This window comes from Pseudomonas sp. SJZ074, assembly GCF_007828215.1.
In the GTDB taxonomy this organism is placed as follows: domain Bacteria; phylum Pseudomonadota; class Gammaproteobacteria; order Pseudomonadales; family Pseudomonadaceae; genus Aquipseudomonas.
Genome location: NZ_VIUE01000002.1, coordinates 344,072 through 398,898 on the forward strand (window position 1 = coordinate 344,072; position 54,827 = coordinate 398,898).

At 60.8% G+C, this 54,827-nt stretch carries 57 protein-coding genes and 2 pseudogenes (2 of these 59 running past the window's edge); 36 read left to right on the forward strand and 23 right to left on the reverse strand.

Features of this window, described 5'->3' with window-relative positions:
* The 3 genes from FBX99_RS03880 to FBX99_RS03890 all read left to right on the forward strand — a co-directional run.
* Positions 1-1,498 carry the 3' portion of a type VI secretion system Vgr family protein gene (locus FBX99_RS03880; RefSeq protein WP_144922413.1) on the forward strand. 704 nt of this gene lie to the left of the window's left edge, so 1,498 of the gene's 2,202 nt are visible here — the last part of the coding sequence; its start codon lies off the left edge, out of view; its stop codon occupies positions 1,496-1,498.
* 17 nt (positions 1,499-1,515) lie between these two features.
* Positions 1,516-1,974, forward strand: coding sequence for a DUF6484 domain-containing protein (locus FBX99_RS03885; protein WP_144922416.1), 459 nt, complete (start codon positions 1,516-1,518; stop codon positions 1,972-1,974).
* Between the two features lie 76 nt (positions 1,975-2,050).
* On the forward strand, positions 2,051-3,313 hold the full coding sequence (locus FBX99_RS03890) for a TIGR02270 family protein (protein ID WP_145130675.1): 1,263 nt from the start codon (positions 2,051-2,053) through the stop codon (positions 3,311-3,313).
* 3 nt (positions 3,314-3,316) lie between these two features.
* Here the strand turns inward: FBX99_RS03890 and FBX99_RS03895 are convergent, their stop codons facing one another.
* The 6 genes from FBX99_RS03895 to FBX99_RS03920 all read right to left on the reverse strand — a co-directional run bounded on the left by FBX99_RS03895 (position 3,317) and on the right by FBX99_RS03920 (position 9,846).
* On the reverse strand, positions 3,317-3,742 hold the full coding sequence (locus FBX99_RS03895) for a DUF1810 domain-containing protein (protein WP_145130677.1): 426 nt from the start codon (positions 3,740-3,742) through the stop codon (positions 3,317-3,319).
* A 72-nt stretch (positions 3,743-3,814) separates the two neighbouring features.
* Positions 3,815-4,507 carry a type 1 glutamine amidotransferase domain-containing protein gene (locus FBX99_RS03900; RefSeq protein WP_144922425.1) on the reverse strand — a complete coding sequence of 231 codons (693 nt, stop codon included), beginning with the start codon at positions 4,505-4,507 and terminating at the stop codon, positions 3,815-3,817.
* Positions 4,508-4,608: 101 nt separating this feature from the next.
* Positions 4,609-5,862 carry an OprD family porin gene (locus tag FBX99_RS03905; RefSeq protein WP_144922427.1) on the reverse strand — a complete coding sequence of 418 codons (1,254 nt, stop codon included), beginning with the start codon at positions 5,860-5,862 and terminating at the stop codon, positions 4,609-4,611.
* 91 nt (positions 5,863-5,953) lie between these two features.
* On the reverse strand, positions 5,954-7,258 hold the full coding sequence (locus FBX99_RS03910; RefSeq protein ID WP_144922430.1) for a CitMHS family transporter: 1,305 nt from the start codon (positions 7,256-7,258) through the stop codon (positions 5,954-5,956).
* 139 nt (positions 7,259-7,397) lie between these two features.
* Complete coding sequence (locus tag FBX99_RS03915) at positions 7,398-8,723, reverse strand: dicarboxylate/amino acid:cation symporter (RefSeq protein ID WP_144922433.1); 1,326 nt, start codon at positions 8,721-8,723, stop codon at positions 7,398-7,400.
* A 40-nt stretch (positions 8,724-8,763) separates the two neighbouring features.
* Entirely contained in the window at positions 8,764-9,846 is a 1,083-nt protein-coding gene (locus tag FBX99_RS03920; protein ID WP_144922436.1) for a 4-oxalomesaconate tautomerase, read from the reverse strand.
* Positions 9,847-10,014: 168 nt separating this feature from the next.
* On the opposite strand from FBX99_RS03920, the gene FBX99_RS03925 reads away from it, so the two are divergent.
* Both FBX99_RS03925 and FBX99_RS03930 read left to right on the forward strand, forming a co-directional pair.
* Positions 10,015-10,905 (forward strand): LysR family transcriptional regulator, encoded by an 891-nt coding sequence (locus FBX99_RS03925; RefSeq protein ID WP_024777250.1) that lies wholly within the window; start codon positions 10,015-10,017, stop codon positions 10,903-10,905.
* A gap of 206 nt (positions 10,906-11,111) precedes the next feature.
* Positions 11,112-11,573, forward strand: coding sequence for a RidA family protein (locus tag FBX99_RS03930; RefSeq protein WP_144922440.1), 462 nt, complete (start codon positions 11,112-11,114; stop codon positions 11,571-11,573).
* Between the two features lie 19 nt (positions 11,574-11,592).
* Here FBX99_RS03930 and FBX99_RS03935 read toward each other — a convergent pair whose 3' ends face one another.
* The 3 genes and pseudogenes from FBX99_RS03935 to FBX99_RS29095 form a co-directional block, all read right to left on the reverse strand.
* A complete protein-coding gene (locus FBX99_RS03935) occupies positions 11,593-12,579 on the reverse strand; it encodes a LysR family transcriptional regulator (protein ID WP_145130679.1) in 987 nt (328 codons plus the stop codon).
* A 227-nt stretch (positions 12,580-12,806) separates the two neighbouring features.
* A pseudogene (locus FBX99_RS03940) lies at positions 12,807-13,142 on the reverse strand (2,4-dienoyl-CoA reductase); the annotation flags it as partial.
* Positions 13,137-13,274, reverse strand: a pseudogene (locus tag FBX99_RS29095) (MerR family transcriptional regulator); the annotation flags it as partial. The pseudogenes FBX99_RS29095 and FBX99_RS03940, both read right to left, overlap by 6 nt.
* A 180-nt stretch (positions 13,275-13,454) precedes the next feature.
* Here FBX99_RS29095 and FBX99_RS03945 point away from each other — a divergent pair.
* Both FBX99_RS03945 and FBX99_RS03950 read left to right on the forward strand, forming a co-directional pair.
* Positions 13,455-13,811 (forward strand): hypothetical protein, encoded by a 357-nt coding sequence (locus FBX99_RS03945; protein WP_144922446.1) that lies wholly within the window; start codon positions 13,455-13,457, stop codon positions 13,809-13,811.
* Positions 13,812-13,813: 2 nt separating this feature from the next.
* Positions 13,814-13,984 (forward strand): DUF1289 domain-containing protein, encoded by a 171-nt coding sequence (locus tag FBX99_RS03950; protein ID WP_145130681.1) that lies wholly within the window; start codon positions 13,814-13,816, stop codon positions 13,982-13,984.
* Positions 13,985-14,020: 36 nt separating this feature from the next.
* On the opposite strand, the gene cynR is transcribed toward FBX99_RS03950, so the two are convergent.
* Entirely contained in the window at positions 14,021-14,908 is an 888-nt protein-coding gene (gene cynR / locus FBX99_RS03955; protein ID WP_145130774.1) for a transcriptional regulator CynR, read from the reverse strand.
* 108 nt (positions 14,909-15,016) lie between these two features.
* Here cynR and FBX99_RS03960 point away from each other — a divergent pair, with 108 nt between their 5' ends.
* Entirely contained in the window at positions 15,017-15,676 is a 660-nt protein-coding gene (locus FBX99_RS03960; RefSeq protein WP_144922451.1) for a carbonic anhydrase, read from the forward strand.
* Positions 15,677-15,716: 40 nt separating this feature from the next.
* Positions 15,717-16,187, forward strand: coding sequence for a cyanase (gene cynS / locus FBX99_RS03965; protein ID WP_024777263.1), 471 nt, complete (start codon positions 15,717-15,719; stop codon positions 16,185-16,187).
* Positions 16,188-16,771: 584 nt separating this feature from the next.
* On the opposite strand, the gene FBX99_RS03970 is transcribed toward cynS, so the two are convergent.
* Positions 16,772-17,248, reverse strand: a complete 477-nt coding sequence (locus FBX99_RS03970) for a nuclear transport factor 2 family protein (protein ID WP_144922454.1) — start codon at positions 17,246-17,248, stop codon at positions 16,772-16,774.
* 372 nt (positions 17,249-17,620) lie between these two features.
* The gene (locus FBX99_RS03975) at positions 17,621-18,370 is read right to left on the reverse strand and encodes a creatininase family protein (protein ID WP_145130683.1); all 750 of its coding nucleotides are present in this window, start codon (positions 18,368-18,370) and stop codon (positions 17,621-17,623) included.
* A gap of 205 nt (positions 18,371-18,575) precedes the next feature.
* Between FBX99_RS03975 and FBX99_RS03980 the strand changes: the two genes are divergently transcribed.
* Positions 18,576-19,520 (forward strand): LysR family transcriptional regulator, encoded by a 945-nt coding sequence (locus FBX99_RS03980; protein WP_144922457.1) that lies wholly within the window; start codon positions 18,576-18,578, stop codon positions 19,518-19,520.
* Here the strand turns inward: FBX99_RS03980 and FBX99_RS03985 are convergent.
* From FBX99_RS03985 to FBX99_RS03995, 3 genes are all read right to left on the reverse strand, one after another.
* On the reverse strand, positions 19,509-20,303 hold the full coding sequence (locus FBX99_RS03985; RefSeq protein WP_144922460.1) for a creatininase: 795 nt from the start codon (positions 20,301-20,303) through the stop codon (positions 19,509-19,511). The two genes, FBX99_RS03980 and FBX99_RS03985, sit on opposite strands and share 12 nt — an antisense overlap.
* Before the next feature lie 82 nt (positions 20,304-20,385).
* Positions 20,386-20,937: a VOC family protein gene (locus FBX99_RS03990; protein ID WP_144922463.1), complete on the reverse strand. Its 552-nt coding sequence runs from the start codon at positions 20,935-20,937 to the stop codon at positions 20,386-20,388.
* Between the two features lie 38 nt (positions 20,938-20,975).
* Positions 20,976-22,406: a cytosine permease gene (locus FBX99_RS03995; protein ID WP_144922466.1), complete on the reverse strand. Its 1,431-nt coding sequence runs from the start codon at positions 22,404-22,406 to the stop codon at positions 20,976-20,978.
* A 322-nt stretch (positions 22,407-22,728) separates the two neighbouring features.
* Between FBX99_RS03995 and FBX99_RS04000 the strand changes: the two genes are divergently transcribed.
* Together FBX99_RS04000 and FBX99_RS04005 are read left to right on the forward strand one after the other, a co-directional pair.
* The gene (locus FBX99_RS04000) at positions 22,729-23,397 is read left to right on the forward strand and encodes an FMN-dependent NADH-azoreductase (RefSeq protein ID WP_145130685.1); all 669 of its coding nucleotides are present in this window, start codon (positions 22,729-22,731) and stop codon (positions 23,395-23,397) included.
* 38 nt (positions 23,398-23,435) lie between these two features.
* Positions 23,436-24,791, forward strand: a complete 1,356-nt coding sequence (locus tag FBX99_RS04005) for an amidase family protein (protein ID WP_145130687.1) — start codon at positions 23,436-23,438, stop codon at positions 24,789-24,791.
* On the opposite strand, the gene FBX99_RS04010 is transcribed toward FBX99_RS04005, so the two are convergent.
* A complete protein-coding gene (locus FBX99_RS04010; protein ID WP_145130689.1) occupies positions 24,781-25,722 on the reverse strand; it encodes a LysR substrate-binding domain-containing protein in 942 nt (313 codons plus the stop codon). The two genes, FBX99_RS04005 and FBX99_RS04010, sit on opposite strands and share 11 nt — an antisense overlap.
* A gap of 86 nt (positions 25,723-25,808) precedes the next feature.
* Entirely contained in the window at positions 25,809-26,423 is a 615-nt protein-coding gene (locus FBX99_RS04015) for a DUF1989 domain-containing protein (RefSeq protein ID WP_144922478.1), read from the reverse strand.
* 112 nt (positions 26,424-26,535) lie between these two features.
* Between FBX99_RS04015 and FBX99_RS04020 the strand changes: the two genes are divergently transcribed.
* A complete protein-coding gene (locus FBX99_RS04020; RefSeq protein WP_145130691.1) occupies positions 26,536-27,405 on the forward strand; it encodes a LysR substrate-binding domain-containing protein in 870 nt (289 codons plus the stop codon).
* Positions 27,406-27,409: 4 nt separating this feature from the next.
* Here the strand turns inward: FBX99_RS04020 and FBX99_RS04025 are convergent, their stop codons facing one another.
* Both FBX99_RS04025 and FBX99_RS04030 read right to left on the reverse strand, forming a co-directional pair.
* Positions 27,410-28,858, reverse strand: a complete 1,449-nt coding sequence (locus tag FBX99_RS04025; protein WP_144922485.1) for an APC family permease — start codon at positions 28,856-28,858, stop codon at positions 27,410-27,412.
* A 223-nt stretch (positions 28,859-29,081) separates the two neighbouring features.
* On the reverse strand, positions 29,082-30,044 hold the full coding sequence (locus FBX99_RS04030) for a helix-turn-helix domain-containing protein (RefSeq protein WP_145130692.1): 963 nt from the start codon (positions 30,042-30,044) through the stop codon (positions 29,082-29,084).
* Between the two features lie 206 nt (positions 30,045-30,250).
* Here FBX99_RS04030 and FBX99_RS04035 point away from each other — a divergent pair, with 206 nt between their 5' ends.
* The 3 genes from FBX99_RS04035 (at position 30,251) to FBX99_RS04045 (ending at position 33,795) form a co-directional block, all read left to right on the forward strand.
* Complete coding sequence (locus FBX99_RS04035) at positions 30,251-31,627, forward strand: aspartate aminotransferase family protein (RefSeq protein ID WP_145130694.1); 1,377 nt, start codon at positions 30,251-30,253, stop codon at positions 31,625-31,627.
* A 43-nt stretch (positions 31,628-31,670) separates the two neighbouring features.
* Positions 31,671-33,125 carry an aldehyde dehydrogenase gene (locus tag FBX99_RS04040; protein ID WP_145130696.1) on the forward strand — a complete coding sequence of 485 codons (1,455 nt, stop codon included), beginning with the start codon at positions 31,671-31,673 and terminating at the stop codon, positions 33,123-33,125.
* Between the two features lie 106 nt (positions 33,126-33,231).
* Positions 33,232-33,795 (forward strand): cytochrome b, encoded by a 564-nt coding sequence (locus FBX99_RS04045; protein ID WP_144922495.1) that lies wholly within the window; start codon positions 33,232-33,234, stop codon positions 33,793-33,795.
* A gap of 157 nt (positions 33,796-33,952) precedes the next feature.
* On the opposite strand, the gene FBX99_RS04050 is transcribed toward FBX99_RS04045, so the two are convergent.
* Positions 33,953-35,290: a hypothetical protein gene (locus FBX99_RS04050; protein WP_144922497.1), complete on the reverse strand. Its 1,338-nt coding sequence runs from the start codon at positions 35,288-35,290 to the stop codon at positions 33,953-33,955.
* A 235-nt stretch (positions 35,291-35,525) separates the two neighbouring features.
* Between FBX99_RS04050 and FBX99_RS04055 the strand changes: the two genes are divergently transcribed.
* The 12 genes from FBX99_RS04055 (at position 35,526) to FBX99_RS04110 (ending at position 44,743) form a co-directional block, all read left to right on the forward strand.
* The gene (locus tag FBX99_RS04055) at positions 35,526-35,918 is read left to right on the forward strand and encodes a DUF6152 family protein (RefSeq protein ID WP_144922499.1); all 393 of its coding nucleotides are present in this window, start codon (positions 35,526-35,528) and stop codon (positions 35,916-35,918) included.
* Positions 35,919-35,982: 64 nt separating this feature from the next.
* A complete protein-coding gene (locus FBX99_RS04060) occupies positions 35,983-36,750 on the forward strand; it encodes a hypothetical protein (RefSeq protein ID WP_144922501.1) in 768 nt (255 codons plus the stop codon).
* Between the two features lie 37 nt (positions 36,751-36,787).
* Positions 36,788-38,296 (forward strand): alpha/beta hydrolase domain-containing protein, encoded by a 1,509-nt coding sequence (locus tag FBX99_RS04065; RefSeq protein ID WP_145130698.1) that lies wholly within the window; start codon positions 36,788-36,790, stop codon positions 38,294-38,296.
* Positions 38,297-38,316: 20 nt separating this feature from the next.
* Positions 38,317-38,805, forward strand: a complete 489-nt coding sequence (locus FBX99_RS04070; protein ID WP_145130700.1) for a DUF6644 family protein — start codon at positions 38,317-38,319, stop codon at positions 38,803-38,805.
* Between the two features lie 38 nt (positions 38,806-38,843).
* A complete protein-coding gene (locus FBX99_RS04075) occupies positions 38,844-39,332 on the forward strand; it encodes a DUF6644 family protein (RefSeq protein WP_145130702.1) in 489 nt (162 codons plus the stop codon).
* A complete protein-coding gene (locus FBX99_RS04080) occupies positions 39,332-40,093 on the forward strand; it encodes a DUF6162 family protein (protein WP_178111849.1) in 762 nt (253 codons plus the stop codon). The genes FBX99_RS04075 and FBX99_RS04080 overlap by 1 nt, the downstream gene beginning before the upstream one ends.
* Complete coding sequence (locus tag FBX99_RS04085; protein WP_144922510.1) at positions 40,090-41,025, forward strand: metal ABC transporter solute-binding protein, Zn/Mn family; 936 nt, start codon at positions 40,090-40,092, stop codon at positions 41,023-41,025. Before FBX99_RS04080 ends, FBX99_RS04085 begins: the two co-directional genes overlap by 4 nt.
* 14 nt (positions 41,026-41,039) lie before the next feature.
* The gene (locus FBX99_RS04090) at positions 41,040-41,720 is read left to right on the forward strand and encodes a metal ABC transporter ATP-binding protein (RefSeq protein ID WP_145130704.1); all 681 of its coding nucleotides are present in this window, start codon (positions 41,040-41,042) and stop codon (positions 41,718-41,720) included.
* The gene (locus tag FBX99_RS04095; protein ID WP_144922514.1) at positions 41,717-42,622 is read left to right on the forward strand and encodes a metal ABC transporter permease; all 906 of its coding nucleotides are present in this window, start codon (positions 41,717-41,719) and stop codon (positions 42,620-42,622) included. Before FBX99_RS04090 ends, FBX99_RS04095 begins: the two co-directional genes overlap by 4 nt.
* Positions 42,619-43,593, forward strand: coding sequence for a metal ABC transporter solute-binding protein, Zn/Mn family (locus FBX99_RS04100; RefSeq protein ID WP_256664002.1), 975 nt, complete (start codon positions 42,619-42,621; stop codon positions 43,591-43,593). Before FBX99_RS04095 ends, FBX99_RS04100 begins: the two co-directional genes overlap by 4 nt.
* Complete coding sequence (locus FBX99_RS04105) at positions 43,590-43,913, forward strand: hypothetical protein (protein ID WP_256662452.1); 324 nt, start codon at positions 43,590-43,592, stop codon at positions 43,911-43,913. The genes FBX99_RS04100 and FBX99_RS04105 overlap by 4 nt, the downstream gene beginning before the upstream one ends.
* A gap of 8 nt (positions 43,914-43,921) precedes the next feature.
* Positions 43,922-44,743 carry a DUF4198 domain-containing protein gene (locus FBX99_RS04110; protein ID WP_144922516.1) on the forward strand — a complete coding sequence of 274 codons (822 nt, stop codon included), beginning with the start codon at positions 43,922-43,924 and terminating at the stop codon, positions 44,741-44,743.
* A gap of 42 nt (positions 44,744-44,785) precedes the next feature.
* On the opposite strand, the gene FBX99_RS04115 is transcribed toward FBX99_RS04110, so the two are convergent.
* On the reverse strand, positions 44,786-45,691 hold the full coding sequence (locus FBX99_RS04115; RefSeq protein ID WP_144922518.1) for a LysR family transcriptional regulator: 906 nt from the start codon (positions 45,689-45,691) through the stop codon (positions 44,786-44,788).
* Positions 45,692-45,801: 110 nt separating this feature from the next.
* On the opposite strand from FBX99_RS04115, the gene FBX99_RS29100 reads away from it, so the two are divergent.
* Together FBX99_RS29100 and FBX99_RS04120 are read left to right on the forward strand one after the other, a co-directional pair.
* Positions 45,802-45,972, forward strand: a complete 171-nt coding sequence (locus tag FBX99_RS29100; RefSeq protein ID WP_256662453.1) for an NmrA family NAD(P)-binding protein — start codon at positions 45,802-45,804, stop codon at positions 45,970-45,972.
* Positions 45,942-46,652, forward strand: a complete 711-nt coding sequence (locus FBX99_RS04120; protein ID WP_256662454.1) for an NmrA family NAD(P)-binding protein — start codon at positions 45,942-45,944, stop codon at positions 46,650-46,652. The genes FBX99_RS29100 and FBX99_RS04120 overlap by 31 nt, the downstream gene beginning before the upstream one ends.
* A 71-nt stretch (positions 46,653-46,723) precedes the next feature.
* Here the strand turns inward: FBX99_RS04120 and FBX99_RS04125 are convergent, their stop codons facing one another.
* Positions 46,724-47,641 (reverse strand): LysR substrate-binding domain-containing protein, encoded by a 918-nt coding sequence (locus tag FBX99_RS04125; protein WP_144922520.1) that lies wholly within the window; start codon positions 47,639-47,641, stop codon positions 46,724-46,726.
* 189 nt (positions 47,642-47,830) lie between these two features.
* Here FBX99_RS04125 and FBX99_RS04130 point away from each other — a divergent pair, with 189 nt between their 5' ends.
* The 6 genes from FBX99_RS04130 (at position 47,831) to FBX99_RS28835 (ending at position 53,134) form a co-directional block, all read left to right on the forward strand.
* Positions 47,831-48,580, forward strand: coding sequence for an SDR family NAD(P)-dependent oxidoreductase (locus FBX99_RS04130; RefSeq protein ID WP_144922523.1), 750 nt, complete (start codon positions 47,831-47,833; stop codon positions 48,578-48,580).
* 100 nt (positions 48,581-48,680) lie between these two features.
* A complete protein-coding gene (locus FBX99_RS04135; protein WP_145130706.1) occupies positions 48,681-49,982 on the forward strand; it encodes an MFS transporter in 1,302 nt (433 codons plus the stop codon).
* 18 nt (positions 49,983-50,000) lie between these two features.
* Positions 50,001-50,849, forward strand: a complete 849-nt coding sequence (locus FBX99_RS04140; RefSeq protein ID WP_144922529.1) for a transketolase — start codon at positions 50,001-50,003, stop codon at positions 50,847-50,849.
* Positions 50,846-51,853, forward strand: coding sequence for a transketolase family protein (locus FBX99_RS04145; protein WP_144922532.1), 1,008 nt, complete (start codon positions 50,846-50,848; stop codon positions 51,851-51,853). Before FBX99_RS04140 ends, FBX99_RS04145 begins: the two co-directional genes overlap by 4 nt.
* 48 nt (positions 51,854-51,901) lie before the next feature.
* On the forward strand, positions 51,902-52,846 hold the full coding sequence (locus FBX99_RS04150; RefSeq protein ID WP_144922536.1) for an alpha/beta hydrolase: 945 nt from the start codon (positions 51,902-51,904) through the stop codon (positions 52,844-52,846).
* Positions 52,847-52,993: 147 nt separating this feature from the next.
* A complete protein-coding gene (locus FBX99_RS28835) occupies positions 52,994-53,134 on the forward strand; it encodes a hypothetical protein (RefSeq protein WP_178111848.1) in 141 nt (46 codons plus the stop codon).
* A 156-nt stretch (positions 53,135-53,290) separates the two neighbouring features.
* On the opposite strand, the gene FBX99_RS04160 is transcribed toward FBX99_RS28835, so the two are convergent.
* A protein-coding gene (locus FBX99_RS04160; protein WP_144922539.1) for a gamma-glutamyltransferase family protein crosses the window boundary here: on the reverse strand, positions 53,291-54,827 show its 3' portion. Its footprint extends 74 nt past the window's final position; the window shows 1,537 of its 1,611 coding nt (coding positions 75-1,611); its start codon lies off the right edge, out of view — the gene reads right to left on this strand; the stop codon is at positions 53,291-53,293.

Below are 54,827 nucleotides of genomic sequence, written 5' to 3' on the forward strand. Positions count from 1 at the left end.
GCGCCCCCGCGCCAGCCTTGAAGTACGCTCCAGTGTCATGCGCGACCACAGCAACGGCGACTACCCGCTCTATGACTATCCCGGGGAATACCTGCAGAGCAATGACGGTGAACACTACGCACGTACCCGCATCGAAGCCATTCACAGTCAATTCGAGCGGGTGCAGCTGCGTGGTCTCGCTCGCGGGCTGGGTTCCGGCCATTTGTTCACCCTGACCGGCTACGACCGGGCGGACCAGAATCGCGAATACCTGGTGGTGGTCGCACGCTATCAGATTCGCCAGGATCCTTATGAAAGCGGGCAGCCGGACCTGACCGAACAGTTCGTCAGCGAGTTGGACTGCATGGACGCCCACCAGGCCTTCCGCCCTCTCCCGCTGACGCCCATGCCCATTGTCCGCGGGCCGCAGACGGCCGTGGTGGTAGGTCCCAGTGGCGAGGAAATCTGGACCGACCAGTATGGCCGGGTCAAGGTGCATTTCCACTGGGACCGTCATGACCAATCCAACGAGAACAGCTCCTGCTGGATTAGGGTGTCCCAGGCCTGGGCCGGCAAGAATTGGGGTTCGGTGCAAATCCCACGGATCGGTCAGGAGGTGATCGTCAGTTTCCTCGAAGGCGACCCGGACCGGCCGATCATCACCGGCCGCGTCTACAATGCCGAACAGACCGTGCCCTACGGGCTGCCTGCCAATGCCACCCAGAGCGGGGTGAAAAGCCGCTCCAGCAAGGGCGGCTCACCGGCCAATTTCAATGAAATCCGCATGGAGGACAAGAAAGGTTCGGAGCAGCTGTTCATCCACGCCGAAAAGAACCAGGACATCGAGGTCGAGAACGACGAAACCCACTGGGTCGGCCATGACCGCAGCAAGACCATCGACAACGACGAGACCGTGCACGTCAAACACGACCGCACGGAGACGGTGGACAACAACGAAACCATCACCATCGGCGTGAACCGTACCGAGGAGGTGGGCAGCAACGAGAAAATCACCATTGGCGTCAATCGCACCGAGAAAGTCGGCAGCAACGAGACCATCACCATCGGTGCCGACCGCACGGAAAAGGTCGGCGCCAACGAAACCATCACTATCGTCGGCAACCGCAACGAAGACGTCGGCGGTAACGAGACGATCGGCATTTCCGGCAACCGCAATGAATCGGTAAAAGGCAATGAAGGCATCGAGATCAGCGGCAACCAGAGCACCGATATCAATGGCAACCACAGTACCCAGATCGGCCAGAACGAATCCCGTGATGTCGCCCAGAACCGCAGCACCGACATCAAGCAGAACGACAGCCTGGATGTAGGCAAGCATTTTTCCCTCACCGCTGGCGACTCGATCACGCTGACCACCGGGGCGGCCAGTATCACCATGAAGAAGGACGGCACCATCGTGATCAGCGGCAAGAACATCACCCTCGACGGCTCCGGCGCCATCAACATCAAGGCCAACAGGAACGTCGTCGTCAAAGGCCAGAAGATCCTGCAGAACTAGCCCACGGAGTGGCCGCTATGACCGTTGAATACCACCTTCGCGCAACTACTACCTCCGCGCCAATGCGCGTGGAAGGCGTGGTGATTGGCGTATTGCTGGACGTGCCCAGGGTGGACGCCCCGGTGGTGGCTTTTCCCGGCTGTCCCGGTGAAACAGGCCTCGCCGCACGCACCACCACTCCACTGAACCGCGAAGACATCGGCGTCCAGGTCGCGTTGATGTTCGAGGCGGGCGACCCGGCACGGCCGCTGGTGATCGGCCGTATCCAGCGTCTGGAAGAGCCTGCAACACCCGCGCTCGCCCATCTGGATGGCGAACGCCTGGAGTTCAGCGCCGAACGGGAAATCGTCCTGCGCTGCGGCAAGGCCAGCATCACCCTGACCCGCGCGGGAAAAGTCATCATCCGCGGCGCCTACCTCTCCAGCCGATCCAGCGGGGTCAACCGCATCAAGGGGGGTTCGGTGCAGATCAACTAGAAAGCAGGCGCCCTACTCAAATTCGATGGCAACCAGTGGCAGCGGTTGATATGCCCACACAACACATGAATGTCCCATGAACAACTCGCTGTTGCTGATAATCGAGCAGCACGCCGAAGAGGCCAGCTTCCTTGCCAACCTGCGTGACTACGCCGCGCGCGCACCGCATTTCGACATCGAACACCTCGGCACACTCGATAACCGCCTGGACGCTCACCTCGACGGGTTGCGTATCGCAGCCCAGGACGGCCTGGAAACGCTCCTGGCGCAACTTGGCCCTCATGCCATCGGCGAAATGTTTGCCTGTGCGGTGCTGGCCTTCGAGTCGGCCAATGGCAAGGTATTGTCGCGGCTGAGCGAACACCTGCGAGGCGCCGCAGAAACGGAACGCGGTTATCTGATGGCCTTGGGCTGGCTCGACTGGGAGCGGCTAGCGCCCTGGATCGAGCGCATGCTCGCCGCACCTGAGCCGATGTTTCGCCGACTCGGCCTGGCCGCCTGCGGCATGCATCGGCACGACCCGGGCCCCGCCCTGCTTAACGGACTGTGCGACACAGACCCAAGCGTGCTGGCCCGTGCCGCCCGTACCGCCGGCGAACTGCGCCGGCGCGACTTACTGCCCAACCTCCGCGCCCACTGCCGGCACCCGGATCCAGCCCCCCGTTTCTGGGCCAACTGGGCCACCGTCCAGATGGGCGATCAGCAGCCCCTGGAACCCCTACGCCACTTCGCCGAGCAACCGGGCGAATTTCAATACCGCGCGCTCAGTGTGTTACTGGCCTGGCAAGAACGCGAGACCAGCATCACCTGGATACGCCAGTGGGTGCAGAACCCCAGGCATCTGCGCATCGGCATCCAGGCCCTTGGATTGCTGGGTGATCCGGCTTGCGTACCCTGGCTGCTCCAGCAGATGAGCGACCCGCCTTACGCCCGCGTGGCCGGTGAAGCATTCAGCCTGATCACCGGCGCCGACCTGGCGCTACTCGACCTGGACTTGCAGGACCTGCCGGACTTCGAAGCGGGCCCGAACGACGACCCTGAGGACCCGAACGTCGCCATGGACCCCGATGAAAACCTGCCATGGCCCGACCCTCAATCCATAGAAGCCTGGTGGCAGGCCAATGGAGGGCATTTGCAGGTGGGTACCCGGTACCTGCTGGGATTGGCACACAGTGAACAGGCGTTTGAACAGGTACTGATTCTCGGCCAGCAACGCCAGCGCATTGCCGCCGCCTGCGGGCTGGCCCGTTTTCGGCCGGACGAGGTACTTTTTCCCACCAGTGCGCCGACCTGGCGGCAAAAGCGGTTGCTGGGCATGACGGCGGCGTCCGGAGGTTAATCATCAGTCCCCCAACAGCAGAAGCGTCTTGGGATCGGGTTCACCCGAATAGAACTGATCGAGCGCCTCTGGGTACAGAGTCGACTCCGGCCGCGCTGTCATGAACAGCGTGAGACAAGAGCGAAACTTCAGATCGTCGGGCGAACCGAAGATCTGCCCGGCGCTCAGGTCGCGGTGTTGCAGTACAGTGGTCACACACAACTCCAACCGAGGGCCGAGCACCTCGTGCTGCAGATACGCGCAGGCTTCGGCCACGCCAGAGATAGCGAACCGAGCCGCCATCTCGGTACGACCAAGGCCCTGCAACTGCGGAAAGATGAACCACATCCAGTGACTTGTTTTCCGACCTGCCTGCAGCTCGTTCATGACACGGCTGAACACCGGGGCCTGGGCTTCGACAAAACGGGCCAGGTTGTAAATGTCATGCATGATGCGTTTCCCTCCACCCGCCGGCCGCATCGCTGCGGCCGGCAGTGTCCGTTCCAGCGAATACCCCATGGCTCAGGCCGACTGTTCCTGCTTCAGACGCTTGAGCAATGCATGGGCGGCGGCTTCGGAAGACGCCGGATTCTGGCCGGTGATCAAATGCCCGTCCTCGACCACATAGCTGGCCCAGTCCGCCCCCTTGGAATACTCGCCGCCCTTGGCCTTGAGCATGTCTTCCACCAGGAACGGCACCACCTGCGTCAACCCCACCGCCTCCTCTTCGGAGTTGGTGAACCCGGTCACCTTTTTACCTTTCACAATCGGCTGGCCGTTCGGGGCATTGACGTTCTTGAACACGCCGGGCGCATGGCAGACGGCGGCAATGGGTTTATTAGACTCGTAGAAGGCTTCGATCAGGACCTTGGAGTCGGTGTTCTCAGCCAGATCCCAGAGCGGGCCGTGGCCTCCTGGGTAAAATACCGCATCGAAAGCATAGGGGTCGATCTCACCCAGCGGCACCGTGTCGGCCAATGCCATCTGGGCCTGGGTGTCCGAGCCAAAGCGACGGGTTGCATCGGTTTGCGCGTCCGCTTCGTTGCTCTTGGGGTCCAGCGGTGGTTGTCCGCCCTTCGGGGAGGCGAGCGTGACCGTCGCATTGGCGTCGACGAACACGTAGTAAGGCGCAGCGAATTCCTCCAGCCAGAAACCGGTCTTCTTGCCGGTGTCGCCCAACTGATCGTGAGAGGTAAGAACCATCAGAATGTTCATGTGCATCCAGCCTCCGAGTGTAAACGGGCGAAGTGGGCTCGCCCTGCATTACTCTCAGAGGCCGTGTTGGGGCAGACGTTCAAGCGGGTTGGACCAACGTCCTACCAAAGCGCAACATCATAGGTGAAGTAGATTCGATTGCTGTCACGGCCCCGTGAGAAATCCGAGCGATAGACGTAGTTGCGCAGCTTCATCCCCACCCCCTTGAACGTGCCGTGCTGCACGACATAAGCGATTTCGGCATCACGCTCCCATTCCTTCACAGTGCTGTTGGACTGGCCATCGTTGCCACTCAGGTAGCGGCTGGAAAACGTGAGGCCTGGTACACCGAGGCGGGCAAAATCGTAGCCATAGCCGAGCATCCAGGTCTTCTCGTCCTCCTCGATGAACTTGCCAATCCCGGCATTGCTGAAGGAATAAACCGTGGCACCGCTGATGTACGGCAAGCCGGCCTCACCGCTGAGCGCCTGGTAGCCAGCACTGAGCGTATGACCAGCAACGGCGTAGGACAGCAGGCCACTGAGCATGTCGTTGTCGATCTTGCCGCCGTAGGCCGAACCGGAATCGACGCTGTTGAAGTAGCGCAGGTCGCCGGTCAACACCCCGCTGCCCAGCGGCAGGTCGTGTTGGATGCCGGCAAAGTTCTGTCGGTAGAAGTTCTCGAGCTCGCCGTAGAAGTAGCTCAAGCGGGTGTTTTTCCCCAGTTTGTAATCGGCACCGGCGTAGTTGAAGTCGCCTGACTGATCGCCAGCGTAACCGTCAGGCACGATCGGCATGCTGTCGCTGGAATCCCGCAGTTTGAAACGCTCCAGATGGCCGCCGGTCAGGGCGAGATTGTCGATGTCAGTACTGCTGACCTGCAGGCCCTGGTAGGTCTGGGGCAACAGTCGCGCGTCGTTGTAGATCAGCACCGGGGTCTTGGGCAGCAAGGTGCCGTACTTGAGCGTGGTCTTGGCCACCCTGGCCTTGGCGGTCATCCCCGCGCTGGCAAACTCATCGGCGGCGCGACCATCGTCATGCACAGGTAACAGACCGGTGCCACTGCGGCCACGCCCGGAGTCGAGCTTGACCCCGAGCAGCCCCAGGGCATCGACGCCAAAGCCAACGGTGCCGGGGGTAAAACCCGACTGGTAATCCAACAGAAAGCCTTGGGCCCATTCTGTGCGCTCGCTCTTCGCGGTTCTCGCGGCTCGCGCGCTCATTCCGTGCTCGTCGCGAAAATTCTCGTTGAAGTAGACGTTGCGCAATTGCAGTTTGAGCTTGCTGTCGTCGATAAAACCCTCGGCGTTGGCGGCGGCCAGCGGCAACAGGCCAAGCATAGGAAATACAGCCCCACGGATCAGAGAAGTGTGCATATCGGTTTCTCGTTGTTGTTATTTGGCGTGCAAGCCAGCGCACACCCCGGCGACGAGGCGTGACAGGCGCAAAACGAAGGTGTCGGGTGGTTCAGGAAAACAGGGTCAGCGCACCGGTCAGCAAGGCCAGCGCGGTAATCACCAGGGAGGTGAGCACGGCCCACTTGACGGTCGCTTTCTGGAAGTCGCCCAGGTCACGATCGACCATGCCCACCAGCAGCAAGGTCGACGCCACCAGCGGGCTCATCAGGTGCACCGGCTGACCGAGAATCGACGCCCGGGCGATTTCCACCGGATCGATTCCATACGCAGCAGCGGCATTGGCCAGGATGGGCACGACGCCGAAGTAGTAGGCATCGTTGGACAGGACGAAGGTCAGCGGCATGCTGGTGATCGCCACCACCAGCGGGAACAGATGCCCCCACGAGGGCGGAATCCAATCGACCAGGGTCTGCGCCAGGGCGTCGACCATTTTCGTCCCGGAGAAAATCCCGGCGAAGATGCCGGCGGCGAAGACCAGCAGGACCACGGTCATGGCGTTGCCCGAATGGGCAAGAATGCGCTCTTTCTGGATGTCCAGTTGCGGATAGTTGATCATCAGCGCCAGGACGAACCCGATCAGGAACAGGATCGCCGAGTGCATGAGCCCCATCACCAGGGCCGCCATGACCGCGATCACCAGGAGCAGATTGACGTAAGCCAGTTTAGGGCGTTTGTGCGGGGTGTCTTCGATGATCGCCTTGATATAACAATCTCCGCCGCCGCTTTGCAGCTGGACGTTGCCAATGCGCTTGCGTTCGGCACGGCCCAGCAGGAATGCGGTGAACACCACCCACATCGCACCGCCGATCATGGTCGGCAGCAAGGGCACGAAGTAATCGCCGGCATCCAGGCCCAGTGCCGCGATCGCTCGGGTCGCCGGGCCGCCCCAGGGGGTCATGCCACTCATGATGCTCAAGGACAGCATCGCCACCGTCGCGAGGATCATCGGGTTCATGCCGATGCGCTTGTACAACGGCAGCATGGCGGCGCAGGTAATCATGTAGGTCGTCGTGCCATCACCGTCCAACGCCACCACCAGCGACAGCAAGGCCGTGCCGACAGCGATTTTCATCGGGTCGCCATTGACCCGCTTGAGAATCTTGCGGATCAGTGGATCGAACAGGCCGGCGTCGATCATCAGGCCAAAAAACAGGATCGCGAACAGCAACAAGGCTGCCGAAGGCGCAACCATCTTCAAGCCGTCCAGCATCATTTTGCCGGTGGTGCCGCCGAACCCACCGATCACCGCAAAGACAATGGGCACGATCGTCAGGGCAACGATCGGCGACAGGCGTTTTGTCATTATCAGGAAGGTGAAGACCACCACCATGGCCAAGCCAAGTAAAGCGAGCATAGGTCAGTTCTCTTGTTGTTATTCGTAGCTTTACCAACACCCAGGCGCACGCCTTCCAACCTGTCAGGCGACACGTTCAGTGTGCCTGGCAGAGGTCAAGAAAGGTGTAGAGCCGTGATATCGAGTTTGCCGTGACCGGCTAGAGATGTTTCGCGGCCTTGGCGTCGTCCCAGGCGTCATGCATAGCCTGGGCCACTGACGGGGAAGGCTTGCCGTCCAGGGTCTGTAACAGCACCTGGCGGTCGCAGGCGTTCTCCGAAATGGCGATCACCACGGTCGCCACCGCGTTGCTCGCCAGGCTCGTCAGTGCCCGGGCTTCCGACATGAATCGGTCAATGCCAATCAACAGGGCCAGGCCGGCCAGCGGGATGTCGTGGATGACCGTCAGGGTCGAGGCCAGTGCGACGAACCCGCTGCCGGTCACTCCCGCGGCGCCCTTGGACGACAACAACATGATCGCCAGCATAGTGACAGTCTGGGTCAGCGTCAGCTCGATGTTGCAAGCCTGCGCGATGAAGATAGCCGCCAGCGACAGGTAGATCGCGGTGCCATCCAGGTTGAATGAGTAGCCGGTCGGCAGCACCAGCCCCACTACCCCTTTCTTGCAACCCAGGGCCTGGAGTTTTTCCAGCATTCGCGGCATCACCGGTTCGGTCGAAGACGTGCCCAGCACCACCAGGAACTCTTCGCGCAGGTAGCGCAGCAGTTTCCATAAGCTGAAGCCATGGGCGCGGCAGATACCGCCCAGGACCGCGAAAACGAAGAAGGCACAGGCGATGTACAAGGTCATGATCAGCTTGGCCAGGCTCCCCAACGAAGTGATGCCGTACTGCCCGACCGTGAACGCCAGGGCGCCGAATGCGCCAATCGGGGCAAAACGCATCAGGTAGGAGAAGATCTTGAACACCATGTGCGAAGCCGATTCCAGTACGTCCAGTACCGGCTTGCCCCGCTCACCCAACGAAGACAGGGCGAAGCCGCAAAGCACCGCGATAAACAGGACCGGCAGTACCTCGCCTTTATTGAAGGCGCCGATAAAGGTATCGGGAATGATGTGCATGAAGAAGTCGACCACCCCCAGCTTCGCCGCCGAGTCGGTGTACTGCGCCAGGCCCTGGGTACTCAAATGGGTCGGGTCGATGTTCATCCCGGCTCCGGGCTTGAACAGATAGACCGCCGCGAGGCCGATGACCAGGCTGACCACGGTCAAGCCCAGAAACAACAACATCGTCTTGCTCAACAAGCGCCCCAGCGAGCGCTTGTCGCTCATGCCGGCGATGCCCGTGACGATGGTGCAGAACACTACCGGCGCGATCATCATCTTGATCAGCTTGATGAAGGCGTCGCCCAGCGGCTTCAAGGCAATCGCCTGTTGCGACCAGAAGTGCCCGACCACCACGCCCAGCAGCACGGCGCAGATGATCTGGAAGTAGAGCGATTTAACAACTTTCATGGCATCACCCATTTTTAGAATTGTTCTGATGCTAACGACAACGACAGCCTGGCTAACCGGCCAGTCGCTGGGAACCCTTGGCGTAGACGAAACCCGAAAACAGTCGGCGCGCGGTCCGCACCACCGAGGCGCGGATGGTCTCACCCTTTTCCCCGGCATAGGACAAAACAACGTCGATACCGCCGCTCGGATGCTCGATGCGGACCCGCTGCAAACGGGGCTCGCTGACGCCGCCGATCAATCCGGCGGCCACACTGCCTGCGGTCACACACGCGGTAGCAAGCCCGATGGAGCCGGTAATCGCCAGCGCCCGATGGCAGTTGTGCGGCATGAAGTAGCGCACCTGGAGCGTTCCGCCAGACTTTGCCGGCGACACCAGCACCGGCTTGGGAATCACCTTGTCGCTGACATCGCCCAGGCCCATGGCCAGCCCGGCTTTGAGCCGCAGGGACTCCAGGCGTTGCAGAAAGGCTTTATCGGCATCCAGCTCGGCGGGGCTTTCGTCGCCGCGCTTGCCGAACTGACTCGCTTCGACGATGACCATGGGCATGGCCATGTCGATGCAGGTCACCACAATGCCGTCGATGACGTCCTGCGATTGCCCGGTGGGGAAGAGTTTGCCCGTCTTGCTGCCCGCCGCATCCAGGAACGTCAGTTCCACCGGCGCGGCAGTGCCCGGAACGCCATCGATGGCAGTGTCTCCCTCATAGCTGACCTTGCCCCCCGGGGTTTGCACCTCGGACACGACGAAGGTGCCGGTATTGAGGTTGCGAATGCGCACCGGGGTACGGTCACCGGTCGCCTTGACCAGCCCCTGTTCGATGGCGAACGGGCCGACGGCGCAAAGCATATTGCCGCAATTGGGCGCAGTGTCGACCCGACGTTGGGAGACCATGACCTGGACGAACAGGTAATCGACATCCGCCTCGGGGTGCAACGATGGGCTGACGATTGCCACTTTGCTGGTTTGCGGGCTGCCGCCGCCGATACCGTCGATCTCCAGCTCGTGGCCAGATCCCATCAGATCGAGCAACAGCTCGTCACGTTCCACGATGGCGGCCGGCAGGTCCCAAGCGAGAAACACTGGGCCTTTGGAGGTACCGCCGCGCATGAGCACACAAGGAATTCGTTGCATGAACACTAACTCTTGTTAATCAATCTGGATAATTGATGTTCTGGAGACAAGAGTGGCAGGCTTTGAAAAGTGTTTCCAATGCAAAGATCGGAGACTTTATTGCGTTTAGCGAATCAATCCCCGTAGGATGACTACCACGATGTATCGCGTTGCTTATGGGGATCCGGCATGGAATATGAGCTACAGGACATACGATCTTTCGTCAAAATCGCCGAACTTGGCAGTTTCCACGAGGCTGCCGATGCGCTTCACCTGTCTCAGCCGGCCCTGAGCCGGCGCATGAAGAAACTGGAGGAAGGGTTGGGCACTGCCTTGCTCGATCGCACGACGCGCAAGGTCAGCCTGACCAGCGTCGGACGCGACTTTCTGCCCAAGGCGCGGCGCCTGCTGGACGACTTCGACGATTCGATCCTTAACATTCGCGAACTGGCGGAACGGCAGATCGGCCGGGTGACCCTGGCTTGCATTCCCACCGCCGCGTTCTATTTCCTACCGTCGGTAATCCGCTTGTACAACGAGCGCTATCCGAAAATCCGCATCCGCCTGCTCGACCTCAGCGCCAACGAGGGACTCGAAGCGGTGCTGCGCGGCGAAGCCGACTTTGGCATCAACATGATGAGCGGCCAGCATCCGGACATCGAATTCGTGCCCCTGGTCAACGAACCCTTTGTCCTGGCTTGCCGCCGCGATCATGAATTGGCTGGACGCAGCGCCGTCACCTGGTCGGAACTCAGCGACTATCGCCTGATCGGGGTGGGTCGTCTGAGTGGCAATCGCATGCTGCTTGATCATGCCCTGTCGGGACTGAGCTGGCGTCCGCAATGGTTTTACGAGGTCCAGCACCTGTCTACGTCACTGGGGCTGGTGGAGGCAGGCCTCGGGGTATCGGCAATGCCCAGCCTGGCGATGCCCGCCGGGGACCATCCAACACTGGTCAGCGTGCCGCTGATCGAACCGGTGGTCAACCGATCACTGGGGCTGGTCTATCGACGAGGCGCGTCCCTATCCCCCGCCGCCGAGAAGTTTGTCTCGATCCTGCTTGAGCAGTGGCCGCAGTAAGAGCGTTCGCGGAAGGTCGTTCGCCAATGGGCGGCGCCGAACTTGGGTTCAAGGTAGTGATCACTCACAACTTCAGGGGGCGCATTAATACGTCTATAGCGGCGCATTAATGCGCCATTGAAAAAGCATCTGCAATGCTAGTCTTCGCCTTCCCACAACCCGGACTGCCGCCGTGCGGGCAGTCTGCTCTACGTCTGGAGAATGCAATGGCAGCTTCGCAACCGTTCGGAAAGAAAACCGCTTACTGGGGTGTGGCATGGGAGGAAAGCTACGGCTATCCCCAGGCCAGGCAGATAGGCAACGAAATCTATATATCTGGCCAATTCAACCACGATGAAGATGGCAACCTGATCGCTCCCGCACCGCTGAATAGCGAAGGCAAGCCCAGTGATTTCTCTTCAATGGGGGAACAAATGCGCGCCTCCTACGACAACATCTCCAAGTTGCTCGCCCTGTATGGCGCGACCCTTGAAGACGTCGTTGAAGAAACGCTTTATGTGCTGGACATGGACGCAGCATTTGCTGTGGTAGGCAATGTTCGCAAGGCTGCCTTTGGCACTGAGCGGCCCCAGTGCGCGAGCAACATCATCGGCGTATCGAGGCTCGCACAGCGTTCGCAGTTGATCGAAATTGTCTGCAAGGCGGTCATCGGCTCCGGCACCCGCTAAGACGTGCTCCCGGTTTCGTCTACGAAACCGGGAGAGCTCGCTGGCCTTCGACCAAGGGCTTGAGTTCGGCAACCGCCGCTGCGCAAAACGTCATGAACGCCTTGACTCGCCATGACTTTCGAATGTCCTGATGAGTCAGCAGCCAAAGCCCGTCCTGAAGTTCAGGCACAACCGGGCCGACGCGCACCAACCCGGGCGTGATGTCACCCAGCATGCAGGGAAGGAATCCAAAACCAAGACCCGCCACAATGGCAGCGCTCGCTGCGGCGACGGAATCGGTTCGGTAGGAAATACAATCAGGGGCAACCCTGCTATCGACGTAGCTCGTTGCCTTGAGGCCGCATAAGGCTGCCGAATAGGACACCCACGTCTGGCCTTCTGCAAAAGGTGTTGAGGTCGGCGCGTTTTTATCACTGCCGTATGGCGCCCAAGCAATTGTCGCGAGCTTTCGTCCTACCAGACTTTCTGATGGCTTGTTGGTCGCCCTCACCGCGATATCCGATTCATCTCGGGCCAGACTCAATGTCTGATTGCCTACCAGTACCTCAATCGCTATCCCTTCATTCAGTGCCTTGAACTGCGCGATGATGGGCGTGAGGAAGTACAGCAGTAGCGAATCACTGGTGGTGATCCGGAGTTTTCCGAGTGGCCCTTGACCCGCCCGTGAAACACGCCGTGCAACGCTGACGATATCCAGCTCGACTCGCTCGGCGAGCGCTCGTAATTCCGCCCCCTCAGTAGTGAGCATATATCCCGAGCGGCGGTGATCGAACAATGCCACTCCGAGTATTTTCTCAACCTGGGTCACTCGGCGCGAAACGGTAGAAACGTTGATCCCCAGCTTCTTGGCAGCGTCAGTGCGATTGGCGCATTCGCTGAGCGTTTTAATGATGCGTAAATCGTCCCACGAAAGCTGGGCTACAGCACCACTGAAATCTGGTTTGACGTCACCTGCAGGAGCCGGGCTGGATAATCCAATTTTAGGTGGCGACTTCACTGAAAGCATTCCAAATATCGTGTTCGCTCATCATACGAAAAGGCTAAGGCGGAACAAAGTTATTGCTGCTCGAGTGGGTTAGACAGGTAGCTAGCCGTAGCACGCGACACGGCACGCTACGAAATCAAGTGATGATGAACGATTGCTTTCGGCCCAGAAGTAGACATTCCACCAACGGTAGAGAGTTGAAAAAGTGGGTTACCTCCCATCGCTCTCCGAGTTGAACAGGTACCGACTCACATCGAACCCTTCTCTACCCAACGCCGGTACTGCCGCGTGCGAAACCCCATGGCGACCTGCTGCAGAATCAGCGCACGCAATGGCGAGATACGTGGATCAGGCTTTTTCGCCCGACTGAGTTTACCCAGCTGATACTTCACCACCGCCATGTTCGCCAATGCCGTGCCGATACCGACCATGTTCACACCGCTCTGCACGACACGTTCAGCCACCGGACGACGAATACCGCCGGTGACCATCACCGGCATCTTGGCGACGGTCTGGATGTCTCGGGCGAACTCGACGAAATAAGCCTCGCGAGCCAGGGTGCGGCCATCGCGCGCCTCCCCTTGCGCCTGCGCGCCAGTGATGATTTCCAGCATCCATTCGGTGTCGGGGGCATAATCGCGATAACCATTGGCTTTGCGCTCTACCGATTTGATCAGGCCGCTCGCCTCATAGAAACGGCTGCGTGACGGCGCCAATGGCCATCGCTGTGCCGCTCGCCGGTTGCTATCTGGGTTGGGTGTGGCTGGACCCGGTCATGGGCATAATACCGACAGCATTCGTGAACGTCTCAAGCCGGTGCACGAAGTCAGCCATCTGACGGTCGAGTTTCGACCGGCCTGAGGTCTCCCCTTCCATCAATTCCAAAGGAACTTGCGATGCCTCCAGGGCAACGTGAACTGGCGCGGATCGAACGCCGGTTGATTACCACGCTGACCGAAGCGTGCGAAACAGCAAAAGGTGAAATCCAAGGTTTCACCTGGCTCACCCACACTGCTGACTTGAATGCGTTGGCTAAAACCCTGAAGGTGACCTGGGTGTTCGAAACCCTCGCTGACAGACAGCAAGCCCAGGTTGATGCCAAGGCTCGCATCCTCGAGCTGACGGCCATCGCGCTGAAAGAAGCCGGCATCGATCTGAGCTTGTCGGATCGCAACGTCCGCCTTGACTCTGAGCAAGAATGCCAGCGCGGTCATGGTGGCGATTGGAAAAAGCGTCTGGCCAAGGGTGATTGAGGATGGCCAAGGAAATCGAAAATCCCTGTATCTCGTTATGTCAACTGAAGGGTGATTTGTGTGTCAGTTGTGGACGGAGCAAAGAGGACATCAGAAAGTGGAAACGCATGAAGCGGCCTGAAAAAATGGCTGCGGTGCAGAGGGCGAATATCCGTTTGAAGGGGCTGAAGTAAAACGCAGGGAAAATCGCTTGTCCTTGGATGGATGTATTACACGTTTAGTTGAATGGATACCTCTTTAGCCACCTCGATGAAAACTCGCATCGCTGCGCTCTGAAAGGCATCTTTGCGCCGCAAAAGGACGGCGGTGCGCTGCAAGCGCTCAGGCTCCAGTGCGATGGCCACCAGATCGTCATGGGCCAACGCAATTTTGGCCGGCAATAAAGTTGATAGATGCGTCCTACGAACGATTTCGATCACTGCACCGAGGGCATTGGCCTCCATTTGCACCTGAGGGCGAATCGCGTGTTTGCGGCAGTAGCGATCGATTTGTTCGCGGGTTGCAAACTCCGGGCTGAGCAGAATCAGGGATTCGGCATTCAGACCTTGCAATCCAATGGACCGCTCCTCGGCCAAGCGGTGACTGCGACTCACCACTAAAGCGAGGGTTTCGTTCAGCAAAGGGATGGCATCAATATTCGGTGTATTTATTTCATCGAACGCGATCCCCGCGTCCAATTCCCCAGCCAAAAGCAACTCCTCAATGCGCTCTTGGGAAATCTCCTTCAGGTTGAGAGTGATCTTGGGATACCGAGAGTGAAATGCTTCGATCACCGGCCCTACCAGATAAGTCGTGAACGTCGGCGTCACGGCTAGGCGCAATGAGCCACGGGTGAGGTCGCTCACATCGTGGATGGCGCTTTTAGCATCTCGCAATTCCTGATAAGCACGGCGCGCATACAGAAGATAGACGTCTCCCGCGTCAGTCAAGCGAGTTGTGCGTCCTGAGCGGTCGAACAGCTGGGCTCCAAGACTTTCTTCCAACTGTTTCACCTGCTGCGAAAGGGCTGGCTGAGACACATGCAGTGCCGCTGCGGCCTTCGTGAAGCTGAGATGTTCCGCAACCGCAAGGAAGTATTGGATGTGGCGAGCAAGCATGATTTCACTCATAAGATAATCCGATCAATAGCATAATAAATCAGACTTTTATCTTATGTAACGCGTTGCTTAATCTTTGTCTCACACCCGGACATCGAGACAGCAACCATGAAAGCAATCATCGACGGTTTTCTGAAATTCCAGAAAGACGCGTTCCCTGAGCGGATCAAACTGTTCAAGGACTTGGCTAATCAGCAGAGCCCAAGAGCATTGTTCATCTCTTGCTCAGATAGCCGACTGGTGCCTGAACTGGTCACCCAGCGCGAGCCAGGCGATCTGTTTGTCATCCGCAACGCCGGCAACATCGTACCGTCGTATGGCCCGGAGCCAGGCGGCGTTTCGGCCTCTGTCGAATACGCGGTCGCCGCACTCCAGGTCGCAGACATCGTCATCTGCGGCCACTCCGACTGCGGCGCGATGACCGCCATAGCAACATGCAAGTGCCTGGATCACATGCCAGCCGTTGCCGGATGGCTCCGTTACGCCGACTCGGCCAAGGTGGTTAACGAAGCCCGCAAACACCCGGATCTGCCGAGCAAAGTTACGTCCATGGTCCGCGAAAACGTCATCGCGCAACTGGCCAACCTCCAGACACACCCATCCGTTCGCCTAGCGCTCGAAGAAGGCCGCATCACCCTGCATGGTTGGATCTATGACATCGAGAGCGGGCGTATCGACGCCTTCGATGGCAGTACCGGGACCTTCGTGTCCCTCGCAGAGAACCCCGAAATCCACGCCGTTTTCCAGCAAGCCAGGCACATCGCCTGAAACCTGTACCTGCAACCCTTACCAACTTAGGAGATTCGCCATGATCCAGACTCAAGCCACCCGCACCGCTCGCCAAGAACTGACCGAAACCATCATTTTGGCCAAGGCTCGCAAGGACCTGTCCTTCGCCGAGATCGTTGACGGCACCGGCCTGTCCGAAGCCTTCGTCACTGCTGCCCTGCTCGGCCAGCATCCACTGCCTTCCAGCGCCGCCCATGTCGTGGGCAAGAAACTCGACCTCGATGCTGATCAAGTCGCTTTGCTGCAATCGATGCCAGTTCGCGGCAGTTTTTTTGATGGCGTACCGTCCGACCCGACCATTTACCGTTTCTACGAGATGATGTCGGTATACGGCACCACCCTTAAAGCGCTGGTTCACGAAAAGTTCGGCGACGGCATCATCAGTGCCATCAACTTCAAGCTGGACATCAAGAAAGTCGAAGATCCGGAGGGTGGCCATCGCGCTGTGATCACCCTGGACGGCAAGTATCTGCCTACCAAGCCTTTCTGATGTAAGTCAGCCCGGGCGTCTGACGGCAACCGGGCTACACCCCAACCCTTTATTACATCTGGCGCTCGATCGTTGGCGCCAGGGACGGGGGGCTCAAACACCTGCCGTCCCCTGACCTTTTGAAAGAATAACCCTTCTCTACTTGCGCCCCTGCAGCGCGCTTTCCGCCTCTACTCCGGCAGTAATTGCACGGAAGTGCATTTACTCAGGCCGTATCCAAAACCAAGAATCGCCAACGGCTGGCTGCGAAAATCCAGCTCACCGCAAGTTCCCGCCTGAGACAAACGGAGCTACGATTTGCAGCCTCATGCGTGGATCTGGTGAAGCAAATATTGTTAGGGAACTTCAGTGATAGACTCATGGCTGGAAAAGCTGCGACCGCTAGACCTTTCGCGAAGCAGGCAATGAAGACCGTTGGCAGGCGGAAGAGCCGGATAAGACCGGCCAAGAGTTGGAGGATATACTTTGGAGGGATTGCGTGCGGTTACGAGTCAGGAGGACTTTTGATAAAGAAACTATTTATAGCGCCAGGCTCAAAAAAGACCTGAGCCTTTTCAACGAAAGGTTCAGGTCGGTTGAGATATTTACAGACCGAGGTCAGACAGGCTTGGGTGGTCATCCGGGCGACGTCCCAGCGGCCAATGGAACTTGCGCTCGCTCTCCTTGATGGGCATGTCGTTCACGCAGGCGAAGCGACGGTGCATCAAGCCATCCGCTTCGAACTCCCAGTTTTCGTTACCGTAAGAGCGGAACCAGTTACCTGAATCATCATGCCACTCGTATGCGTAACGTACAGCGATGCGGTTGTCGGTAAAGGCCCAGAGCTCTTTGATCAGGCGATAATCAAGCTCTTTTCTCCATTTGCGAGTAAGAAAACCTTTGGCCTCTTCACGATTGGTAGCAAATTCCGCTCGGTTACGCCATTGGGTGTCCAACGTATAGGCAAGCGATACTTTTTCGGGATCGCGGCTATTCCAGCCATCTTCAGCGAGTCGGACTTTCTCAATCGCCGTTTCACGAGTGAACGGAGGAAGGGGCGGACGAGTTTGTGCATCGAACATGGTAGTGCCTCCAGGACAATTGGATGTATCGGTTTATATAACGTTTTCGAAACTCAGCAAAACGGCACAACTTTCTTTCAGCGATCATCATCGCAACATCAACACGTCACGATAATCGCGATTCATATCAACATCTCAACAAGCCAGCTTACGCGAACGGGTACGAGCAACCACGCAGACTAATATGCGTCAGGGCCATATTTTCGTTCTTCTACATGAGCCCAATGTAGAACGATCATTCTCCTTGGTCAATCATCGCTTGGAATTTTTTTCGATTTTCCACATCGTGGCGTACCTGATTGATTGCCGTTCTTACGGGATGAAACGCCAACGCCCGGGATACCCAGGCGTGTGCAATGGCAGCGCTGCGGTTCAACCCGCCATGGACTCACGGCTAAAGGCCTGCACCTCCTGCAACAGACCTTGCGCGGCCAGCATCACCAGCTGCCGGCCTTTTTCCGCAGAGGCTTGCGCCGGGTCCGATCCCATGCGGCCATCCGGATGCCGGGCGCGGAAATCGGCTGCCTCCCGGATCGGGCCCCAGTTGGCGATCTGTGGCGAGTAATCTGCGGATTTGATGGCGTGGGGATAGGCCCACTGGGTCACGGCGATTTCCGAAGGCGTTGCATGAACACCGTGACCGGTGGGGAACTGCTCCCGCGCCAGCTCATTGACCCCTTCCAGATCCCACCAGTTGCACAGCTTCAAGGCGAAACCCGCAGGGCGACGGACGAAACTCGCCTCGGCGTACAGTTCCGAGAACGCCGCTTCAATCGAGGCGATATTGCCGCCATGGCCATTGAGAAACAGCATCTTTTCAAACCCATGGGCAGCCAGCGAGCGCACCCAGTCGCCGATGGCGGCGATGAAAGTCGAAGGTCTGAGCGAGATTGTTCCCGGGAATCCAAGATGATGTTGCGCCATGCCGATGTTGAAGGTCGGGGCAATCAGAATGTCCGCGGCCTGCTGCGCCTGGTGGGCGATGATTTCGGGGCACATCCAGTCCGTCCCCAGCAATCCGGTAGGCCCGTGCTGCTCGTTGGAACCGATCGGGATGACCACGGTACGGCTGCGCTGGAGGAATGTTTCGATTTCGGCCCAGGTCGATAGATGTAAAAGCATCTGCGTTCTCTCTTTGGAAAGGTTCCTTGCGGAACACGATGGGTGCGAGGTTCAGTAAAGGCGCCTGTTCACCTGCGCTGCATTCAAGACCCGATTGCAACGCATTGCAGGTCAGATGTTGCGCCCACCACCAAATCACAGCAAGAGCAACTATCTTGGTGTACCGTTGCCCTATGAGCAACGCAGAATCGGAAGGACACCAGTCATGCGCGAGATCAACCAGCAACGCCTGCGGTATTTTCATGAGGTGCTGACCCACGGCTCGATCCGTGGCGCGGCGGACAGCATCAACACCTCCCCCTCGGTGATTACCCGCCAGATCAAGTTGCTGGAAGAGGAATTGGGTACCCGGTTGTTCGAACGCCAGGCCCGTGGCGTCCAGCCCACCGAAGCTGCCGCGCACCTGCTGGAGTTCTGGCGCGGCTATCGATCACATCAGGAGAAGCTCGAAGACCAGCTCCAGGCCATCAAGGGGCTGCAACAGGGACACGTGCGAGTCGTCATCAGCGAAGGCTACGTCGATACCCTGGTGGACCACGTGCTCGCGCCGTTCTGCAAACAGTACCCCAAGCTCGATGTCAGGCTGGACATACTGCCCGTGGACGACGTCCTGAACGAAATCGCGGAAAATCGCGCGCACATCGGCCTGGCCTACAACCCGCCTCCCCACACTCACATCGATTACCGCGCGACGTCCCGGCAGCCCGTCATGCTGCTGGTTCGCCCGGACCATCCGTTGGCCTTGCAAGGGACAATGGCAACCGTCGCCGACTTGCTCGACTGCCAACTGGTGCTGACGCCGCCGACCTTCGGTATCGGTCACGCGCTGAAGATGCTCGAGTACGCCGAGAAGATCGAAATCCGTCCGGCGCTGGTCAGCAACTCCTTGGCCGCTCTCAAGCGCCTGGTCGCGAGCGGCGAGTTTGCCTCGCTGTTGGGCGAAGTGGCGGCCTATCGGGAAATTGCCCAAGGCAGCCTCGCGGCGGTGGCCGTCGACCATCCACTGTTCCTGGGGGTCGAGGCGAAACTGCTGGTGAAGTCCGGACGCCCGCTGGCGGCCCCTGCCCAGGAGTTACTGAACTGGATGTTGCAACGGCTGCCGATGTTCGCCTCCGGCAACCCTGCACAAGAGCCCGGTTCAGCCGTTTGAAACCTGCGACTCGGCCCCGGCGAGCCTGAACTCCGACCGCACCGCCTGGACGATACCGCTGACGACATCCGCCACCAGCAACCGTCCCTTCTCTGCGCTCGACCCCAATGCGGAGGACAGCACGCCGCTGGCCGGCACCCATTCGGTTCGGGTCGGGTACATGTCGTAGACCGGGAACTCAGCCGGTCCGTGGTCAGGGATCTGGTCCAGGCACACCAGTTGCGGGTGGTAATGCAGCATCATCGACGTCTCGATGACCGCTGCGTGCTCCAGTGCGATGCCCGGAAAACCGTTCGCAAAGATCGTGTCGAGGGTCTGTGCTTTGACGAACTCCCAGTGTTCCAGGCGCATGACCTCCAGTCCGGCCGCGGGCCCGATATCGCGCATCGCCAGCTCGATGCCTTCGGTCACGAACCATTGGTTTTCGTAGTGACCGATCACCAGGACCAGGCGCTTTACACCATGGCGATGAAACTCACGCACAGCATCGCGGACCATGGCGATCAGCGTCGCGCCATCCACGCTGGTGGTGCCGCAGAAGTGCTGCCCGCCGCCACACTTGGGCTGGGATTTATAGCCGTAGGACAAGGCCGGGGCGACCACGCCGTCGATCTTCCGAGCCACGTCTTCACTGATTGCACTGGCGAGCAAGGCGTCGGTCCCCAAGGGCAGATGGGGGCCGTGCTGCTCCGTGGCGCCGATGGGCAGCAAGACCACCGCACCTGACTGCACCCGGTGCTCATAGTCCACCCAACTGATGTTATCCATCCGGACAGGGTTCATGGTTTTACTCCTGTGTCGTTGCAAAGCGGTCACGCCCAGGCGCTGCTGACGCCCAGGCGAAACCCAGTGATGCCGAGTGGGCTTATGCCCGCGGCGGATACCAGGACTCCGGCTCCGGATAGTCCCAGTCGGCAGGAAAGGCGTAGGTTTCGAAGACCGTAGTGGTGTCGGCCTCGGTGCCGAAGAACGCGAAATGATTCACGCCCATCCACGAACCGGACTGCACGCATTTGAAACCGCGGCGCTGCAATTCAGCGATGCGCTCCTCGAACGGGATGTTGTTGCAGTCGTAGGCAACGTGCTGGATCCCCTCGCCATGGGCCTCCAGGAAGTCGGCGAAAATCGTCGGCCCCGACACCGGCTCCATCAGCTCCCAGACCATGTTTCCGGACTGGGCGAAGCAGACCTTCAGCACAAAGTCGGCCGGTTCACCGTGGTACGTCTGGTTCCGGGTGTTCTCCGGGCTGAAGGTGTATACCCGCCATGGGCCGATCCCCAGCTTGAGCAAGCCGTCCATGGTGCGTTTATGGTCCCGGGTCACGATTGCGATCTCCACGACGTTGCCCAGGAACGCATCGATCTCGGCGCCGCCGCTCAATGCAGCCAGCACATTGGTTTGTTCAAGATGAGACATTTGCAATAACCTCTTTAATGTTGAATCGTGCACAGCGTTTACTTAGCCATCACTGGCCCGTTAATAACTTCGCTGGGACGCGAGCGATGCAATAGGTAATAAATACCGCCGCCCACGCAAAATCCCGCCAACCAGGACAAATCAATTCCACCCAGTGCCATCGCAAGAGGGCCTTGCAGCGACTGGATGGTGCCTACCTGGAATAACCAGGCCGCCAACACACCCACGGCCAGTGCAAATACACCCCTCCAGTTCACGTCAGTGCAGGTACTTTCCAAGTGATGGCAATAAAGCGATTTCACATCGATCCGCCCCCGGCGAATCAGGAAGAAGTCGACCAGGGTGATACCCGCCCAGGGACTGATCCACACCACGAAAAACACCATCAGGTTTTCAAAGGCGTGCACGAACTCGCCGGATTGCAGGAACAGATAGAGGATGAACAGCGCCACCAGGCCCGAGACCGTTGAAACCACCCAGCGTGGGACGCGCAGGTCCAGGGACAAGGTGGCCAGCGCCGCCGAGTAGATGACCACGATGTTGGTGGCCACCGGCCCATGGAGCAGCACCAGCAGAACCGGCAACGCCATGGTGCCGAAGACCGCAATGATCAGTTGCGCGGGGTCCGAACCGGCACCCGCAGAAGCAATTGCCGCGCCCAGGAACGCCAGCCAGACGGTGGGCAGGAACATGCCGAGGAACGTCGAGCGGAACACCTGTCCATCGGACAATCTGCTCTGGGTGAAGCGGGTGTAGTCCGAGGCGTAAACCAGCCACGAAATGCCCCAGCCGATCCCGATCGCCGTCATCAGGCTGCTCATGGCCGAAAGCTTGCCGATGCCTTCGACGGTCGAGCGCTGCCACTGGATGTCCACGTGTGTGAAGGCCAGGCCGGTCATCACCACCATGATCAGCAGGATCACCGGCATGGTGTAGCGCTCGAAGCACTTGATGGCGTTGAAACCCCAGGCGGCAATCCCGACCTGCGCGATCATGACGACCAGGGCGATGCCGTACTTGAGCTCCATGCCGCCGTTGATGCCGACCCTGTCCAGGGCGGCCACCGCCAGGTCCAGCACGATCCAGGTGTTGGTCGCCACCCAGCCCATCGGCATCAGTACCTGCATGAGGGTGGGAAGGTAGGCACCGCGCCGGCCGAACGCCAGCCGAGACAGGACCATCTGCGGGACTCCCGTGCGGTGCCCCATGATGCAGATGCCGCCGAACAAGGCGGCGCCCAACAGATTGCCGATCACGATGACCAACAGGGTTTCAATCAGGCTCAGGCCTAGCTGGATACCGATGGCACCCAATACCCAGTTGATCGGCGCCACGTTCGCCCCCGCCCAGATCCAGAACTGGTCCAGGGGCGTAGAGGTACGCTGGCTATCGGGCACTGGCTCGATACCAAGTGCATCATAGTTGGCCTCGTTGATTAAACTGTTTGCAGATTCGCGACGCGTTGACATTATTATTTTCCTCGCTGAACGGCGACCACCTGTATCGCCCGGGTTCATTAAAGCGAGGTCCGCAAGTTTAAGTAATTGACGATAACTAAACCGTCCTTTAGAAAACTTGTCGGGTTGAGTTTTCCTAAAACCTGCAATGTGATCTATCCATTTCCGCTTTGAAAATAGCGGCTTTTCAAAACGGCGCGACTAAGAACAATCACTTGTTGAGTTTTATTTGATGCGGTTCAAGTAAATATCAATAGTCGGGCGGCTCAGCGCCGTGGCCAACTTGTTTCCGTCACCGAGGTAGTTCCACCTCAGGCTTAACAGGAAACAGGACATGACCACCCTTCTTCATATTGACGCCAGCGCACGATCCGACCGCTCACTGAGCCGTAAACTGTCCCAGGCCTTTGTCGAGGCCTGGCGTGAGCGCGATGCCAGTACCCAAGTCATCACCCGTGACGTCGGCCGCAATCCACCCCCCTTCGTGACCGAGGCCTGGATTGCCGCGGTCTTTACCCCCGAAGAGCAACTGACGCCGCAAAAACGCGAGGAAATCCGCCTCTCGGACGAGTTGATCGATGAGCTCGACCGCGCCGACGTCATCGTCATCGGCACGCCGATGTACAACTACGGCATGCCGGCCGCGCTCAAGTCCTGGTTTGACAAGGTGATCCGGATCGGCAAAACCTTCACCTTCGACCTGGAGCGCGGCGACTACCCACTGGAACCGATCATGAGCGGCAAGAAACTGGTCATCCTGTCGTCCCGAGGCGAATTCGGCTTCGGGCCTGGCGGCGTTCGCGAGACCATGAACCATCTGGACACGCACATCCAGACCTGCGCGCATTACCTGGGCGTGAATGAAACCCATGTGATTTCCATCGACTACCAGGAGTTTGCCGACGCGCGCCATGAAGCCTCCATCGCCAATGCCTTCGACGCCGTTCCGGTGCTGGTCCGGCAGATGATCGAGGAAAGACAACACCAGGTGTCGGTGGCTTGAGCGTCCGGCACCGTCGCCTAACCGACAAGGAAGAAAACATGATCACGATGCTGCAAACCGCCGAGCGATTGAAGCAGGGCCTGACGACACCGGATGAGTTGGTCGCCTGCGCGTTGGTCGCGGCGAGAGAAACGGAGCATGTGTTTATCGCCTTGCTGGAGCAACGCGCCCTCGACGCCGCCAGGGCATCGACCCGGCGCTGGCAACAAGGCACTCCGCTGAGCGCCTTCGACGGCATTCCCTACGCGATCAAAGACCTGTTGGACGTTGCCGGCAGCCGGACGACCGCCGGCTCCATCACCCGGGTCGACGCCGAAATCGCCGTGGAGGATGCAGCAGTCATCGCCACCCTCACCGCGCAGGGCATGATCCCGCTGGGAAAAACCAACCTCGCGGAGTTCGCGTATTCCGGCCTGGGCCTGAACCCGCATTTCGGGACGCCTACCTCAAACGTCGTGGTCGATGAAGTCCGTCTGCCCGGCGGTTCCTCTTCCGGCTCGGCCATCGCGGTTCAGCGAGGTATTGTCAGCAGCGCCATAGGCACCGACACCGCCGGTTCGATTCGCGTCCCGGCGGCGTTCAATGGTCTGGTCGGCTACAAGGCCTCGACGGGCCGCTACAGCCAACAAGGCGTGCACCCTCTTGCCGTCACGCTCGACAGCCTGGGCGCCTTCGCCCACAGCGTGGCCGACTGCGCCGCGCTGGACAGGGCGATGCGCGGGATCAACGACGGCGACTGCCCGGCTGCGAGGCTTTCGGACCTGCGCCTTGTGGTCGACGAAGGTGTGTTGTCCGACCCGGCGCTGCAGCCAGCGGTGCGGCAGAACCTTGTCGCCACGATGGCACGGCTGCGCGCCGCCGGCGCCCAGGTTGAGTATCGAGCGGTAGCCGCCGTCGCCCGTACCCGTGAACTGATCGCCCGCTCGGGCTGGTTGGGCGCGATAGAAGCCTGGCGCCTGTTGGGCCCGATCGTGGAAAGCGCGCAAGGCGCCCGGATGGACAGACGCGTGTGCGCGCGCCTGCGTGCGGCCAAGGGCATCGACTCGGCGACGGAAGCCAGGATCCGACAATCACGGGAAGAGCTGATGGCGGCCATCGAGGATGAGCTCGACGGTGCTTTGCTGGTGATGCCGACGGTCAAACATGTCGCTCCGCCCATGGCACCCCTGGAACAAGACGACGGGCTGTTCGCGGCCGTCAATCTGGAGACCTTGTCGCTCACCATGATCGGCAGCCTGCTGGACATGCCGGGCGTTGCCCTCCCATCCGGCCGGGACAGCCTCGGGCTTGCCACCTCAGTGCTGGTCTCGGCGACACGAGGTCGCGATGACCCATTGCTCAGTGCGTGCCTGGCGATAGAATCGACCCTGCTCGCGGATGGGTTCAGGTCGTGAGCAAGCGTTGATCTCCGGCCAGGTCATTGAGGGCATTGCCTCTGAATGACCTGGCCTCGTCCAGGAGCCACTCCCTGAACAACGCCAGGTTGCGCCGTGGGTGGCCATGGCCGCTCTCGACCAGATGATAGGTGAACCCCGCCAAGGCCGGACCTTCCAATCGCCGGATCCGCCCGGAACGCAGCTCATCGTCAATCAGTACATCGCTGCACAACAAGGGCCCCAGGCCTCGCTCCAGCGCATGCAAGGCCAGGGTTTCCTCGCTGTACCAGGAAATGCGCAAATCCCCGGCGGCATCGCGTTTGACGCCAGCGAGCCAGGCTGACCACGAGGGGGCTTCGAGGGCCTGGTTCTTCCATTTGAACGCCAACAGCGGTCGATTCGGAAAATCGTTGATCGTTGCGTTGCCCTCCACCGGGCAAATGTGCTCATCCGCGACCGCGATGAAACGGTCTTCGAACAGCACCGGCCCGCGCACATCGGCATCGACCGGCCCATAACGAATCGCCAGGTCGACGGTTTCAGCACGCAGATCCACGACTTTTTCCGAGGCGTGGATGGACACCACGATGTTCGGATAGATCTCATTGAATTTCGCCAGCCGCGGCATAAGCCAGCGTTCGGCGAATGCCCGCGTGGTGGATACGTGGATGGCATCGCCCTCCTTTGTCCCGCCCAACAAGGTGAACGCCTGGGCAATCTGGTCGAAGCCCTCGCGCAGCAATGGATAGATCGCCTTCCCGGCGGGCGTGAGGGTCACCATTCGACCTCTTTCCAGGAGCTTTTGCCCCAGGCCTTCCTCCAACTGGCGCACTTGATGGCTGACCGCCGCGACCGTCACCGAGAGCTCGTTCGCCGCGGCGGAAAAACTCTGGTGCCGTGCGACAGCCTCGAACGCTCGCACGGAATTCAGAGGGGGTATTTTGCGCATGGTTTTCTCCGGGCACCCGTCGGGGTGCTTGCGAGGTATTCGGTGTCCTGCCGGCAAGCCACCGCTGCCGGCAGGTCTGCGGTGCGTCAGAGGACGCAGTAATGCACGTCCTGGGGCCGCATGCCGTTTACGGCGGTAACGTCCTGGGGGCAGGCGGACAGGACCACAATAGCGTCCATTTCCGCTTTGAGGCAGACATATTGCCCTGGTGTGCTGACAGGCTCGGCAAACTCGATGCGTCCATCTTCGTGCACCGGAACGTTCATGAACAGGTTCAAGGGACTTGGCGTGTCAGGCGCCACCAGGCCGAGGGCCTCCAGGGCCAGGAAGAGATTTTCGTTGCAACTGGCGTGATGACCGACGACGCCCAGTTGAACGTAGCGGGTCGGGTCACAGGCCGCGACCAGGGTGTCATGGATGCCCGGCGTCGTGTCCTCGATCAGCGTCAGGATCCCGCGGCGCTTATTGGTCAGCAGGCTGTCCCCTTCACGAGGGTTGAGTTTCAACCAGAAAGGACGGCTGTGCTCCATCGACATGGCTTCTCGCAGGTCGTCCGGGTTGAAGGCCCAGGTGTCCACGACCTGTTTGCCATGGGTGTTGATCACCTTGAGGGTCTGCCCCTGGTTCAACCGGAGCGCTACACCGTGCCGGGCCGGCAATAGAACCCGCTCACCGGGGGTCATCGAAGTCATCGTGTTCATGTCGCGGTTTCCTCTGCGCTGATGGGCTTGCGAACAAGGAAAACACAAGAGAAAACCGCAAACCAATAATATAAAGTGGCCTTGGTATAAGTTGAATCTATAGGTAAACCCTATGCGAATCCGTCAGCTCGAGTGCTTCAGAACCTTGATGATTCACGGCACGATGACCCGCGCTGCGGAACTCCTGAATATTTCCCAGCCGGCGATCAGCAGCACCATTGCCAACCTGGAGCATGAAACCGGCCTCAAGCTGTTCGTGCGCAAAGGCGGCCGTCTGCAACCCACTCCCGAGGCGCGGTTGTTCTTCGTCGAGGCGGAGCGTGCGTTGGAGGCCGTGGAGAAGACCCAGCGCATCGCCAAGGAAATCCGCACGGGTAAACGCGGCCACCTGGCAATCGCTGCCTATGCCAGCATCTCGATCAGTCTGTTGCCACGCCTGATGGCCGAATTCGCCAGGGAGCGCCCGGGCCTGGAATTGAAGATCATCACCCGCAATTCCCAATCCGTTCGTGAGCTGATCACGACGCAACAATTCGACCTGGCCATTGCCGAACTGCCCCTCGACTACCCAATGTCCCGCATGGAGGTGATTGCCTATGAATGCCAGTGCATGATGCCTGTCGATCACCCACTGGCAGCGTTGGACGTAATTACCCCGGCGGACCTGGATGGGGTGCCGTTCATTTCGCTGTTCAAGGGCGATCCCCTCTACCAGCAACTGGCAATGGCGTTTTCGGCGTACGGGTCATTCTGGAATGTGGTGGCCGAGACAGAGTTTTTTGCGACGGCGTGCGAACTGGTCCGCTCCGGGATGGGCGTCGGCATGGTCGACCCGGTGATCAGCCATTCCTTCGCCCACGACCTGGTCCTGAAACCGTTCAAGCCCGCCATCAGGTACGAAATTGCCTTGCTGCTTCCCACCCAGGAAGAACCCTCGCAACTGGTCCTTGAGTTCGTAAGCTTCCTCAAGCAGCACCTGTGACGTCTTAGAGCTTGTGGCTCCCCAGCATCAGATACCGCTCCGGCGCCCCCTTGCGCAGCCGAGCCGCCAGCAACACACCCGCCAGCAACGCTGCGGGAATGATCGCGCAGAGGCCATAGGACAAGGTCTGGCTGGCGCCCGTCAGCACATCGAAATGCAACACCGCGATGATCAGAACCGCCAACAGGACCAGGCAGGATAAAGCGGGAAAGATCCCTCCACGCCAGAGTCCCAGCTTCAGCTCGGGGTGGCAGCGGGAAAAGGCAAATACCGCGGCGGACGTGAGCGCCATCAACAGGATCACGCACAACGTGGCCAGGTTGGACAGCCAGGCGAACAACTGCAGGATCGGATCAGCGTCCATGGCGGCGAAAATCAGCACCACCACCGCAGAAATCAAGCTCTGCAAGACAGAGCCCATATGGGGACTCTGGTGGACGCGATGGGTGGTTCCCAACTGACGCGGCAACAGGCCGTCGCGTCCGATGGCGTAGAAGTACCGGGCGGCGGCGTTATGAAAGGCCAGCAATCCGGCATAGATACTGACCATGAACAGCACCCGGATAATCTGGGTCAGGTGCGGACCGACAAAGTGATCGGACATGCCGTAAATGAAGGTCGTGGGGTCCTGCAAGGCCTGCAGCATCGGCACGATCTTGTCCGCGCCCACGCCCACCACCATCGACCAGACCGACAGCGCATAGAACCCGCCGATCAGCAATACCGAGCAGTAGGTGGCAATCGGGATCGTCCGTTGCGGGTCCCTGGCCTCTTCGCCATAGATAGTCGTAGCCTCGAAGCCGATGAACGCGGCGAAGCAGAACAGCAAGCCGATCGACGGCGTACCGCTGAACACATGACTGCGATCGAACGCGTCGAGATTGACGCCACTGTCACCGCCTGTGCTGAGGATGGCGAAATCCAGAGTCAGGATCGCCAGATACTCGGCAATCACAATGACCGACAACACCCGGGCCGAGAGATCGATCTTGCGATACCCCAGGATCGCGACGCTCGCCATTGCCATCAGCGAATAAGCCCACCAGGGCAGCTCCAGGCCAAACACGCTGGCCATGGTGCCGCTGACCACACCGCCGAACATGCCGTACAGCCCCACCTGGAGGATGTTATAGGCAAACATCGCCAACACCCCTGCCGCACCACCCGCCAGGCCACCCAGGCCGCGGGAAGTGAAGGCATAGAAACCACCGGCATTGGTGACATGCCGGGACATGGTGGTATAGCCCACCGAGAACATCAGCAACACCAGCAAGGCCAGGATCAGCAACGCCGGTGTACCGGCACCGTTGCCCAGCATGATGCCGATGGGAAAGCCACCGGCGATGACACTCAACGGGCTCGCCGCCGACACCACGAAGAAGATGATGAAGCCGACACCCAGGGCACCACGCTTTAGCTCCGTGGAGCTGTTGACCGGGAGAGATACACTCATGTGCTTGACCTTATTGTATGAGGCAGTCGCTGTGGGATCGATGCAGTCATCCGTACACCGGCACCGAATGGCTTATTGTTCTTGTTGCACGCCAGGTTCGATCCTATGCCTGCCCATCAATGTCGCACTAACCCAAATCGGTCATCAGACGGCTCTTTCCATGAAAACTGTGGCGAGGGGATTTATCCCCTCGCCACAAGGTTGTTGTGCAACGAATGCGCGCTCAGGCCAGGGCGCAATCGGGAATGGCTGCGCGCTTGGTTTGGGATGGTAACTCTGCGAACAGTTCCTGGTATTCCGCTGCGAAGTGGCTCAGGTGATAGAAGCCCCACTGGGCAGCGGCATCGCCAATCGAGAGCTGCGACGCGCGGGTGGACATCAAGGTGCGGCGCACGCCATTGAGCCTGACGGAACGCAGGTAGTTCAGCGGCGTCGTCTCGGCCACCGCACGGAAGCTGTTCTGCACGGTACGCCGACTCACCTGGAGTCGCTGGCACAACTCGTCCACGCTGGGCACGTTGTTCATTTCAGCGGTGGTCAAGTGGTGGCATTTCTCGACGATGAAGCTGCGGGTGGAGCTTGTGGTGCGTTGGGACTTGTCGCAGGCCGGATCGGTCATGAGCTGCAGCATTTCGCCGAGCATCGCCTGTTCCAATTCCTGTTCCCATACATTGTCGAGCTCTTCGTTCGCCAGGGCCTGGGAGAATATCGCCAGCAAACGACGACGCGCCTGTGCGAAGTACGGCGTGGAAACCCTGATCACCGGTTGACGCAGCAGCTGGCTGATTTCCTTTGCCGAAGCCGTTTGTGCCAGCGCCTGCTCGAACAACTCCCGTTCGAAGGTGATGGACAGCAGTTCCATGCCCATCGGCATATGGAACATGAACTCTTCGCCACCGTGAAGAAAGAACAGGCTGCTGTCATCCACTTCGCGCCCCTGCATCCGAATCGCGCCCGGGACGTTGATCGGCACCGCAAAGCACATCTTGCCCCGCGGGGCCACGCCGTGCTGCACGACACGCTGGTTGATCTGCTCACGAAAGATATGGCAATGCGCGGTGGACAGCTGCATGAGCGTACTTTCGGCCGAACCGGCGGTCAGCTGGCTGTAGTCCTGGCTCCACTCCTGGACGGTAGCGGCATGGAGGTGGACGTCGCGAAAGTGGTTTATGTGGACATTTCTCATAATATGCGAAAGCCTCTAAAATATTATTGTTTTTATCCTGCCTCCATGACCGATATTCGCACAATAAAGGAATTCAACAAAATTCCATAGCGAAATATCACCCGCCTCCTTCAGCGCAATTAATCCATGTGCCGATTCGGGCTACCGGCTGGCGGCTCTCGCTGGAGATGATCGGCACATTACAACCGAGACCCAGAGAGACCGTCATGAGTGAAGCCAAACTTGAATCCCTCCACTTCGCGGATGCCCCGCGAATTATTTCCAGCACCCTGCCCGGCCCCATGACCCGCGAGGCCCTGGTGTTGTCGGCGCGTACCGAGTCCATGGCCCGCGGTGGCGGACGCATGCCGGTGGCCATGGACCGGGCGTTCGGCGCGACCTTCAAGGACCCGGACGGCAACACCTACATCGACCTGTCCGCCGGCGTGGGCGTCAGCAGCGTAGGCCGCTGCCACCCGAAAGTGGTGCAGGCCATCCGTGAACAGTCCGAAGTATTGATGCACGCCCTGGAAGTCAACAGCACCCGACGCACCGAGCTTGCAGCCAAGATATCCGAGATCGCGCCCGATGGCTTGCGTGGCGATTGCACCACGTTCTTTACCCAAAGCGGCAGTGATGCGCTGGAGGCCGCGGTCAAATTCGCCAAGCGCATCACCGGGCGGCACCAGATCATCGCCTTTCACGGAGGCTACCACGGCGTGTGGAACGCATCCGGCGCGTTGACCACAGGTACGGCCTACCGCAAGGGCTACGGCGCCATGATGGGCGGCGTCATTCACGCGCCCTACCCTTACGCCTACCGCTTCCCGTTCGACACCACCCACAAAAGCGCCGAGCAGATTGCCGGCGATTACGTGGACTATTTGCTGAATACCCCCTACACCGCCGCCGATGACGTGGCCGCCGTGATCGTCGAACCGGTGCAGGGCGAAGGCGGCTACGTGCCGCCCTCGCCTGAGTTCCTGCAACTTCTGCGCAAGGCTTGCGACCGCAGCGGCGCGTTGCTGATCGTTGATGAAGTGCAATCCGGCGCCGGGCGTACCGGCAAGATGTGGGCGGTCGAGCACTCGGGCGTCAAGCCGGACATGCTCACCTTCGGCAAGGGCATCGGCAGCGACTTGCCCATGGCGGGCCTGATCATGCGCTCGGACCTGGCGGCCGCGATTCCTGACGGCTCGGTGCCCAATACATTCGCCGCCAACTCGTTGTCCGCCGCCGTGGCGCTGACCAACATCAGCATCCTGCAGGATCCGGAACTCGATCTGCTCAACCGTGCGCACACGCTGGGGCTGGAGGCGCAGGAGCGTATCCGTGGCTTCAACAGCCCGTTCGTAGGTGAAGTGCGCGGTCGCGGCCTGATGATCGGCATCGAACTGGTGGAAGATCCGGTCACCAAGGCCCCTCTGGAAGGCGCCAGGATTGGCCAACTCATGGGCTACCTGCTGAACCATGGCGTGCTGATGATTCCCTGCGGTCGCTACAGCAACGTGATGCGTGTCATGCCTTCGCTGACGATCTCGCGCGCGCTGTTCTTCAAGGCGCTGGACATCTTCGGTGACGCCCTGGCGTCCCTCAAGGCATGAAACGGGTCTACCTGCCCACTGCACAACATTCATGGATCCAAACATGACACAGCATCTGAATCACTTCATCGAAGGCGGCTCCTTCGAGGCCTCCGACGGCCGTCGAACCAGTCTTATCAACCCTGTGACGGAACAGGTCTACGGCAGCGCCGCGCGCGGTACGGCCGAGGACGTGAATCGTGCCGTGGCAGCCGCCCGCAAGCAGCTTGAAGGTGGCGCCTGGAGCCAGCTCGACGGCGCCCAGCGCGGCCGGCTGCTGTTGAAACTGGCTGACCTGGTGGAACGCGACACCGACTTGCTCGCCGACATGGACGCCGACGCCATCGGGCGCTCGCCAATGGAGCCGCGTCGCCTGGACATTCCCAACGTGCTCGCCAACCTGCGTGCCGCCGCCGGCTGGGCCAATCAGCTCGAAGGTCGTACCATCCCTTCCAGCGGCTACTTTGGCACCAAGACTCTCTCGTACACAGTACGCGAGCCGGTGGGCGTGGTCGGTGCCATCGTGCCTTGGAATTCACCGCTGATGATCACCGTGTGGAAACTCGCCGCGTTGCTGGCGGCGGGTTGCACCGTGGTCATCAAGCCCTCGGAAGAAACGCCGCAGTCCGCTCTGCATCTGGCGGCCCTGGCCCAGGAAGCAGGTTTCCCGGACGGTGTGATCAACGTGGTCACCGGTTACGGTGAGGAAGTCGGCCGCGCTTTGTGCCAACACCCGGATGTCGCCAAGATCAGTTTCACCGGCAGCCCCGAGGCCGGACGCGAGATCCAGCGCACCGCCGGAGTGCTGTTCAAACGCGTGGCCTTGGAGTTGGGCGGCAAGAGCCCGCAGATTGTCTTCGACGACGCGCCGTTCGACGATGCGCTGTTTGGTTGTACCCTCGGCCTGTTCGCCAACCAGGGCCAGGTCTGTGCCGCCGGTTCGCGCATCCTGGTCCAGCGCAGCCTCGCAGAGCGCTTCGCCGCGGCGCTTGCCAACGCTGCGTGTGCCATCAAGGTGGGTGACCCTCGGCAGCCCGATGTGCAGATGGGGCCGGTGGCCAAGAAAGCGCAGTTCGATCGGGTCAACCGTTACATCCAACTGGGCATCGATCAAGGCGCTACGCTGCTGGCCGGTGGTGTATCGCACCCTGAGCAGGGCTGGTTCGTGCGGCCGACGATCTTCGCCAATGCCCGCAATGACATGTCTATTGCCCGGGACGAGATTTTCGGCCCGGTCGGCACGGTGATCGCCTTCGATACTGAGGAAGAAGCTGTCGCATTGGCCAACGATTCCAGCTACGGCCTCGCAGCCACGGTATGGACGAGCAACCTGGTACGAGCCCATCGCGTCGCCGCAGCGGTGAAAGCCGGCGCCGTGGGCGTGAACTGCTGGAGCCCGCTGGATGCGAACCTGCCTTGGGGCGGCGTCAAGGACAGCGGTATCGGCCGTGAAGGTGGATTCAGCGGCGCACTGGCCTACACCGAGGAGAAGGTCATCACCGTACTGCTGCCTGCCTGAGAACAATAGTGCACTGAGCGAACCACCCTCCAAACCCTGCGAGGCGTCGAGGGTGGTGGTTCAAAGTGCATTCCCGATGTCTTTGACGATTGATGAGGCGACTGCGATGAACACCACAAATCAAGCGATAATTGATCGGTATCCAACGTCCCTGCTGCTGTTGCACTGGGTGCGTGCCGTGCTCGTAGCCGGTCTCCTCTGGGCAGGCTGGCACATGACCGGGATGAACGATGAAGTGGCAAGCAAGTACGAGTTCTATTATCCCTGGCACAAATCCTTCGGCGTGTTGACGTTCCTGGTGGTCCTGGTTCAGATCGCCCTGCGCTACATGACGCCTAGGTTGCCGAAGCCGCTGCACACGCTGACCGGACCAGAACAGGTGGTGTCAAACCTTGTGCAACGGGTCATATATGGTCTTCTGGTGATCGTGCCGTTGATGGGTTACTCCATGTCGAGCACCTACACGATGAGCGACGGAGTGTTCTTCTTCGGGGTCAACCTCCCGGAGCTGCTGTCGAAAAATGACGATTGGTTCGTCGTGTTCCAATGGCTGCACAAAGTCCTCGCCTACACCCTGCTCGTCCTGATCCTGCTGCACATCGCCGGCGCCCTCAAGCATCGGTTCCTCGACCGGGATCCGCAAAAAGACGTGTTGCGTCGCATGATCTGACTGGATGAGGCGCGGGCAAAGAGGTCCGCGCCTTTTTCATGCCAGGAGCCGTTACGAAACCAACGTCCCCGATGCTATATCCCGTCATACAGACAAGCGCCACGGTGAGTGGCGCTCCTGGTCAAGCGACTTGCTTCATCACTCTACGAGCGACTGCTCAGAACGTCATCCAGACGATGAATTGGAAGTAAGTGTTCGTGCCCGCGCTCCCACTTTGCAGCCCACCGTTCCCGAGCCACTTGTTGGGCTTGTAGAAACCAACCAGGGGCGACAGGGTGACGTTATCCGTCACCATCCAGTCCAGAAAAAGATCGACCTCGCGGGCGCTGTAATCCTGCTCTTGTCGATCGGAGAGTTGGTGGAAGTCGAAGGCCATCGCGTTAAGGGTCAACTTTTCGTTCGGTTTGACGGAAAGGAGCACGTCGTTGGTCTCCATGTTCGAGGTGAGCGAGCCGGCGTAATTCACTGCGACCTCACCTTGGTAGCGCTTGCGGTAGCCGCCCTGGAACAGGAAGTCCCAGCCTTCGGAATAGCGCGCATAGCGGTAGCTGACCGTCGGTTGCCACTTGACGTCGGCGAAGGTGTAGCCGGCGTCGAAGAACATTGCCCGCTGCGACCCCGAACGCTTTTCCTGTCGCGCCACCTCGAAGGCGAAATCGGCATTCTCGATTCCGGCGTTGCCCTGTCCACGGATGCTGTAGATGTCCATGCCCTTGCGCTCAAGTCGATCAGCAAAGGCATACCGCTTTTCGACATCCAGGCCGTGCACGTAAGTCGAACCGATCGAGCCAATAGGCGTCGTATAGTCGACGGTGGCAGCGGCCACTTCAGTCTTGGACTGTCCGGGGTTATCCGACTTCAACCATATCAGACTTCCGTGAAGGCCGTCTGTACCTCCCAGTTTCAAAACAGCGGTATTGCCAAAGGCCAACCGTGAGCCCAGGTAAAAAGCACCGCCGCGATCGAATCGGCCATCGGAAACACCCTCGATGGGGCTGAAGGCCTTTCCGGGGTTGAAGCCATCATCGGTAATCAGAAACCCGTCCACCGTGACGAGCTGCCGGCCGAAAGAGAAATCAACCCCATCCGGGCCCAGTGCGGGGATCATGTCACCTGATTTCCAACCCAGATAGGCGTCTTCCACGGCGGTTCTTCTTTCAGTCCCGTCGGTGATCGCTCCCGGGTCGCCGTCACCCCAAGATCCTGTACTGATCACGCTGAACCCGCCGTAGACCGAGCCGGCTTCGATCTTGTCGGTCGTGCCGCTCAGGCCGTATTTGATGAAACCTTCTTGCCAACGCATCCTGCCAGGTTCCTTCTCCGGGTCTGCGATGTAGTTCTTCTGGCTGCCGAACCAGCCAAACCCTGCCCACAGGTCGGCGTTCAACACCGTGGTGCCATCGCCTTCGTTATAGAGCTCGTAGCCATGGGCCTGCGGCTCGAACGTACAGAGTGCGACCAATGAAAGCATTGGGGCGTAGATGGGGGTGCGCATGACGTCTCTCCTGTTTTTATATTTATGAGGCGAGACGGGAGTGTTTCGGCTCGGGTTGCGCAAGCGGTAACCCAAATCAGCAAGTGTCACGGGCCGCTCGTCCTCGACGTCAGTCGCCACGGTGATGGGTAGAAACAGTTTTCGAGGCTTGAGAAGTTGCCGTTTTGGGTTACGGCCCCCGCTCCTGCCGCCCTTATGCTGGCCCCATAAGAACGCATAAGAACGAGGCCCTGTCATGACCCCCACGCCATCCTTTCCGTCATTCCGTCAGGGGCTTCGCCTGCTGACCATCGTCGCCTGCGGCGTCCTTCCCGCCGTTGCCACGGCCCATCATTCGTTCGCGATTTTCGACCAGACCAGGACGATCACGGTCAAGGGTGTCGTCGAGCGCTTTGCCTGGACCAACCCTCATATCGCGATCTACCTCGATATCCCCGGCCCGCCCCCCCAGAAAATCAAGATCGAGACCGGCAGCGTCAACGCATTGAGCCGCACGGGCTGGACGGCGGATTCGATCAAGGCCGGCGAGAACGCCGAGGTCACCTACAAGCCGCTGAAGAACGGTGATCCTGGTGGGTTGCTGGTGGAAATCAAGATCGGTGACGTCGTGCTCACGGGCGGCGGATGAGTCCGCTCGATCCCCTGCTTCATGGGTACTCGATGGCAAAAACCAACAGGGTGGAGACGATTGAATGAAACCGACACGTACCTTGAATCCGGCAATGATTTTCCTGGGCGTCGCCTGCATGACATTCGCCGGGCTGAGCATGGCGATAACGCCCAAACAAGGCGCAACCAGGGCTCCCGACATCAGCGGCACTTGGGAAAGAACCCCGGACGACTGGTTCGGCGAGAATCCGGACGATCCGGTGCATCCGGGCGGACCGATGGACCTGAAGGAGCCCTACGCCAGTCAGTACGCCGACCTGAAGAAGAAGGAAGCCGCGGCGAACGAAGCCGGCACGCCGCTGGCCACCACCAGCGCCCGATGCCTGCCGGAGGGCATGCCGGTGCTGATGGCGGCGCTCTTCCCGATCCAGATCATCTACGACGATAAGCAAGTGGTGGTCCTGGGCGAGTATCTCCAACAGGTGCGGCGGATTTTCCTGAACGAAGCGATGCCGCCGAAGGAGAAGCTGGACCCGACCTATCAAGGCCATTCGCGGGGCCACTGGGAAGGCGACACCCTTGTTGTGGAAACCTTGGGCGTGCGCACTGATGACGTGGCGTTCTACGGTGTTCCCCACAGCAAGGACATGAAGATCACCGAACGCCTGCGGCTGACCGCGCCGAATCACCTGGAAGACCAAGTGTTGATCGAAGATCCGCAGGTGCTCAACACACCTTATCGCTTCACGTTCGAATACAAGCGCTCCGACTACCGCATCCAAGAATACGTTTGTGAGAACAATCAGATCGTGATCGACAGCGAGGGCAAGACGAGCCTGCGCCGTGACTGACGCCACAACCCCTTCGACAACCCTTTGGAGTCACCGGATGGAACGACTGATGCCCTTCGACATCCTGCGGCCATCGTTGCAGGGCGCCCTTGTGTCGCTGCTCCTGCTGTCGAGCGCGTTCGCAGAGGTGCCCAGGATGCCCACCGTGGTTCCGGTGCCACCTTCAGGCAAGCCACCGCTCTCGTCGGCCAACACCCAGGGTACCGAATACAGCGACCTCAACCGGCATGGCTACGTCGAGGAGGAGTTTTACCTGCAAGGGGTGGCGCCGGCCATCACCGCCGCGGGCAAAAGCCTCTTCGAGGCGCCCTACACCACGCGCATCCTGGTCCGTAGGCCAGCGGACCCGGCGCGCTTCAATGGCACGGTGGTGATAGAGCCGTTCAGTTGGTTCGGCGAACGCGGCGCCGGCTGGATCCTGACCCGCGATTACCTGTTGCGTCGCGGTTACGCTTACGTCGGCTACACGTTGAACATCAACAAGCCGCAAGTGGACCCCAAGTTCATTTCGGAAACCCTCGCCGCCGAGGCCGAGCAGATCGCCCAATACGGACGCATCGTCAATTTCGAGTTCATGCGCCGCTTCGATTATGCACGCTATGCACCACTGGGCAGCTATTACGATCCGGAACGCTTCACCCGCGGCAACGGGCCCGATCCATTCGTGCCGCAGTCCCAGGGCATCGGCGCGCAGCTGGCGTTGCTGCTGAAGACCCATTCGGCGCAAGGCCCGTTGGCGAACCTCGACGTGCATCGGGTCTACGTCAACAGTTGGGCCGTGACGGCGCAGGTCTGGATGGACTACCTCGACCAGGGCCGGCACCAGCAATGGCGCATGCCCGACGCGGCGCCGCTGATCGACGGCTATATGACCGGCCGCATGGCCTACGGCGAGGTCGGCGGCGACGTCATCCGAGTGCCACGGCAGATGCCTGCCGGCGTGCCGTTCGTGACGGTCTATAGCCAGTCCGAACTGATGCACGACGTGCTCGAAGGCATCGATCTACCGCCCGATACCGATAGCCCGCAGTTGCGCTATTACGAAGTGACCGGCATGCCGCACCTGCGCTTGGCCGACCTCAGTACGGAGCATACCGAACACGTCGCGGCAGACATCGGCAAGGGCGACGACCCACGGTGCCAGACGCTGTACGACGAGCCGGCAGAATGGGTGGTCTCGGCACTCCTCGATGGCATGGACCAATGGGTGCGCGAGGGCAAACCGATGCCCAAGGCCCCCCGCGTGCTACGCGAGGGCAAAACTGTCGTGCGCGACCCCGCTACCGGCAACCTGCAAGGCGGCGTGCGTCCGCCGTGGGTGCAAGTGCCCAGCGCGACCTACCTCACGGATCAGGAAACCGGCTGCGGCCTGATCTACGACACCAAGGTGCCCTACACCAAGGACCGGCTCGGGCAACGCTATGGCAGCTTCGGCAACTACGAACAGCAGTTCGAGAACGCCAAGGCCATTTCGATCAAGGATGGCTATCTCCTCCCGGAAGATGCGCCTGGCCTGCGTCCGATCGCCAAACCCCAAGACTTCTAACCCACAGTGGGAGAAAGCACATGTCATCAGCACCGATCATTGACTGGCTCTACGCCACACCGGTGAGTACTGCCATCAGGGACATGCTCTGGGTCGTGCCCACGGTCCAATCCATTCATATCGTGGCCATCGCGGTGATCTTCGGCTCCGCCGTCATCTCCGACCTTCGGCTGGCCGGTGTGTTCGCCACGGACGAGCCCATGCGCGGCGTCATCCGTCGCTATTACCCATGGATGCGCAATGCGCTCATCGTCCTGCTCCTGACGGGGTTGGTCATGACCGTCGGCGAGCCGGACCGGGTGCTCGTCAACTCGACGTTCTGGCTGAAAATGGCCTTGGTGGTCAGTGCGTTCACCCTGGCCTGGTGGGTCCGGCGCCCCTTGCTGCGCCCTGCCGATCCGACACGCAGCGAAGGCACGGACGGTTTGGTCAAGACGCAGGCCTGGCTGTCGATCGCCTTGTGGTGCGTGGTGATCTTCTGCGGCCGCTGGATCGCCTACACGATCTAACGGCGCGCATCTTCAACAAACGCTCTCAGGTATTTGCCATGGACATTCAATCGAACCTGCAAGCCCTCGAGGCCACCTCTGTCACCTCCCTGATCAGAGAGTCGGGCTTCGCCTTCCCAACCCTGGAATCGGTACACGTGATCGGTATCGCGCTGGTGTTCGGGACTATCGCCGTGGTGGACTTACGCCTGCTCGGCATTGCATCCCATCGCCGCAGCGCGCTACGGCTGATCCAGGAACTGTTGCCGTACACCTGGGTCGCCTTTGCGACATGCGTGATCACGGGTCTGCTCATGTTCGTCTCCAACGCCTCCACCTATGCCCAGAACCCGGTTTTCTGGGCAAAGATGGGGCTGTTGCTGCTGGCGGGCCTCAACATGGGGATTTTTCACCTGGGGGTCTTTCGCAGGATCGGCGAATGGGACACGACGCTACCGCCCCCCGGCCGTGCCCGTGTCGCCGGCTTCGGTTCGATGGTGTTGTGGGCTGGCGTGATCTGCCTTGGCCGCTGGATCGCGTTTTTCTGATGGCGCGCCTACTGCCACGCTGGCGTCGGCCCACCACAGGCCTGCCCGGCGGCGACCACGGCGAAGCAGTCAATGTGGTGCGTCCGGTGTCCGGTCGGTGGGAGTCCCTGGCAATGCTGCTGGCGACTCTGACAGTCATCGTCGGCGTGGCCGGTTATGTAGTGCTGCGCCCCCAGGCAGTCGGCCCACCCACTGCATTGAGCTGGCAAGTGCGTTCCTTCGATGGCTTGGGTACGGTCGATCAGGCCATTCATAGCGCACTGTTGCCTGCCGGTGAAGAGATCATCTGGTTCAACAACGATACCGGCGGCTGGATCACCCTGGAACATGCCCAGGACCTGGCGCTGCCGCCGTTCTACCGCGACGCATTCTGGAAGAGAAACGGCCAGGTGCGCTGGCAATTGATTCTGCCTGGCACCCACCAGCCCCACAGCCCTTCCGGCGACCAGCACGTTGACGACGCGCCCCCTGCGGACAAGAGCGTCAACGATGTCTCGCAAGCCACCCTGGGCCAAGGCGCCACCGTCTACTACGGCTCCGGCGGCAACGTGCCGGGCCAGAGCGCCTACCTGCTGGTGATCGGGCACGCCCATGCGGGTGTCATGTGGGCCAACCAGGCGACGATCTGGGTCCAGCGGGACCCGAATGCCCCCTACCCGGGCATCGTCAAACCCGAATCGCTGGTCAGCAAAGGCTGGCGCCAGGTCATCCCCTATGACGGTACCCGCGAAGTCGAACGCGTAAAAGGAACCCAGCCATGACCGTCCCTGCGAAACACCGGGTACCGCTGCGCCGCTGGATCGCGCTGCTGATGCTGATACCCGCCCTCCTGCTCCTCGGCCAGGCACACGCCCAGGGCAAGAAGCTCAAGGTCGGCGTCACCCTGCATCCCTACTACAGCTTCGTGGCGAACATCGTCGGCGATCGGGCGGAGGTCGTTGCGCTCATTCCGGCGGAGGCGAACCCACACAACTACCAACCGCAACCCGCCGACATCACCCGCGCGATGAGCCTCGATGCACTGGTCGTCAATGGCATCGGCCACGACCAATGGGCCTTCCAGATCGTCAAGGCCGCCGGGCGCAGCGAGAACCTGCCGATCATCCAGGCCAACGCCACCGTTGCCCTCATCCCCATCGGCGGCGACCAGGACGGTGCCAAGGTGGTCAATCCGCATACCTTCGTCTCCACCACCGCGGCGATACAACAGGTGTTCGAAATCGCCCGCCGTTTGGGCGAACTGGACCCGGACAACGCGGCTGTCTATCGACACAACGCCCTGGCCTACGCCGGCCGTATCCGTGCGCTGCGGGCGCGCTTCATGACGCGGTTTGCCAACCTGGACCTGTCTTCGTTCCGGTGCGCCAGCACACACGCCGGCTACGACTACCTGATGCAGGAGTTCGGCCTGTTCGTGAGCGCCGTCATCGAGCCGCGTCACGGCGTTGCGCCGACTGCGCGGCAGCTGGCCAATACCATCGACGCGATCAAGAAAGCCAACGTGCGTGTGCTGTTCGCCGAGAAGTACTTTTCCATCGACCTGGCCAAACCCATCGAGGCGGCGACCGGCGTCCGGGTCTTCGCCCTGTCCCATATCACCGGCAGCACCTACAGCGCCGACGAATTCGAGGTGGCGATGAGCGAGAACCTCGAAACCCTGGCCGAGGCCGTCGAGTTCACACAACAACAATGAGTGAGGAACCAGCGATGCGCGGACCCGCCGTGGTGTTCGATAACGTTTCATTGCAACTGGGCGGTACGCAAGTGCTGGACGCGGTGAGCTTCCGGATCGAGGCCGGCGCCCTCCATTGCCTGGTCGGTCCGAACGGCGGTGGTAAGACTTCCCTGGTGCGCGCGCTGCTGGGGCAGATGCCGCATTCGGGGGTTATCCGCTTTGAAGGCGGGCTTGCGAAACCGTTGGGGTATGTCCCGCAGTTGCTGGACTTCGACCGCAACGTGCCGATGACCGTCAACGATGTCATGGCCTTGCTTGGTCAACGCCGGCCGGCGTTCCTGGGTTCGGCCCGCTCCACCCGGGCGGCCAACGCCGGAGCCCTGGAGCGTACCGGCGTTGCCGGACTGGGCGGTAAGCTCTTTGGCAGCCTGTCCGGTGGCGAACGCCAGCGTGTGCTGCTGGCCCAGGCGATCACTCCGGTGCCCTGGCTACTGATCCTCGACGAGCCGACCGCCGGCATCGACGAAGCGGGCATTCTCCTGGTGGAAGCGCTGGTGGCCGAGCTGCACCAGAGCGGCGTCACCATTCTCTGGATCAACCATGACCTGGGCCAGGTCAGGCGCATTGCGCAGTCGGTCACCGGCATCAACCAGCGGGTGATATTCGATAGGCCGCCCCATCAGGTCGCCCAGCATCTGGAGAGCAGCCGATGAACGCCTTCTACACGTTCATCCGCGACCACCTCCAGGCACTTGCCGCGAGCCACCTGCTGCCGCAGCCGTTCGAATACGAGTTCGTGATCAACGCGCTGCTCTGCGCACTGCTCATCGGGCCGTTGCTGGGTGTGTTGGGTTCCATGGTGATGATCAAGCGCATGGCCTTCTTCAGCCAGGCGGTGGGCAATGCGGCGATGACTGGCGTGGCCATTGGCGTGCTGATCGGCGAATCCTACACCTCCCCTTACCTGTCGATGTTCGGCTTCTGCGTGCTGTTCGCCCTGACGCTGAAGTACACCCAGCACCGCACCACCCTGTCCAACGACACGCTGATCGGTGTGTTCCTGTCGATCTCGCTGGCGGTCGGCGCCTCGTTGCTGTTGTTCGTGTCAGCGAAGATCAACACCCATGTGATGGAAAGCGTGCTGTTCGGCTCCATCCTGGCGGTGGACCACACCGACATGAACGTGCTGCTGATCGTCACGGCGACCTGTGCCCTGGTCGGATTGCCGCTGTACAACAGCATTCTGCTGGCGAGCCTCAACCCGAGCCTGGCCCATGCCCGCGGCGTACCGGTGCGTGTCGTCGAATACCTGTTCGTCGTGCTCGTCACCCTGGTGACGGTCGCCTGCCTGAAGATCATCGGCGCCGTGCTGGTGGAAGCCCTTTTGCTGATACCGGCGGCGGCCGCGCGCAATGTCAGCCGTTCGCTCCCGGGGCTGGTCACCCTTGCCATCCTGATTGCAACGTTTGCCTGCGTGTTCGGCATCCTGGCACCGATGCAATACCAGATCCCCGTGCCCACCGGCGGTGCGATCGTGATCATCGCCGCCCTGGTGTTTGTCGTGACCGCCGTCATCCGCGCCTCCACGTCCCGATTCAGGGGGGCCAGCGTATGAAGCCGCTCAGCCTGTCACGTCGATCCTGGCTGGTGGTGCTGGCACTGCTGCTGGGCAGCCAGCTCAATGCCTTCGCCGGTCCGCGGGTGTTGGTCGCACTGCCGGGCGTGCATGCGCTCACCTCGGCACTCAGCGAGGGTACGAGCATCGAGGTGCTCCGTATTCCATCGGACGCTGCCGTGCCCATGGAAAGCCAGGCCAATGCGCTGTCGCGCCTGGACACCAAGGTGTTCCAGCAGGCCGACGCGGTGGTCACCCTGAGCAGCCTCTGGCGTGCCGATCCGCTGTTTGCGGCCGCCCGTCGCCACAACCTGCGGATCATCGAAATCGATGCCTCGCGCTCCTGGGACCCGATCAAGCCCGGCGTGGCGGTGGTCCGTACACCCGCGAACGACGTGCCTTGGGCCGGCCCGCGTGATGTCGGTGTCGGCCCGTCGCCCTATGCCTGGCTCGGCCCTGTCAACGCCATGCGCATGTCGGCGCTGATCACCGCCGACCTGGTGCGCCTGTCCCCCGCCGATGCGCCTCGGATCATCCGTAACCTCGCCACGCTGGAGGACCGATTGCGCCAGCTCAAGGCCGAGTACGACGCCCGGCTGGTGGAACTGCCGGATCCACGGGTGCTGTCGCTGGCCAACGAATTCATCTACTTGTTCGGCGAATTCGACATCTTTGTCGATGGCTGGTTTGTCCGGCAGGACGTCGACTGGAGCGACGACGACCGCGCCGCGCTGACCCGATACCTGCGCGAGCGCAACATCCACGTAGTCGTCCACAAATGGGCGCCGGACGCCAGGATCGCCAAGGCCATCGAAGACGGCGGCGCTCGGTTGCTGATTCTGGACGCGGGTAACCCGGGCCTATTCGCCGACCCGGCCAACGGGTACGAGGCGCTCCTGCGCTCGAACCTGGATGCACTGCTGGCCGCCTTCGCCGCCCCAATAATCAAGCCGACCGTGGAGACCTTATGAAATTACCCCGTTCAGTACATCGGCTATCGATGGCAGGTGCCCTGCTGTTCTGCCAGGCGGCCTTCGCCCATGCGCCCGTTTTCGACTGCTACATCGACAGCGATGACTGGGTGAAGTGCGAGGCCGGCTTCACCGACGGCAGTTCCGCCGCCGGCCGGAAAATCCATGTCCGGGACATGAGCGACAAAGTGCTGTTCGAAGGCGCCGTCGGCCAGGACAACACCTACCGGTTCCAACCCCCGAGCGGAAACTACTCGGTGCTGTTCCTCGGCGGCGACGGCCATGACGTCACGATCCAGTCCTCCGACATCTCAAAGTGAAACCGCCCATGATCAACAAGAGAACACTGCTCCAGGCCCTTGCCGCTGCCTCCATCTGCCTGACCGGCGTCGCACAAGCGCATTTCCAGATGCTCTATGTCGAGGAAACGGCATTGCAGCGTGGGGAACAACTGGAGTTCGCGGTCGTCTTCACCCACCCCTTCGCCGGCGGCCCCACCATGGTCATGGGTGAACCCCGGGCCTTCAGCCACACCAGCTCGCTGGCCGGGGAAAAGCAGGATCTGCTCAAATACCTGCGGCCGGTCGAATGGCACACCCGCGATAACCGAGCGGCCGCCTATCGCGCGACGATTCCACGGGAGCTGATGCGTTCGATGGGCGACCATGTCTTCCTGCTCGAACCCGAGCCCTACCTGGAAACCGAGGAAGACCTGTACATCCAGCAGTTCACCAAACTGATCGTCAACGTCGGCGGCGTGCCCGGCCAATGGGCAGAGCCCCAGGACTTGCCGGTGGAAATCCAGCCCCTGAGCAAACCTTATGCGAACTGGACCGGCGGCGTGTTCCGCGCCCGGGTGCTGGCCGACGGTAAGCCCGTTCCGAACGCCAGAGTTGAAATCGAATACCTCAACCATGCCATCGACTTCGAGCACAACGCCTTTGGGCAGCAAGCCTATGTCGCTGCTCCGCAACCGTCCTTCAACGTGCTGAGCACCTACGCCGATGCCGAAGGTGTCGTGACCATCGGCCTGCCCCGGGCCGGCTGGTGGGGCATCGCGGCACTCAACATCGGTGCGACGAAAACCCACAAGGGCAAACCCCTGTCCCAAGACGCCGTACTGTGGGTGCAGGCCAGGGACATGAAATAACGACACCGGCGGCAGCGTCCAATCGGCAGGAAAGAAATCCGTCTAACGACTGAGCGCGACCACGAACTCCAGGAACGCCCGCACCTTGGCCGGAGGAAGATGCCGAGAGGGGTACAAGGCGTACAGTGGAAAATACTCATCCGGCCAGTCCGGGAACAGCTCGACCAGTGTGCCCGCCCGCAAAGCGGGCTCCACACCCAACGCCAATACCTGGGCAACGGCTTGGCCTTCTTCACAGATCCGATGCATCGTGCCTACATCGTTGACCATCAGCCGCCCATGGGTCTTGACGCTCAGCCGCTCGGCGCCTCGATGAAATTCCCAGGGGAAGGCCCTGCCGGTTTGCGGATCGCGAAAATCAACACATACATGCCCAGCGCTTTCCAGTTCGGTCGGGTGCAGGGGGCGACCATGCTTTTTCAGGTAGGCCGGAGAAGCAACGGTCAGGACACGGGTTTGCAGCAACTGCCTCCCGATCAGTAAAGACGAAGGCGGCTCGCCGAAGCGCACGGCCAGGTCCATCCCGTCTGCGATCAGATCGCCCAACTGCTCGCGGGTCACCAGGTCCAACTCGATGGCGGGATAGGTAGCCATGAAGCCGCCCAGCGCCGGCGCCAGGAACAGTCGGGAGAAGTACGGGTCGACGTTGACTCTCAACCGTCCACGTACCGCCGTGGCACTGCCTGAAGCCAGCGTCGCGGCCTCCTCCAGGCTTGCCAGCAACGGTGCGATTTCCTCATACAAGCGCCGCCCCTCGTCAGTCAGCTTCACGGAACGGGTGGTGCGGTCGAACAGCCGGATGCCGAGCCTCGCCTCCAGGCGTGCAACCGCCCGACTGACCCCGGACTGGGTCATGTCCAGCGCCTCGGCGGCCCTGACGAAGCTCCCGGTCTCCACCACGGCCGACAGCACCCCCATTCCGCTGACCAAGCGTCCATCGAAACTCATTAATGATTCCTCATCATCAAACTAATGACATTGATGATATCGAAGATGTTTTGCGGCGCCGCAATAATTCAACGACAGCGACATCGGGTCGCTCTGAATGAGGACGGCATATGTACACGATCATGGGTGTAACAGGTCAGGTCGGCGCTGAGGTTGCACGTGCCTTGTTGGCTGCCCGCCAGCGCGTCAAGGTGGTGGTGCGTGATCTCGAAAAAGGTCAGGCCTGGGCGGAAAAGGTTGCGAAATCGTGGTGGCCGATGTCAATGACCTCAACACGCTGATCGATGCGTTCAGTGCCAGCACTGGCGTGTTCATCCTGCTGCCGCCCAATTTCGACCCTTCCGAGGGCTTTGGGGAAACGCGCCGGATCATCGAAAACCTGCGCACTGCGCTCGCCACCGCTCGACCTGAAAAGATCGTGTGTATTTCAACCATCGGCGCACAGGCTCGTCAGCCTAATCTGTTGAACCAGCTGCAGCTGCTGGAACAGAGCCTCAGCACGCTGGAGCTGCCCGTGACGTTCCTGCGACCTGCCTGGTTCATGGAAAACTGCCTCTGGGACATTGAACCGGCCAGGAACAGCGGTGTGATTCCAAGCTTTCTCCACCCTCTCGACAAGCCGATTCCCATGATCGCGACTGCCGACGTAGGTCGAATGAGCGCGCAGTTGTTGCAGGAGGACTGGCACGGCAAACGCATCATCGAACTGGAATACGAATCCCCTGTAACGCCCAACGACATCGCCGCCGCGTTTTCGGAACTGCTCGGCAAGCCGGTGAGAATGGAAGTCGTGCCCGGCGACACCTGGGAGTCGCTATTCCGCTCCCAAGGCATGAACAACCCGCTGCCCAGGATTCAGATGCTCGACGGTTTCAACGAAGGCTGGATTCGATTCGAAGGCCTCCCTCGCAAAGGGCACACCGGCCTGAAGGAGGTGCTGGCGGGTTTGCTTGCCCGCTGATTGCGCGGACATGACAGGCTTCCAACTGCGCGGGTCAAAAGGAACTGACCGTCCGGAAGCGCCCGCAACTGTCAAAACACAAAACCATGCCCCAGCTCACTCTCCATCCACTCCAGGAAACGCCGCACCCTGGGAAAGCCCGAGTGGGCTTTGGGAAACACCAGGTGATGCGCCGCTACCGGGGCGCTCAAGGTCTGCGGCGCGACTTCGACCAGCGCACCGCTGACAAGGTATTTCTGCGCCAGCAACGTGCTCTCGAGGGCGAACCCCAGGCCGTGGCTCGCGGCCTCCAGCGTCATGTAAGAACGGTCGAAACTCAATGCGTAGGGTTTTTCCGGTCGTGCCAGGCCGTGTTGCGCAAACCACTCAGGCCATTTGAGCAACGTAGCTTCGGAGAGAATCAGATCCTTTTCCAGCAGATCCGCCGCGCTGGTGACACGGTGTCGCGCGAGCAGTGCCGGGGACGCCAGGACCGCGAAGGTCTCGTTGCGCACGGTTCGCACCTCGTAGCTCGGCCAGTTCGGCTGACCATGGCGGATGTCGACGTCGATCTTGTCCCGGCTGAAATGCAGCGACTCATACGAACAGGACAGATTGATCTGGATATCCGGATGGCTCAGGCGAAAAGCCTCCAGGCGCGGCATCAACCAGAGCAAGCCGAAGCTGGGCGACGAGTGAAGCCTCAGGCAGTCGAGGCTGATGTCGCTGGAGGCCCGCTCCGTCGCCACTTCCAGGCTGTGCAACAGCCCGGAAATGTCTTTGAGATATTGCTCGCCGACAGGGGTAAGGGTTACGCCGCGGGCCGCGCGCACGAACAGTTGGCGACCGATCATCGCTTCCAGTTTCGCCAATTGATGACTGATTGCCGAAGGCGTCAGGTCGAGAACTTCCGCGGCCCTGGCCAGGTTGCCAAACCGAGCGGTTTGCTCGAAGGCCTGAATAGCTCTCAGCGGTGGCAGGTTCGCTGGCGTGTTGTCGTCATGGCGCATGAATGCTCCGCGCAGTTTTCTTAGGGTTTCTTGACGTCAACGTATTCAACCATCCGAGGCTCGCTTTGACGAGAGCTGAATTTTTTTCATCAACCAGTGAAGTTTGCATTATTGCTCACCCCTCCCGCTCGGAACACTCTGAATCATCGATCACCCATCGAACCATAAGAACAATCAGAGGAACCGCTCATGTTGCTTCAAGGCAAAATCGCAATCATTACCGGCGCTGCATCGGAACGCGGTATCGGCCGCGCCACTGCCGTGACCTTCGCCCTGCATGGTGCCCGCGTCGTGATCCTGGACCTGGATGAATCCGCTGCACGCGACGCGGCTGCCGCGTTGGGCGAAGGCCACCTGGGCCTTGCGGCCAACGTCGCCGACGAAGCCCAGGTCAAGCAGGCCGTCGCCCACGTCATCGAACATTTCGGCCGTATCGACGTGCTGGTCAACAACGCCGGGATCACCCAACCCATCAAGACCCTCGACATCCGTCCCGGCGACTACGACAAAGTGCTCGACGTCAGCCTGCGTGGCACGCTGTTGATGTCCCAGGCCGTGATCCCCACCATGCGCGCTCAAGCGTCGGGCAGTATCGTCTGCATGTCGTCGGTCTCAGCCCAACGGGGCGGTGGCATCTTTGGCGGCCCGCATTACAGCGCCGCCAAGGCGGGCGTCCTGGGCCTGGGCAAGGCCATGGCTCGTGAGTTCGGTCCGGACCAGATCAGGGTGAACTCGATTGCACCCGGCTTGATCCATACCGACATCACCGGTGGCCTGATGCAGGATGAACGGCGTCACGCGATCATCGAGGGTATTCCGCTGGGTCGTCTGGGCGCCGCCCAGGACGTGGCCAACGCTGCGCTGTTCCTGGCCAGCGACCTGTCCTCCTATCTCACAGGCGTTACGCTGGATGTCAACGGCGGCATGCTGATTCACTGATGACACCCAAGCGGGTCGGTAACGGCCCGCGCTGTTCTGGATCGATGATGCGCCGGGCGGTAGCGCCTGGCGGTCTATAAAAACAAGAGATCAGACCATCATGATGACCACCCTGACGCTCGACGCGGTTTCGACCGTGCGCTCCAATGCCTACCGCAAGACTGCCTGGCGCCTGATGCCCTTTTTGATGTTGTGCTATCTGTGCGCCTATCTGGATCGGGTCAATGTGGGGTTCGCCAAACTCCAGATGATGAGCGACCTGTCCCTCAGTGAAACCGTCTATGGACTGGGCGCCGGGATGTTCTTTCTCGGCTATTTTCTCTGCGAAGTCCCCAGTAACCTGATCCTGCACAAGGTCGGCGCTCGCCGCTGGATTGCCCGGATCATGATCTCCTGGGGGATCATCTCCGCGCTCTTCGCCTTCGTCGAGACGGCCTGGCAGTTCTACACCCTGCGCTTTTTGCTGGGCATCGCCGAAGCAGGCCTGGCACCTGGCCTGCTGCTTTACCTGACCTATTGGTTCCCCTCCTATCGCCGGGCCAAGATGACGGTCCTGTGGTTCATCGCCATCCCGCTGTCCGGCATGATCGGCGGCCCGCTGTCGGGCTGGATCATGAATCAGTTCGCAGGTTTTCATGGCTGGAGCGGCTGGCAGTGGATGTTCGTCATCGAAGCCATTCCCACCGTGATCGTAGGCCTGTTGGTGCTGACCTACCTGAAGGACGGTGTGCATCAGGCCACTTGGCTGACCGACGATGAAAAGGCCTTGGTCAACAAGGAGCTCGCCGAAGACAACAGCCGCAAGGTCACCCATGCTTCGCCACGGGAATTCATCCGCGACCGGCGTTTGTGGTTGCTGGCGTGCATCTACTTTTGCGTGGTGATGGGCCAGTACGCAATTACCTTCTGGCTGCCAACGCTGATTCGCAACGCCGGGGTTTCCGACCCCTTGCACATTGGCCTGTTCACCAGCCTGCCCTACCTCTGCGCAATTGCCGCGATGCTGCTGATGGGCCGCAGCGGCGACAAGCACCGTGAGCGTCGCTGGCATCTGGTTGCACCGATGATCGCCGGCGCGATAGGCCTGACGCTGGCGGCCCTGCTGGGGGGCAACCTGCTGCTCTCGGTGCTGAGCCTGTGCCTGGCAGCCGCCGGCGTGCTGTCCGCCTCATCACTGTTCTGGATACTACCCACGACGCTGCTCGGCGGTGTGTCCGCCGCGGCGGGCATCGCCGGCATCAACAGCTTTGCCAATCTGGCCGGTTTCTGTTCGCCGTACCTGATTGGCTGGATCACTACCACAACAGGCTCGAGCGCTATCGGCATGTACCTGATCACCTGCGTGCTGTGCATCGGCGCGTGGCTGGTACTGCGAATCCCGGCCGCCTCGGTCAATCGTTAAGTTCCTGGAGTCGTCACCATGACTGTCACTTCCCCTATCACGCCGCTATCGGCCTTGGCAGATCGCGCCCATAACATCCGCCGCCATGCACTGCGCATGGGCCAGGTCCAGGGTCAGGGCTATGTCGGCCAAGCCCTGGGCGCCGCCGATCTGTTAGCCGTGTCGTATTTCCATGCGCTGCGCTATCAGCCACAGAATCCCGAATGGGAGGAACGCGACCGCTTCTACCTGTCGATCGGGCACTATGCGATTGCGCTGTACGCCGCGCTGATCGAGGCCGGAGTCCTCCCCCTCGATGAGCTGGAAACCTATGGTTCGGACGACAGCCGTCTGCCGATGTCTGGCATGGCCGCGTACACCCCTGGCATGGAAATCACCGGTGGTTCCCTCGGCCATGGCCTGGGTATCGCCGTGGGTGCGTGCCTGGGGCTCAAACGCAAACAATCGGACGCATTCGTCTACAACCTCTTGTCCGATGGCGAACTCAATGAGGGGTCGACCTGGGAAGCCGCGATGTCGGCTTCGCACTGGAAGCTCGACAACCTGATCGCAATCATCGACGTCAATAACCAGCAGGCCGACGGCCACGCCAGCGAGGTGCTGGCGTTCGAACCGATCGTCGACCGCTGGCAGGCTTTTGGCTGGTTCACCCAACGGGTGGATGGCAACGATATCGCCGCGCTGGTGGGTGCATTCGACGCCGCGCGCAGCCATCAGGGAAGTCAGCCGCGCGTCATCATCTGCGACACCAAGATGGGCAAGGGCGTTGACTTCCTCGAAACCCGTGAAAAGACCCACTTCATTCGCGTCGACGAGAACGAATGGGATCTGGCATTGAATAACCTGAAGGTCGGGAGAACCGTATGAGCAGTGTGAAAACCCCTTCGAGCGGCAAGAAACGCCTGACCACGTCGGCCATGATCGCCTCGATTGCCTCCGAAGGTCAGGCGACCCGCTCCGCGCCGTTCGGCCACGCACTGGCCGCTTTGGCCGAGCAGCGCTCGGACATCGTCGGGCTGTCGGCGGACCTGTCGAAATACACCGATCTGCACATCTTCGCCAAAGCCCACCCGGATCGCTTCTACCAGATGGGCATGGCCGAGCAACTGCTCATGAGCGCCGCCGCGGGTATGGCCCGCGAAGGCTGCGTGCCCTTTGCCACCACCTACGCCGTGTTCGCTTCACGCCGTGCCTATGACTTTATTTGCATGGCCATTGCCGAAGAAAACCTGAACGTCAAGATTGTCTGCGGGTTGCCCGGGCTGACCACCGGTTACGGTCCAAGCCACCAGGCCACCGACGACCTGGCGATCTTTCGCGCGATGCCGAACCTGATGATCATCGACCCGTGCGACGCCCTCGAAATCGAACAGGCAGTGCCAGCCATCGCCGCGCACAACGGGCCGGTGTACATGCGTCTGTTGCGCGGCAACGTGCCGTTGGTACTCGACGAGTACGGCTACCAGTTCGAAATCGGCAAGGCCAAGACCCTGCGCACCGGCAAGGACGTGCTGATCATCTCCACCGGCCTGATGACCATGCGCTCGTTGGAGGCTGCGCAGAAGCTTCAGGCAGATGGCGTCGACGTCGCCGTGCTCCACGTCCCGACCATCAAGCCGCTGGACGAGCAGACCCTTCTCGCCGAGGCGCGCAAGTCCGGACGCCTGGTGGTCACTGCCGAAAACCATTCGATCATTGGTGGTTTGGGTGAAGCGGTCGCGACGGTACTGCTACGCAACGGCGTCACGCCGACCTTCAGGCAGATCGCATTACCCGATGCCTTCCTGGATGCCGGTGCGCTTCCGACGCTGCACGATCGCTACGGCATTTCGACCGAGGCGGTCTGCGCGCAAATCAAAAGCTGGCTGTAGGTGCTGAAACCCGGGGGCTGCCGGCTCCCGCTTGTCAAGGAGTGACGAATGGACGCTACTGAGCTACTGGACCCTTCGTATCGATTCTTGCTGGATGAACCGGCCAGCCATTGGACACCCGGCACGCTTGCTGACATCAGGCATCGGGTCAGCCGCGGATATAAATCAGCGCAGGCCGCACGCTGCGAAGTTAAATGGACGACTGATTCGCCGGAGCCTTCGGGGGTCCGCTTGTGCCTGTATCGGCCCGACTCGACAGCTGAACATCAGGCGCTGGCCCCCCTGCTGTACATTCACGGCGGCGGTTTTGTCCTGGGCTGCCCCGAAATGGTTGACGACTACCTGGCCGACCTCGCCAACACGCTGAAGATAGCGATAGTGGCGGTGGATTATCGGCTCGCTCCAGAGCATCCCTTTCCGGCGCCACTGCAAGACTGCTACACCGCCCTGGAATGGATGGAGCACAACAGCAAACCCTTTGGCCTGGACATGAGCCGATTGGTGGTCATGGGGCACAGCGCCGGGGCCGGACTCGCCGCTGCGCTGGCGATCGCCGTGCGGGACAGGCAACACCACTCCATGGCCGGACTGGTACTCATCTACCCGATGCTCGATCATCGAACCGGCTCATCGAGCGCACCTGTCGATAATCCCACGGGCGGACAGATCGGTTGGGGACGGCAAGCCAATCAGTTCTGCTGGCAATGCATGCAAGGTTCATATGCCCTCGACGATGAACGCGCGCCGCTGTTCTCACCGGCCCTTGCCCCGGACCTGCAAGGCCTGCCACCCAGCTTCATCTGCGTCGGAGCACTGGACCTGTTCCTGGAGGAAGACGTGGATTTTGCGCTGAAGCTTTCCCGTTCTGGCGTCCCGGTGGAGCTCCACGTGTATCCCGGCGTACCGCACATGTTCGATCAGTATCCGGGGGCGCTCACCGAGCGGTGCCATGCAGACGTTGTATCGGCGCTCAGGAGGCTATGTACCCTGTGACGGACCGATGCCTCTGTCCTCCCCAGCGGCCCCCCCCGCGCCCCGCGTTACCGCGTCTCGGTCACTTTCTTCAACAACCGCGGCTGGTCAGGATCACGTCCGCGAGCCTCGGCCAGTCGGGCAGCCATCAGGTAGAACCCCTGGATCATGGTGAACGGTTCCAGCAGCGGGTGTTCGGTAGGCTCGCTTGGCGCCGGCCCTGACGCCGTTGCGGTCGGGGCCGCGGCCCTGATGATCCTGGCGGAAATCAGCCCCGATTATGAGGCGCTGTTGAAGATGCCCCTGTAATCCCGGGCAAAGGGCGGACAGGAAAACATCGCGGATGGGCCGGTAACTGACACAATGCGCACACGTCTTCCTGCCCTATCGAGACTGCGCACCTGGATACTTCCGTCAGGAACCGTCGCAACGAACTGTCGCTCGATATCACGGCCGGCCCCTGGGCTACCAGACCGCAATATGCGAATCCGCCCGAGGCTCAGTCCCACCGCACAACACACCGCTGAGCGGATCGCGGAGAATGATCTGCCCGCGACCATAGTCGGTCAGGTCGCTGCTGACCTGTACCTCATGGCCACGGCGCGCCAGGGCGTTGACCAGGTCCGGTGACGCGCCGTGCTCGATGCCGACCTTCATCCCGCCCAGCCATTGCCAGCGCGGCGCATCCAGGGCCGCCTGGGGGTTCAGGCCGAAGTCCACCAGGTTCATGACCATCTGCACGTGTCCCTGGGGCTGCATGTAGCCGCCCATGACGCCGAAGGGACCAAGGGCCTGACCGTTCTGGGTGAGAAAGCCGGGGATGATGGTGTGGAAGGTTTTCTTGCCCGGCGCGAGGCAGTTGGCGTGCGTCGGGTCGAGACTGAATTCCTGCCCGCGGTTCTGCAAAGCAATCCCGCTGTGGGGCAATACCACCCCGGAGCCGAAACCGTGGTAGTTGCTCTGGATGAACGAAACCATGTTGCCTTCTTCGTCGGCGGTCGCCAGGTACACCGTGCCGCTGGCGTGGGGGTCGCCGGGCTCGGGCGGCTGGGCCTGTTCGCCGATCTGCCCACGGCGCCGGGCACTGTAGTCGTCACTCAGCAGGTCGGCCACCGCCACGCGCATATGCCGCGGATCGGTGATGTAATGCAGGCCGTCGCTGTAGGCCAGCTTCATCGCTTCCAGTTGGCGATGCCAGGTCTGTTGGCTGTCGCGGTGATCGAAGTTGAAGCCCTCGAGGATATTCAGCGCCATCAAGGCCACCAGGCCCTGCCCGCTCGGCGGGATTTCCCAGACGTCGATGCCCCGGTAGTTGATGTGGATCGGCTCCACCCACTGGGCGCGATAATCCTTGAGGTCGGTGCTGCGCAGGTAGCCGCCGGTGGCACGGGAATGAGCATCCAGGCGCTCGGCCAGAGCACCGCGATAGAGACTTTCGCAACGGGTGGCGGCGAGTTCTTCGAGGGTGCGGGCCTGGGCCGGATTGCGGAAGATCTCCCCGGCCCGCGGCGCACGCTCTTCAATCAGGAAGGTATCGAACCAGGTCTCCAGCACCGGGTCGCGTTGGGGCGTGAACTCCTTCAAGGCGATCTGCCATTGATGAGCGACCACCGGCGACACGGCAAAACCACCCCGCGCCAGGCTGATCGCCGGTTGCAACAGATCGGCAAAGGGCAGCTTGCCGAAGCGTTGTGACAGCTCGGCCCAGGCCGATGGACAACCGGGCACCGTCACCGGCGTCCAGCCGTAGGTGGGCATCCGTTCATGGCCGGCGGCCTGCACCGCTTCGACGCTCAGGGACGCCGGTGCATGGCCGTTGCCATTGAGGCCGTGCAACTGGCCCTTGCACCAGACCAAGGCGAAGGCATCGCCGCCGATGCCGCAGCCGGTGGGCTCCACTACGGTCAGCGCCGCCGCCGTGGCGATGGCCGCATCGATGGCGTTGCCGCCCTTTTGCATGATTTCGATACCCGCCTGCGCGGCCAGTGGCTGAGAAGCGGCG

What these genes read in the sequence shown, in the direction of transcription:
- FBX99_RS03945 (WP_144922446.1), top strand. Translation starts at nt 13,455, where the DNA reads ATGCCTCCAGGGCAACGTGAACTGGCGCGGATCGAACGCCGGTTGATT.
- cynR (WP_145130774.1), bottom strand. Translation starts at nt 14,908, where the DNA reads ATGCTTGCTCGCCACATCCAATACTTCCTTGCGGTTGCGGAACATCTC.
- FBX99_RS04110 (WP_144922516.1), top strand. Translation starts at nt 43,922, where the DNA reads ATGATCAACAAGAGAACACTGCTCCAGGCCCTTGCCGCTGCCTCCATC.
- FBX99_RS04045 (WP_144922495.1), top strand. Translation starts at nt 33,232, where the DNA reads ATGAACACCACAAATCAAGCGATAATTGATCGGTATCCAACGTCCCTG.
- FBX99_RS04070 (WP_145130700.1), top strand. Translation starts at nt 38,317, where the DNA reads ATGTCATCAGCACCGATCATTGACTGGCTCTACGCCACACCGGTGAGT.
- FBX99_RS03910 (WP_144922430.1), bottom strand. Translation starts at nt 7,258, where the DNA reads ATGCTCGCTTTACTTGGCTTGGCCATGGTGGTGGTCTTCACCTTCCTG.
- FBX99_RS04080 (WP_178111849.1), top strand. Translation starts at nt 39,332, where the DNA reads ATGGCGCGCCTACTGCCACGCTGGCGTCGGCCCACCACAGGCCTGCCC.
- FBX99_RS03970 (WP_144922454.1), bottom strand. Translation starts at nt 17,248, where the DNA reads ATGTTCGATGCACAAACTCGTCCGCCCCTTCCTCCGTTCACTCGTGAA.
- FBX99_RS04145 (WP_144922532.1), top strand. Translation starts at nt 50,846, where the DNA reads ATGAGCAGTGTGAAAACCCCTTCGAGCGGCAAGAAACGCCTGACCACG.
- FBX99_RS03895 (WP_145130677.1), bottom strand. Translation starts at nt 3,742, where the DNA reads ATGCATGACATTTACAACCTGGCCCGTTTTGTCGAAGCCCAGGCCCCG.
- FBX99_RS04100 (WP_256664002.1), top strand. Translation starts at nt 42,619, where the DNA reads ATGAAGCCGCTCAGCCTGTCACGTCGATCCTGGCTGGTGGTGCTGGCA.
- FBX99_RS04010 (WP_145130689.1), bottom strand. Translation starts at nt 25,722, where the DNA reads ATGCGCAAAATACCCCCTCTGAATTCCGTGCGAGCGTTCGAGGCTGTC.
- FBX99_RS04025 (WP_144922485.1), bottom strand. Translation starts at nt 28,858, where the DNA reads ATGAGTGTATCTCTCCCGGTCAACAGCTCCACGGAGCTAAAGCGTGGT.
- FBX99_RS04060 (WP_144922501.1), top strand. Translation starts at nt 35,983, where the DNA reads ATGAAACCGACACGTACCTTGAATCCGGCAATGATTTTCCTGGGCGTC.
- FBX99_RS04030 (WP_145130692.1), bottom strand. Translation starts at nt 30,044, where the DNA reads ATGAGAAATGTCCACATAAACCACTTTCGCGACGTCCACCTCCATGCC.
- FBX99_RS04065 (WP_145130698.1), top strand. Translation starts at nt 36,788, where the DNA reads ATGGAACGACTGATGCCCTTCGACATCCTGCGGCCATCGTTGCAGGGC.
- FBX99_RS03900 (WP_144922425.1), bottom strand. Translation starts at nt 4,507, where the DNA reads ATGAACATTCTGATGGTTCTTACCTCTCACGATCAGTTGGGCGACACC.
- FBX99_RS03995 (WP_144922466.1), bottom strand. Translation starts at nt 22,406, where the DNA reads ATGTCAACGCGTCGCGAATCTGCAAACAGTTTAATCAACGAGGCCAAC.
- FBX99_RS03920 (WP_144922436.1), bottom strand. Translation starts at nt 9,846, where the DNA reads ATGCAACGAATTCCTTGTGTGCTCATGCGCGGCGGTACCTCCAAAGGC.
- FBX99_RS04075 (WP_145130702.1), top strand. Translation starts at nt 38,844, where the DNA reads ATGGACATTCAATCGAACCTGCAAGCCCTCGAGGCCACCTCTGTCACC.
- FBX99_RS04000 (WP_145130685.1), top strand. Translation starts at nt 22,729, where the DNA reads ATGACCACCCTTCTTCATATTGACGCCAGCGCACGATCCGACCGCTCA.
- FBX99_RS04115 (WP_144922518.1), bottom strand. Translation starts at nt 45,691, where the DNA reads ATGAGTTTCGATGGACGCTTGGTCAGCGGAATGGGGGTGCTGTCGGCC.
- FBX99_RS03980 (WP_144922457.1), top strand. Translation starts at nt 18,576, where the DNA reads ATGCGCGAGATCAACCAGCAACGCCTGCGGTATTTTCATGAGGTGCTG.
- FBX99_RS04020 (WP_145130691.1), top strand. Translation starts at nt 26,536, where the DNA reads ATGCGAATCCGTCAGCTCGAGTGCTTCAGAACCTTGATGATTCACGGC.
- cynS (WP_024777263.1), top strand. Translation starts at nt 15,717, where the DNA reads ATGATCCAGACTCAAGCCACCCGCACCGCTCGCCAAGAACTGACCGAA.
- FBX99_RS03985 (WP_144922460.1), bottom strand. Translation starts at nt 20,303, where the DNA reads ATGAACCCTGTCCGGATGGATAACATCAGTTGGGTGGACTATGAGCAC.
- FBX99_RS04015 (WP_144922478.1), bottom strand. Translation starts at nt 26,423, where the DNA reads ATGAACACGATGACTTCGATGACCCCCGGTGAGCGGGTTCTATTGCCG.
- FBX99_RS29100 (WP_256662453.1), top strand. Translation starts at nt 45,802, where the DNA reads ATGTACACGATCATGGGTGTAACAGGTCAGGTCGGCGCTGAGGTTGCA.
- FBX99_RS03905 (WP_144922427.1), bottom strand. Translation starts at nt 5,862, where the DNA reads ATGCACACTTCTCTGATCCGTGGGGCTGTATTTCCTATGCTTGGCCTG.
- FBX99_RS04105 (WP_256662452.1), top strand. Translation starts at nt 43,590, where the DNA reads ATGAAATTACCCCGTTCAGTACATCGGCTATCGATGGCAGGTGCCCTG.
- FBX99_RS04150 (WP_144922536.1), top strand. Translation starts at nt 51,902, where the DNA reads ATGGACGCTACTGAGCTACTGGACCCTTCGTATCGATTCTTGCTGGAT.
- FBX99_RS04040 (WP_145130696.1), top strand. Translation starts at nt 31,671, where the DNA reads ATGACACAGCATCTGAATCACTTCATCGAAGGCGGCTCCTTCGAGGCC.
- FBX99_RS28835 (WP_178111848.1), top strand. Translation starts at nt 52,994, where the DNA reads ATGGTGAACGGTTCCAGCAGCGGGTGTTCGGTAGGCTCGCTTGGCGCC.
- FBX99_RS03890 (WP_145130675.1), top strand. Translation starts at nt 2,051, where the DNA reads ATGAACAACTCGCTGTTGCTGATAATCGAGCAGCACGCCGAAGAGGCC.
- FBX99_RS04130 (WP_144922523.1), top strand. Translation starts at nt 47,831, where the DNA reads ATGTTGCTTCAAGGCAAAATCGCAATCATTACCGGCGCTGCATCGGAA.
- FBX99_RS04005 (WP_145130687.1), top strand. Translation starts at nt 23,436, where the DNA reads ATGATCACGATGCTGCAAACCGCCGAGCGATTGAAGCAGGGCCTGACG.
- FBX99_RS04055 (WP_144922499.1), top strand. Translation starts at nt 35,526, where the DNA reads ATGACCCCCACGCCATCCTTTCCGTCATTCCGTCAGGGGCTTCGCCTG.
- FBX99_RS04090 (WP_145130704.1), top strand. Translation starts at nt 41,040, where the DNA reads ATGCGCGGACCCGCCGTGGTGTTCGATAACGTTTCATTGCAACTGGGC.
- FBX99_RS04035 (WP_145130694.1), top strand. Translation starts at nt 30,251, where the DNA reads ATGAGTGAAGCCAAACTTGAATCCCTCCACTTCGCGGATGCCCCGCGA.
- FBX99_RS03990 (WP_144922463.1), bottom strand. Translation starts at nt 20,937, where the DNA reads ATGTCTCATCTTGAACAAACCAATGTGCTGGCTGCATTGAGCGGCGGC.
- FBX99_RS03975 (WP_145130683.1), bottom strand. Translation starts at nt 18,370, where the DNA reads ATGCTTTTACATCTATCGACCTGGGCCGAAATCGAAACATTCCTCCAG.
- FBX99_RS03925 (WP_024777250.1), top strand. Translation starts at nt 10,015, where the DNA reads ATGGAATATGAGCTACAGGACATACGATCTTTCGTCAAAATCGCCGAA.
- FBX99_RS04050 (WP_144922497.1), bottom strand. Translation starts at nt 35,290, where the DNA reads ATGCGCACCCCCATCTACGCCCCAATGCTTTCATTGGTCGCACTCTGT.
- FBX99_RS03915 (WP_144922433.1), bottom strand. Translation starts at nt 8,723, where the DNA reads ATGGGTGATGCCATGAAAGTTGTTAAATCGCTCTACTTCCAGATCATC.
- FBX99_RS03960 (WP_144922451.1), top strand. Translation starts at nt 15,017, where the DNA reads ATGAAAGCAATCATCGACGGTTTTCTGAAATTCCAGAAAGACGCGTTC.
- FBX99_RS04135 (WP_145130706.1), top strand. Translation starts at nt 48,681, where the DNA reads ATGATGACCACCCTGACGCTCGACGCGGTTTCGACCGTGCGCTCCAAT.
- FBX99_RS04085 (WP_144922510.1), top strand. Translation starts at nt 40,090, where the DNA reads ATGACCGTCCCTGCGAAACACCGGGTACCGCTGCGCCGCTGGATCGCG.
- FBX99_RS04140 (WP_144922529.1), top strand. Translation starts at nt 50,001, where the DNA reads ATGACTGTCACTTCCCCTATCACGCCGCTATCGGCCTTGGCAGATCGC.
- FBX99_RS04125 (WP_144922520.1), bottom strand. Translation starts at nt 47,641, where the DNA reads ATGCGCCATGACGACAACACGCCAGCGAACCTGCCACCGCTGAGAGCT.
- FBX99_RS03950 (WP_145130681.1), top strand. Translation starts at nt 13,814, where the DNA reads ATGGCCAAGGAAATCGAAAATCCCTGTATCTCGTTATGTCAACTGAAG.
- FBX99_RS03885 (WP_144922416.1), top strand. Translation starts at nt 1,516, where the DNA reads ATGACCGTTGAATACCACCTTCGCGCAACTACTACCTCCGCGCCAATG.
- FBX99_RS03930 (WP_144922440.1), top strand. Translation starts at nt 11,112, where the DNA reads ATGGCAGCTTCGCAACCGTTCGGAAAGAAAACCGCTTACTGGGGTGTG.
- FBX99_RS04095 (WP_144922514.1), top strand. Translation starts at nt 41,717, where the DNA reads ATGAACGCCTTCTACACGTTCATCCGCGACCACCTCCAGGCACTTGCC.
- FBX99_RS03935 (WP_145130679.1), bottom strand. Translation starts at nt 12,579, where the DNA reads ATGCTTTCAGTGAAGTCGCCACCTAAAATTGGATTATCCAGCCCGGCT.